General features: G+C 75.1%; 49 protein-coding genes and 1 pseudogene (1 of these 50 only partly in view). 34 read left to right on the top strand and 16 right to left on the bottom strand.

Annotation, left to right across the window (positions count from 1 at the left end; genetic code table 11):
• The 3 genes from ACFY23_RS17280 to ACFY23_RS17270 all read left to right on the top strand — a co-directional run.
• Nucleotides 1–1650, top strand: the 3' portion of a protein-coding gene (locus tag ACFY23_RS17280; protein WP_350680084.1) for a YhgE/Pip domain-containing protein. It extends 585 nt beyond the left edge of the window; 1650 of the gene's 2235 nt are visible here — the last part of the coding sequence; the start codon falls outside the window, past its left edge; it ends in the stop codon at nt 1648–1650.
• Between the two features lie 38 nt (nt 1651–1688).
• On the top strand, nt 1689–2282 hold the full coding sequence (locus ACFY23_RS17275; protein ID WP_350680082.1) for a TetR family transcriptional regulator: 594 nt from the start codon (nt 1689–1691) through the stop codon (nt 2280–2282).
• Nucleotides 2283–2465: 183 nt separating this feature from the next.
• Nucleotides 2466–6002, top strand: coding sequence for an ABC transporter ATP-binding protein (locus ACFY23_RS17270; RefSeq protein WP_350680080.1), 3537 nt, complete (start codon nt 2466–2468; stop codon nt 6000–6002).
• A gap of 60 nt (nt 6003–6062) precedes the next feature.
• On the opposite strand, the gene ACFY23_RS17265 is transcribed toward ACFY23_RS17270, so the two are convergent.
• From ACFY23_RS17265 to ACFY23_RS17250, 4 genes are all read right to left on the bottom strand, one after another.
• Complete coding sequence (locus ACFY23_RS17265; protein WP_350680078.1) at nt 6063–7130, bottom strand: NADH:flavin oxidoreductase/NADH oxidase; 1068 nt, start codon at nt 7128–7130, stop codon at nt 6063–6065.
• 167 nt (nt 7131–7297) lie between these two features.
• Complete coding sequence (locus ACFY23_RS17260; protein WP_350680133.1) at nt 7298–8605, bottom strand: dicarboxylate/amino acid:cation symporter; 1308 nt, start codon at nt 8603–8605, stop codon at nt 7298–7300.
• 263 nt (nt 8606–8868) lie between these two features.
• On the bottom strand, nt 8869–9573 hold the full coding sequence (locus tag ACFY23_RS17255; RefSeq protein ID WP_350680076.1) for a DUF998 domain-containing protein: 705 nt from the start codon (nt 9571–9573) through the stop codon (nt 8869–8871).
• Nucleotides 9566–10531, bottom strand: coding sequence for a glutathione S-transferase C-terminal domain-containing protein (locus ACFY23_RS17250; protein WP_350680074.1), 966 nt, complete (start codon nt 10529–10531; stop codon nt 9566–9568). The genes ACFY23_RS17255 and ACFY23_RS17250 overlap by 8 nt, the downstream gene beginning before the upstream one ends.
• A 104-nt stretch (nt 10532–10635) precedes the next feature.
• Here ACFY23_RS17250 and pcaF point away from each other — a divergent pair, with 104 nt between their 5' ends.
• The 8 genes from pcaF to ACFY23_RS17210 all read left to right on the top strand — a co-directional run bounded on the left by pcaF (nt 10636) and on the right by ACFY23_RS17210 (nt 23475).
• The gene (pcaF, locus tag ACFY23_RS17245) at nt 10636–11841 is read left to right on the top strand and encodes a 3-oxoadipyl-CoA thiolase (protein WP_350819118.1); all 1206 of its coding nucleotides are present in this window, start codon (nt 10636–10638) and stop codon (nt 11839–11841) included.
• 280 nt (nt 11842–12121) lie between these two features.
• Nucleotides 12122–12940, top strand: coding sequence for an SAM-dependent methyltransferase (locus ACFY23_RS17240; protein ID WP_350684191.1), 819 nt, complete (start codon nt 12122–12124; stop codon nt 12938–12940).
• 4 nt (nt 12941–12944) lie between these two features.
• Nucleotides 12945–15119: an EAL domain-containing protein gene (locus ACFY23_RS17235; protein WP_350684190.1), complete on the top strand. Its 2175-nt coding sequence runs from the start codon at nt 12945–12947 to the stop codon at nt 15117–15119.
• Nucleotides 15116–15616, top strand: a complete 501-nt coding sequence (locus ACFY23_RS17230) for a DUF456 domain-containing protein (protein WP_350684189.1) — start codon at nt 15116–15118, stop codon at nt 15614–15616. Before ACFY23_RS17235 ends, ACFY23_RS17230 begins: the two co-directional genes overlap by 4 nt.
• 347 nt (nt 15617–15963) lie before the next feature.
• Nucleotides 15964–17328, top strand: a complete 1365-nt coding sequence (locus ACFY23_RS17225; protein ID WP_350684188.1) for a glutamine synthetase family protein — start codon at nt 15964–15966, stop codon at nt 17326–17328.
• Between the two features lie 36 nt (nt 17329–17364).
• Complete coding sequence (locus tag ACFY23_RS17220) at nt 17365–18720, top strand: aldehyde dehydrogenase family protein (RefSeq protein ID WP_350684187.1); 1356 nt, start codon at nt 17365–17367, stop codon at nt 18718–18720.
• Between the two features lie 5 nt (nt 18721–18725).
• Nucleotides 18726–19493 (top strand): 3-oxoacyl-ACP reductase, encoded by a 768-nt coding sequence (locus ACFY23_RS17215; protein WP_350684186.1) that lies wholly within the window; start codon nt 18726–18728, stop codon nt 19491–19493.
• 319 nt (nt 19494–19812) lie between these two features.
• Nucleotides 19813–23475 carry a SpoIIE family protein phosphatase gene (locus ACFY23_RS17210; protein ID WP_350684185.1) on the top strand — a complete coding sequence of 1221 codons (3663 nt, stop codon included), beginning with the start codon at nt 19813–19815 and terminating at the stop codon, nt 23473–23475.
• A 73-nt stretch (nt 23476–23548) separates the two neighbouring features.
• On the opposite strand, the gene ACFY23_RS17205 is transcribed toward ACFY23_RS17210, so the two are convergent.
• The gene (locus tag ACFY23_RS17205) at nt 23549–23866 is read right to left on the bottom strand and encodes an STAS domain-containing protein (RefSeq protein ID WP_350684184.1); all 318 of its coding nucleotides are present in this window, start codon (nt 23864–23866) and stop codon (nt 23549–23551) included.
• A gap of 96 nt (nt 23867–23962) precedes the next feature.
• On the opposite strand from ACFY23_RS17205, the gene map reads away from it, so the two are divergent.
• Together map and ACFY23_RS17195 are read left to right on the top strand one after the other, a co-directional pair.
• Entirely contained in the window at nt 23963–24820 is an 858-nt protein-coding gene (gene map / locus ACFY23_RS17200) for a type I methionyl aminopeptidase (protein WP_350684183.1), read from the top strand.
• Nucleotides 24817–25533: a VIT1/CCC1 transporter family protein gene (locus ACFY23_RS17195; protein WP_350819116.1), complete on the top strand. Its 717-nt coding sequence runs from the start codon at nt 24817–24819 to the stop codon at nt 25531–25533. The genes map and ACFY23_RS17195 overlap by 4 nt, the downstream gene beginning before the upstream one ends.
• A gap of 94 nt (nt 25534–25627) precedes the next feature.
• Here the strand turns inward: ACFY23_RS17195 and ACFY23_RS17190 are convergent, their stop codons facing one another.
• The 7 genes from ACFY23_RS17190 to ACFY23_RS17160 form a co-directional block, all read right to left on the bottom strand.
• Complete coding sequence (locus ACFY23_RS17190; RefSeq protein ID WP_350687330.1) at nt 25628–26365, bottom strand: nucleotidyltransferase domain-containing protein; 738 nt, start codon at nt 26363–26365, stop codon at nt 25628–25630.
• Nucleotides 26366–26450: 85 nt separating this feature from the next.
• Entirely contained in the window at nt 26451–26951 is a 501-nt protein-coding gene (locus tag ACFY23_RS17185) for a nitroreductase/quinone reductase family protein (RefSeq protein ID WP_350687328.1), read from the bottom strand.
• Nucleotides 26952–26978: 27 nt separating this feature from the next.
• Nucleotides 26979–29684, bottom strand: coding sequence for an FtsX-like permease family protein (locus tag ACFY23_RS17180; protein ID WP_350819115.1), 2706 nt, complete (start codon nt 29682–29684; stop codon nt 26979–26981).
• The gene (locus ACFY23_RS17175; RefSeq protein ID WP_350680561.1) at nt 29681–30439 is read right to left on the bottom strand and encodes an ABC transporter ATP-binding protein; all 759 of its coding nucleotides are present in this window, start codon (nt 30437–30439) and stop codon (nt 29681–29683) included. Before ACFY23_RS17175 ends, ACFY23_RS17180 begins: the two co-directional genes overlap by 4 nt.
• Nucleotides 30436–31023, bottom strand: coding sequence for a PadR family transcriptional regulator (locus ACFY23_RS17170; protein ID WP_350680563.1), 588 nt, complete (start codon nt 31021–31023; stop codon nt 30436–30438). The genes ACFY23_RS17175 and ACFY23_RS17170 overlap by 4 nt, the downstream gene beginning before the upstream one ends.
• Before the next feature lie 65 nt (nt 31024–31088).
• Nucleotides 31089–31535, bottom strand: coding sequence for a ferritin-like domain-containing protein (locus tag ACFY23_RS17165; protein WP_350680565.1), 447 nt, complete (start codon nt 31533–31535; stop codon nt 31089–31091).
• On the bottom strand, nt 31532–31981 hold the full coding sequence (locus ACFY23_RS17160) for a hypothetical protein (protein ID WP_350680630.1): 450 nt from the start codon (nt 31979–31981) through the stop codon (nt 31532–31534). The genes ACFY23_RS17165 and ACFY23_RS17160 overlap by 4 nt, the downstream gene beginning before the upstream one ends.
• 230 nt (nt 31982–32211) lie before the next feature.
• Here ACFY23_RS17160 and rimP point away from each other — a divergent pair, with 230 nt between their 5' ends.
• The 11 genes from rimP (at nt 32212) to ACFY23_RS17105 (ending at nt 43035) form a co-directional block, all read left to right on the top strand.
• Nucleotides 32212–32901, top strand: coding sequence for a ribosome maturation factor RimP (gene rimP / locus ACFY23_RS17155; protein ID WP_350680632.1), 690 nt, complete (start codon nt 32212–32214; stop codon nt 32899–32901).
• Nucleotides 32898–33941: a transcription termination factor NusA gene (gene nusA / locus ACFY23_RS17150; protein ID WP_350680567.1), complete on the top strand. Its 1044-nt coding sequence runs from the start codon at nt 32898–32900 to the stop codon at nt 33939–33941. Before rimP ends, nusA begins: the two co-directional genes overlap by 4 nt.
• Nucleotides 33942–33957: 16 nt before the next feature.
• Nucleotides 33958–34290, top strand: coding sequence for a YlxR family protein (locus tag ACFY23_RS17145; RefSeq protein ID WP_350680569.1), 333 nt, complete (start codon nt 33958–33960; stop codon nt 34288–34290).
• Nucleotides 34291–34383: 93 nt separating this feature from the next.
• On the top strand, nt 34384–37380 hold the full coding sequence (gene infB / locus ACFY23_RS17140) for a translation initiation factor IF-2 (protein WP_350680571.1): 2997 nt from the start codon (nt 34384–34386) through the stop codon (nt 37378–37380).
• A gap of 87 nt (nt 37381–37467) precedes the next feature.
• A complete protein-coding gene (locus tag ACFY23_RS17135; protein ID WP_091096658.1) occupies nt 37468–37761 on the top strand; it encodes a DUF503 domain-containing protein in 294 nt (97 codons plus the stop codon).
• Nucleotides 37762–37969: 208 nt separating this feature from the next.
• The gene (gene rbfA / locus ACFY23_RS17130; protein ID WP_350680574.1) at nt 37970–38446 is read left to right on the top strand and encodes a 30S ribosome-binding factor RbfA; all 477 of its coding nucleotides are present in this window, start codon (nt 37970–37972) and stop codon (nt 38444–38446) included.
• Nucleotides 38447–38547: 101 nt separating this feature from the next.
• On the top strand, nt 38548–39525 hold the full coding sequence (locus tag ACFY23_RS17125; RefSeq protein WP_350680634.1) for a bifunctional oligoribonuclease/PAP phosphatase NrnA: 978 nt from the start codon (nt 38548–38550) through the stop codon (nt 39523–39525).
• Between the two features lie 85 nt (nt 39526–39610).
• Nucleotides 39611–40018 carry a hypothetical protein gene (locus ACFY23_RS17120; RefSeq protein ID WP_350680576.1) on the top strand — a complete coding sequence of 136 codons (408 nt, stop codon included), beginning with the start codon at nt 39611–39613 and terminating at the stop codon, nt 40016–40018.
• On the top strand, nt 40018–40227 hold the full coding sequence (locus ACFY23_RS17115) for a DUF6186 family protein (protein WP_350680636.1): 210 nt from the start codon (nt 40018–40020) through the stop codon (nt 40225–40227). Before ACFY23_RS17120 ends, ACFY23_RS17115 begins: the two co-directional genes overlap by 1 nt.
• A gap of 557 nt (nt 40228–40784) precedes the next feature.
• Nucleotides 40785–41297, top strand: coding sequence for an adenylate kinase (locus ACFY23_RS17110; protein ID WP_350680578.1), 513 nt, complete (start codon nt 40785–40787; stop codon nt 41295–41297).
• Between the two features lie 412 nt (nt 41298–41709).
• On the top strand, nt 41710–43035 hold the full coding sequence (locus tag ACFY23_RS17105; RefSeq protein WP_350680582.1) for an MATE family efflux transporter: 1326 nt from the start codon (nt 41710–41712) through the stop codon (nt 43033–43035).
• Between the two features lie 27 nt (nt 43036–43062).
• Here ACFY23_RS17105 and ACFY23_RS17100 read toward each other — a convergent pair whose 3' ends face one another.
• Complete coding sequence (locus ACFY23_RS17100; RefSeq protein WP_350680584.1) at nt 43063–44088, bottom strand: hypothetical protein; 1026 nt, start codon at nt 44086–44088, stop codon at nt 43063–43065.
• 175 nt (nt 44089–44263) lie between these two features.
• On the opposite strand from ACFY23_RS17100, the gene truB reads away from it, so the two are divergent.
• The 7 genes from truB to ACFY23_RS17065 all read left to right on the top strand — a co-directional run bounded on the left by truB (nt 44264) and on the right by ACFY23_RS17065 (nt 52124).
• Entirely contained in the window at nt 44264–45157 is an 894-nt protein-coding gene (gene truB, locus ACFY23_RS17095) for a tRNA pseudouridine(55) synthase TruB (protein ID WP_387036958.1), read from the top strand.
• Nucleotides 45158–45270: 113 nt separating this feature from the next.
• On the top strand, nt 45271–46200 hold the full coding sequence (locus ACFY23_RS17090; RefSeq protein ID WP_350680588.1) for a bifunctional riboflavin kinase/FAD synthetase: 930 nt from the start codon (nt 45271–45273) through the stop codon (nt 46198–46200).
• 181 nt (nt 46201–46381) lie between these two features.
• Complete coding sequence (gene rpsO / locus ACFY23_RS17085; RefSeq protein ID WP_043962418.1) at nt 46382–46651, top strand: 30S ribosomal protein S15; 270 nt, start codon at nt 46382–46384, stop codon at nt 46649–46651.
• A 226-nt stretch (nt 46652–46877) separates the two neighbouring features.
• The gene (locus ACFY23_RS17080) at nt 46878–49268 is read left to right on the top strand and encodes a polyribonucleotide nucleotidyltransferase (protein ID WP_350680590.1); all 2391 of its coding nucleotides are present in this window, start codon (nt 46878–46880) and stop codon (nt 49266–49268) included.
• Between the two features lie 47 nt (nt 49269–49315).
• Nucleotides 49316–50740, top strand: coding sequence for a pitrilysin family protein (locus ACFY23_RS17075; protein WP_350680592.1), 1425 nt, complete (start codon nt 49316–49318; stop codon nt 50738–50740).
• An 84-nt stretch (nt 50741–50824) separates the two neighbouring features.
• Complete coding sequence (gene dapB, locus ACFY23_RS17070) at nt 50825–51598, top strand: 4-hydroxy-tetrahydrodipicolinate reductase (RefSeq protein ID WP_350680594.1); 774 nt, start codon at nt 50825–50827, stop codon at nt 51596–51598.
• A 49-nt stretch (nt 51599–51647) separates the two neighbouring features.
• Nucleotides 51648–52124 (top strand): GNAT family N-acetyltransferase, encoded by a 477-nt coding sequence (locus tag ACFY23_RS17065; protein ID WP_350680596.1) that lies wholly within the window; start codon nt 51648–51650, stop codon nt 52122–52124.
• A gap of 27 nt (nt 52125–52151) precedes the next feature.
• Here ACFY23_RS17065 and ACFY23_RS17060 read toward each other — a convergent pair whose 3' ends face one another.
• Together ACFY23_RS17060 and ACFY23_RS17055 are read right to left on the bottom strand one after the other, a co-directional pair.
• Complete coding sequence (locus ACFY23_RS17060) at nt 52152–52532, bottom strand: VOC family protein (RefSeq protein WP_350680598.1); 381 nt, start codon at nt 52530–52532, stop codon at nt 52152–52154.
• Between the two features lie 166 nt (nt 52533–52698).
• A pseudogene (locus ACFY23_RS17055) lies at nt 52699–53286 on the bottom strand (GNAT family N-acetyltransferase); the annotation flags it as partial.
• 35 nt (nt 53287–53321) lie between these two features.
• On the opposite strand from ACFY23_RS17055, the gene ACFY23_RS17050 reads away from it, so the two are divergent.
• Entirely contained in the window at nt 53322–54629 is a 1308-nt protein-coding gene (locus tag ACFY23_RS17050; protein WP_350680600.1) for a glycosyltransferase 87 family protein, read from the top strand.
• Here ACFY23_RS17050 and ACFY23_RS17045 read toward each other — a convergent pair.
• Complete coding sequence (locus tag ACFY23_RS17045) at nt 54528–55079, bottom strand: GNAT family N-acetyltransferase (protein ID WP_350680602.1); 552 nt, start codon at nt 55077–55079, stop codon at nt 54528–54530. The genes ACFY23_RS17050 and ACFY23_RS17045 overlap by 102 nt on opposite strands.
• Before the next feature lie 78 nt (nt 55080–55157).
• Between ACFY23_RS17045 and ACFY23_RS17040 the strand changes: the two genes are divergently transcribed.
• Both ACFY23_RS17040 and ACFY23_RS17035 read left to right on the top strand, forming a co-directional pair.
• Nucleotides 55158–56387 carry a DNA glycosylase AlkZ-like family protein gene (locus tag ACFY23_RS17040; protein WP_350680604.1) on the top strand — a complete coding sequence of 410 codons (1230 nt, stop codon included), beginning with the start codon at nt 55158–55160 and terminating at the stop codon, nt 56385–56387.
• Nucleotides 56384–56998, top strand: coding sequence for a DUF2752 domain-containing protein (locus ACFY23_RS17035; RefSeq protein WP_350680606.1), 615 nt, complete (start codon nt 56384–56386; stop codon nt 56996–56998). Before ACFY23_RS17040 ends, ACFY23_RS17035 begins: the two co-directional genes overlap by 4 nt.
• Nucleotides 56999–57671 lie beyond the last annotated feature (673 nt).

Below are 57671 nucleotides of genomic sequence, written 5' to 3'. Positions count from 1 at the left end.
GCCGACGGCCTCGACTCCTCCACGGCCGGCGCGGGCAGGGTCGCCGACGGGCTGGGCACGTCGCAGGACGGCGCCGGCCGGATCGCGGACGGGCTGGCCGCGTCCGCGACCGGGGCGGGCAGCCTCTCGGCGGGGCTCGACAAGACCGCGAAGGGCGCCGACGAGCTCGCCGCCGGGCTCGGTGAGCTGCGTACCGGGGCGGTGCAGCTCGCCGACGGCACCGCCCGCGCCGCCACGCAGACCCGCGCGGTGGCGGACAAGGTCAACGGCGCGGCCGGCCGGATCGAGCCGGTGCTGCGGGACAACGCGAAGCGGATCGAGCAGTCGGCCACGGCGATCGCCGAGGGGGCGCAGGAGTTGGCCGACGGGCTGGACGCCCTGCCCCGGCGGGCACAGGAGGCGGTCGGCCAGGCCGAGCAGGTCCGCGACCGGCTCGACGCGCTGGTCGCCGCGCACCCCGAACTCGCCGACGATCCCAGCATGGTCGCCGCCCGTACGGCCGCGAAGGCTGCCGTCGAGGCGGCCCGCGCGGTGGCCGGCACGCTGGATGGCGCCGACCTGACCACCCTGAAGAACCGGATGACCAGGGTTGCCGCCACCGCCCGGGAGATCGCCGCCGAGGCGCCCCACCTGGCCGACGACGTCGCCGCCGCCAAGGCCAAGGTCGACGAGCTGGCCACCGGGCTGGGCACCCTCGCCGAGGGCAGTGCCAAGCTGCGCGACGGACTCGGGACCGCCGCCGCCGGCGCCGGCGAGCTACGCGGCGGGCTGTTCCGGCTGGCCACCGGCGCCCGGGAACTCGACGGCGGCCTGCACCGGCTCAGCACCGGCGGCGAGCGGCTCGCCGACGGCCTCACCCGGCTGGAAGGCGGCGCGGGCGACCTCGCGGCCGGTCTGACCCGGCTGGGCGGCGGCGCCGGCGACCTGGCCGACGGCCTCGCCGAGGGAGAGGAGAAACTTCCCGGGTACGCGGACGCGGAGGCCCGCGCCACCGTCCTCGGCGACCCGGTCTCGCTGGACCGCACCGCCCGCAACGCCGCCGGCGCGTACGGGGTCGGCTTCGCCCCGTACTTCCTCGGGCTGGCCCTCTGGGTCGGGGCGATGATCACGTACATGCTGCTGCGGCCGGTCAACCGGCGGCACGTGATGTCCGGCGCGCCCGCCTGGCGGGTGGCGCTGGCGGGCTGGCTGCCCGCCGCGGCGGTCGGGCTGGCCCAGGCCACGGTGCTCTTCGCGGTGGTGACCCTGGCGCTCGACCTCGACCCGGCGCGCCCGGCGGCGACCCTCGGCCTGCTCGCGCTGGCGGCCCTCGCCTTCACCGCGATCGTGCAGTGGCTCGGCGCGCTGCTCGGGCCCGCCGGCCGGCTCGCCGCGCTGGCCCTGCTGATGCTCCAGCTCACCTCGTCCGGGGGCACCTATCCGGTGCAGACCTCGCCGGGCTTCTTCCAGGCGATCCACCCCTGGCTGCCGATGACCTACGTGGTCACGGCCCTGCGGCACGCCGTCAACGGCGGGTCGGCCGGGCCGGTCGGCACGGGGGCGCTGCTGCTCGCCGGCTTCGGCGCGGCGGCGCTCGCGCTCACCGTGGCCGCCGCCCGCCGGGCGCGCCGCCTGACCCCGGCCACCCTGCATCCCGAACTGTCCATGTGAGGATGCTGACGGGCCGGATGTGCGGACGGGGAGGGCCAGTGACGGACGGACGGTCGCGGCGGCGGGAGGACACCCGCCAGCGCCTCTTCGAGGCGGCCGTGCAGCTCATCGCCGAACAGGGCTTCTCGGCGACCACCGTGGACGACATCGCGGCCCGCGCCGGGGTGGCCAAGGGCACCGTCTACTACAACTTCGAGTCCAAGACGGTGCTCTTCGAGGAGTTGCTCCGGCACGGGATCGGGCTGCTCACCGCCGAGTTCCGGGCCGCTGTGGCCGGGCTGCCGCCGCGCGAGGCGCTGGCCGCGCTGGTGCGGGCCGAGCTGGAGTACATCCGGCGCTACCGGGCGTTCGCGCAGCTCCTGCTCTCGGAGATGTGGCGGACGAACCGGGAGTGGCAGCAGACGCTGCGGCTGCTGCGCGGCGAGGCGATCGAGGTGATCGCCGAGACGGTCCGGTCCGGGGTGGCCGTCGGTGACCTGCCCGCGGACCTGGACGTGCGGACCGCCTCGTCCGCGCTGTTCGGCGTCGGACTGGTGGTGGCGGTGGACTGGTTGGTCTTCCAGCCGGACCGCCCGATCGAGGACGTCGAGGAGGCGCTGCTCGGCATCGTCCGCCGGGTCGCCCGGACCTGACCCGGCCACCCCGCCCGCCGGCGGAGTCGACGGGCGGGTGCCGCGCGGCGCGGACGGGCCGGTGCGGACCCGGCCGGCTCGCGGGTGTCACCGGGCGCCGGGCGGGCCGATAAATGCGTTGAATCGGACACCCCCACCGAGCAGGCTGGATGCACCGCCACCGCTTCCGGAAGGGACTCCGTCATGCGTCTGCTCCGGGACCTGTGGGCCACCTCGCCCCGCCGCATGGCGGTCGTGACCTGCCTGATCGTGCTCGGCGCGGGCGGCCAGGCCGCCGCGGCCGCGCTGGCCGGTCCCGTCCTGGTGCACCGCGCCGGCGGGTTCTTCGCGCTGCTCGCCGTGGCGCTGGTCGCCGCCGTGCTCAGCGACCTCGTGGTCAGCCTGCTGATGGCCGGGCTGACCGCCGACTGGTCCGCCGACGTGCGCCGCCGGCTGTGCCGGGTGGCGTTCGGGCAGGACCTGCCGACCCTGGAGACCACCCCGGTCGGCGAGCTGCTCGACCGCATCGACGGCGACGTCTACCAGGTCGCCGCCGCGGTGCGCAGCCAGGGCGTACGGATCGCGCAGGCGCTGACGGCGGGCCTGCTCTCGACGGTCGTCGCCCTCGCGGTCTGGTGGCCGGCCGGCGTCGGGATGCTGCTGCTCACGGTGCTGCTCGCGGTCGGCCTGCGCCGGCCCACCGCGCGGATCGCCCCGGCCCGGATGGCCGAGGAGGAGGCGTGGTCCGACCTCGCCGCCGTGATGGAGGAGGCCGTCCACGGCCAGGACGACGTGCGGACCAGCCTGGCCCGGCCGTACGTGCTGCGCCTCTACGCCCGGCGGGCGGCCGAGGTGCTCGACCGGGGCGTCCGGGTGTGGCGGATGTCGGCCCGGGTCACCACCGTTGCCGCCGGCGCCACCCTGGCCGGGATCGCCGCCGTGGTGCTCGGCGGCGCGTGGGCGCTGGTCGCCGGCCGGATCGACGGCGCCCGGCTCACCGCCGTCTGGCTGCTCGCGATCGGATTCGGCATGACCGTCGAGCACGTCAGCCGGATGGTCCCCGAGCTCCAGTACGCCCTCGGCGCGTGGGGCCGGGTGCAACTGCTGGCGAACTCCCCGCAGGAGCCCGTGGGCGGGGCCGCCCCGACCGAGGGCGACCTGCTGGTCCGCGGCCTCACCTTCCGCTACCCGAGCGTCGAGCCGGACGGCGGGCGCGGCCCCGTGCTGCGCGACGTCCACCTGACCTTCGCCCGGGGCCGCTCGTACGCCCTGGTCGGCCGGACCGGCTCCGGCAAGTCCACCCTGGCGAAGGTGCTCACCCGGGCCGTCGACGTGCCACCCGGAACGGTCTTCCTGGCCGGCCGCGACGTGCGCGACCTCGACGTCGAGCAGCTGCGTCGGTGGATCGCCGTGGTCCCCCAGCGCACCGAGATCCTCGCCGGCACCCTCGCCGAGAACGTCGCGCTGTTCGAGCCGGAACTGCGCGACGCCGCCGCCCGGGCGCTGCACGAGCTGGGCCTGGCCGGCTGGATCGCGGAGCTGCCCGACGGCCTGGAGACCCGGCTCGGGGAGGGCGGGCACGTGCTCTCGGCCGGGCAGGAGCAACTGGTCGCCTTCGCCCGGATCCTGGTGCGCGACCCGCACGTGGTGATCCTCGACGAGGCCACCGCCCGCCTCGACCCGGTCACGGAGGCGCGGGTGCAGCAGGCCACCGAGCGGCTGCTGCGCGACCGGATCGGCATCGTCATCGCACACCGCCTCTCGTCCGTGCGCCGCTGCGACGAGGTGGTGGTGATGGCCGACGGGGCGGTGGTCGAGGCCGGCCCGCTGCGGGAGTCGGCACGCTTCGCCGAACTGCTCGCCACCAGCCACGCCACCGCGTACGCGCACGCGGGGTCGGGGGCCCGGTCCGGCGGGGTGGACCTGCTGACCGGCCCGCCGGACCCGTGGCCGCCCACCGGCCCGGACCCGGCCGAGCCGGCGGCCGGGCGGCCGGCCGCGCCCGCCGGCGAGGCGACGCCGGAGGAGCCCGGGGCTACGGTCGCGCCGCCGCCCCGAGGGCTGCGGGGCCTGCGCGGGCTGCGGGAGGTCCTGCGGCTGTGCGTCAACGACCCCCGGTACGGGCTGGCCTCGCTCGCGATGTTCGTGCTGCTGGTGATCCTCGGGATGGACGGGCCGGTGCTGCCCTGGCTCTGGGCCGACCTGGTCGACGGCGTCGGGGACCCCTGGCTGCCGGCGCTGGGGATCGTCGCCGCCCTGCTGGTCACCCTGCCGGTGCACTGGTTCACCGGCTACCGGTTCCCGCAGTGGTGGGTCCGACAGATGCTGCGGATCAGCCTGCGGCTGGTGCACGGGCAGACCGGGCCGCGCCGGGTCAGCGGACACACCCCGGCGGAGGTGGTGGCCCAGGGCGGCGACACCGAGCGGGTGGTGCAACTCGCCGACAACGTGAGCGACCAGGGGATCTCGCTCCTGCTGCTGGCCGCGATGACGGCCGTGACCGGCAGCGTCGTGCCGGGGCTGTTCTTCGCCGGGACGATGGTGGTCTCCGGGCTGGCCGCGACGCTGTTCGGGCCGCGGCTGGAACGCTCCGCCCGGGCCACCGTCGCCGCGCGGGCCGCGTTCGCCACCGCCCTGGTCTCCTCGCTGTCGGCCGCCCGTACGGTGAAACTCGCCGGGGCCACCCGGCCGGTGCTGGCCCACCTGGCCGACCTCGACGTGGTCCGCAGCGACCGGCAACGCCGGGAGATCGCGGTGCAGGTGTGGTCGCGGTCGACCCCGTCGCTGGTCAGCGGCCTGCTGCCGATCGGCGCGTGGGCGCTGTTCCTCGCCGGCGAGCTGTCGGCCGGCGCCACCCTGGTCGCGGTCGCCACCCTGGCGGCGGCTCGCTGGTTCGCCTGGACGACGGCGTCGCTGATCTCCCAGATCCCCTCCGCGCGGGTGTGGACGCGGCGGACGGTGGCGATGACCGGGGTAAAGGCGTACTCGGCGGCGGTGCCGGACGTGGACCTCGGCGCGGGGACCGCGCCGGCGCCGGACGTGCCGCCCCGGCGCCCGCTGCGCCGGCTGGAGCTGACGGGTTTCGGGGTCCGGCACGCCGACGGGACGGTGGCCGTCCGCGACGTCGACCTGACGGTGGAACGCGGCCAACTGGTGCTGGTCGTCGGGCCGGTCGGCTCGGGCAAGTCGTCGCTGCTGCGGGCGCTCGCCGGCATCGCGCCGCACACCGGCCTGCTGACCTGGAACGGCGAGCCGGTCACCGAGCCGGAGCTGTTCCTGCGCCCCAACCAGGTGGGCTACGTCGGCCAGCTTCCCCGGGTGCTCTCCGGCACGGTGGCCGACAACATCACCCTGGGCCACCAGGTGGACGCCGCCGCGGCGGCGTCGACCGCCCAGCTCGACCACGACCTGGCGGCGGCCGGGGGCGGGCTCGGGCTGCTGATCGGGCACAAGGGCACCCGGCTCTCCGGCGGGCAGTTGCAGCGCCTCGCGCTGGCCCGGGCGCTCGCGCCGCGTACCGAGCTGCTGGTCGCCGACGACGTGTCCTCGGCGCTGGACGTCACCACGGAGCTGGCGCTCTGGCAGGCCCTGCGGGAGCACGGGGTGACCGTGGTGGGCTCGACCTCGAAGCGGGCGGCCCTCGTCCGGGCCGACCACGTCGTGGTCCTCCTGTCCGGTGCGGTCGCCGCCCAGGGCCCCTGGCGCGACCTGGAACCGCACTGGTCCCACCTGGCCGGCTGACCCACCCGCCCGCCCCCGGCCCCCCCGCAAGGACGAGGGGAGGGGGCGGTCCGGGGAGGGTCAGAGGGCGCGGGTGTACTGGGCGGGCCAGGTGGGGGTCGCGCCGAGCTTGGCGGCGGCGCGGTGCGGCCAGTACGGGTCGCGCAGGAGTTCCCGCCCGAGCAGGACCAGGTCGGCGTCGCCGGCGGCGACGATCTCCTCGGCCTGCTCCGGCTCGACGATCAGGCCGACCGCGCCGGTGGCCACGCCCGCCTCGCGGCGTACCCGGGCGGACAGCGGCACCTGGTAGCCCGGGCCGACCGGGATCGTGGCGGTGCTGGACGCGCCGCCCGAGGAGCAGTCGACGAGGTCTACCCCGGCACCGGCCAGCTCGCCGGCGAGCACCACGCTGTCCTCGACCGTCCACCCCGCGGGCTCCCAGTCCGTGGCGGAGATCCGGGTCAGCACGGGCACGTCCTCGCCGACCGCCGCGCGGACCGCGCGGGCCACCTCCAGGGTCAGCCGCATCCGGCCGGCCTGGTCCCCGCCCCAGCCGTCCTGCCGGTGGTTGGTCAGGGGCGAGAGGAACTCGTGCAGCAGGTAGCCGTGCGCGGCGTGGATCTCCACGGCGGCGAACCCGGCGTCGACGGCCCGGCCGGCCGCCGCCGCGAACGCCTCGACCACGCCGGCGATCCCGGTCTCGTCCAGGGCGGTCGGCACCCGGTAGTCGGGCACGAACGGGGTCGACCCGGGGCCGACGGGCGTCCACCCGCCCTCGGCGTCGGGCACCCCGCCCCGGCGCGGCGCCCACGGCCGGTACGTCGACGCCTTGAACCCGGCGTGCGCGAGCTGCACCGCCGGTACGGCGCCGTGCGCCGCGACGAACGCGGTCACCGGCCGCCAGGCGTCGACGTGCGCCCCGGACCAGAGCCCGGTGTCCTGGGGGCTGATCCGCCCCTCCGGCACCACCGCGGTGGCCTCGGTCAGCACGAGGCCGGCGCCGCCGACCGCCCGGCTGCCCAGGTGCACCAGGTGCCAGTCGGTGGGCAGGCCGTCCGGGCCGGCGGTGTACTGGCACATCGGCGCCAGCGCGATCCGGTTGGGCAGGGTCACCGCGCGCAGGGGCAGCGGCGTGAACAGGACACTCATCTCGTCATCCTCTCTACCGGCCGAGGAGGGCCTCCGCACGGAGGCCCTCCTCGGCGTCGACGTGCCCGTCCGCGGTGGGCGTCGCCCGGGCGTCCCGCCGGGCCGTGGCGGGGCTGGTCCGGCCGGGACCGTGCCGCGGGCGTCCCGAGTCGGCGGGGCGGGGGTCCTCAGGCCGGGACGGGGCTGAGGTCCTCCGGCCGGCGGGACCGGGCGTCGGCGTCGGCGTCCGTCGGGTCGAGCGGCGAGCGGCGGCCGGCCGAGTCGTACGCGGCCCGGTCCAGCGTGCCCTCGCGGGCCGCGACGACGGTCGGCACCAGCGCCTGGCCGGCCACGTTCGTGGCGGTACGGATCATGTCGACGATCGGGTCGATCGCCAGCAGCAGGCCGGCGCCGGCCAGCGGCAGGCCCAGCGTGCTCAGGGTCAGCGTGAGCATCACGATCGCGCCGGTCAGGCCGGCGGTGGCGGCCGACCCGACCACCGAGACGAAGGCGATCAGCAGGTAGTCGGTGACGCCGAGATCCACCCCGAAGACCTGGGCGACGAAGATCGCGGCGAGGGCCGGGTAGACCGCCGCGCAGCCGTCCATCTTCGTGGTCGCGCCGAACGGCACCGCGAACGAGGCGTACTCGCGGGGGACGCCGAGCCGCTCGACCGAGCGCTGGGTCACCGGCATCGTGCCCACCGAGGAACGGGAGACGAAGCCCAGCTCGATCGCGGGCCAGGCGCCGGCGAAGAAGCGCAGCGGGTTGAGCCGGCCGGCGGCCAGCAGCACCAGCGGGTAGACCACGAACAGCACGATCGCGCAGCCGACGTAGACGGCGGTGGTGAACTTCGCGAGCGGGGCCACCAGGTCCCAGCCGTACGAGGCGACGGCGTTGCCGATCAGGCCGAGGGTGCCGATCGGGGCGAGCCGGATGACCCACCAGAGCGCCTTCTGGACGATCTCCAGCAGGGCGCGGTTGATCGCCACGAACGGCTCGGCCTTCTCGCCGACCAGCAGCGCCGCGGCGCCGACGACGAGGGCCAGGAAGACGATCTGGAGCACGTTGCCCTCGACGAACGCCCCGACCGGGTTGGTCGGCACGATGCCGGTGAGGAAGTCGGTCCAGGAGCCGCTGTTCTTCGGGGCGGCGGCGCCGGCGGTGTCCAGGGTGACGCCGCGGCCGGGGTTGGTGAGCAGGCCGAGCCCGATGCCGACGGCCACCGCGACCAACGCGGTGGCGCCGAACCAGAGCAGCGTCTTCAGCGCGAGCCGGGCGGCGTTGGCCACCCCCCGCAGGCTGACCACGCTGACCACGATGGCGGTGAAGACCAGCGGCGGCACCGCCAGCTTGAGCAGCTGGACGAAGAGGCCACCGACGGTGTCGAGGGTGCTGGTGAGCCAGCTCAGGTCGTTGGCGCGGGCGAGGAAGCCGAGCGCCACGCCGAGGACGAGGCCGAGCAGGATCTGCACGGAGAAGGGGATCTTGCGCAGGGCGGAAGCCATGAGGATGTGTCCCAGGTCTGGAGGGTCGAACGGGGCAGCGTCAGGAGAGCGGCTGCGCCGGACAGACGCCGCTGGCCTGCAGTCGGAGGTCGACATACAGGCGCACGGTGAGGTGCCAGACGTTGGTCATCGCCCGCCGAGACTATCCCTCGGGCCCACCGGCCGGAAGGATCGACTCCGGTGACGCTCCTTACAGGGAATGCTTGGAAGGGGCCGTTCCTCTACCGGAGGCGTTAATAAGGTGCCCTTCCTTACCGGCGGAGGGCGATGGTGGTGGCGGTGGCGGCGGCCCACAGGAGCGCCACCAGGAGCAGCAGTCGCTCCAGCACCCCGACCAGGGTGCCCCGGCCCACCGCGAGCATCGCCAGCCCCACCGCCCCGGCCAGCGGCAGCGCCACCGCCGCCGCCCCGGCGGCCAGCCGGCACAGCGGCCGGTCGGTCCCGGGCGTGCCCAGCGGCCGGTCGGCCCCGGGCGGGAAGGCGATCGCCAGCATCGCGAAGACGACCGCCGCGGTCGCCAGGATGCTCGCCCCGCCGTGCACCAGGTCGGCCGCCGTGGCCCGCTCGAACGGCGGCAGCGGACAGCCCGCGCTGCACGTCACCGCGCCCGAGAGCAGCGTGCAGACGCTCCCGACGGCGAGCAGCGCGGCCGCGACCCGCAGCCCCGCCGGCAGCGCCGCCGCGAGCAGCAGCAGCGCCGCGGCGACGGCGAAGACCCCGATCCGGTACGCCGGGGCGTACGCGCTGTCGGTGACGCCCGCCTCGCTGACGTACCCGGTCAGACCCGGGCCGGGGCCGGCGACCACGGCGACGGTCACGGCGGTCGCGCCCGCGACGATGCAGCCGGTGGCGGCCGACGCGGCGGCGGCCCGGGGTGGGGAGGCGGTCGGGCGGGCCCGGCGCGGCTCGGCCACGCCCGGGGCGGCGGTCGGGTCTGCCCGGCCCGGCTCAGCCACGCCCGTGCGGCGTCGTCCAGCCGGAGGTGTCGGGGCCGAGCGGGACGATGCCCGTCGGGTTGATCGCCGCGTGGGTGCCGTAGTAGTGCCGCTTGATGTGGTCGAAGTCGACCGTCTCGCCGAAGCCCGGCGTCTGGAACAGGTCCCGCGCGTACGCCCAGAGCACCGGCATCTCGGTGAGCTTCTGCCGGTTGCACTTGAAGTGCCCGTGGTACGCCACGTCGAAGCGGACCAGGGTGGTGAACAGCCGCACGTCGGCCTCGGTGATCGCGTCGCCCATCAGGTAGCGCCGGCCCGCCAGCCGCTCCGACAGCGCGTCGAGCCGGGCGAACAGCGCCGTGAACGCCTCCTCGTACGCGGACTGGGAGGTGGCGAAGCCGCACCGGTAGACGCCGTTGTTGACGTCCCGGTGGATCTCCGCCATCAGCGCGTCCATCTCCGGGCGGAGCTCCACCGGGTAGAGGTCCGGCGCGCCCGGCTTGTGCAGGCCGCGCCACTCCGTGGAGAAGTCGAGGGTGAGCTGCGGGTAGTCGTTGGTGACCACCCGCCCGGTGCGCGTGTCGACCAGGGCCGGCACGGTGACCCGGCCGGTGTAGTCGGGATCGGTGGCCAGGTACGCCTCGGAGAGGAAGCCGATGCCGAGCACCGGGTCGAAACCGTCCGGGTCGAGGCTGAACCGCCAGCCGCGCTCGTCGCGGATCGGGTCGACCGTGCCGAGCGAGATCGCGTCCTGGAGGCCGAGCAGGTTCCGGACGATCCGGGCCCGGTGCGCCCACGGGCAGGCCCGGCACCAGATCAGCCGGTAGCGGCCGGGCTCCAGCGGCCAGCGGTCCTGGTCGTCCGGGCCGCCCCCTTCCGGCGAGGTCGAGTGGGGGGTGACCCGACCGGTGAACCGGTTGGGCTGGCGGACGAAGGCGCCACCGCCGCTGGTCTCTGCGCTGAACTGGGCCCGGGCCATGCCGTCAACCTATCCGCTGGCCGCGCGGATATCCTGGCGGCCGGGCGGCCCCGTGACCCGGAACCGCCCGCCCCGCCCCTTCCCACCCCCGAAGGATCGCGCTGATGACCGTGGCATACCTGGTGGCCGGTGTCCGCACCCCGATCGGCCGGTACGGCGGCGCCCTCGCCGGCGTCCGCCCCGACGACCTGGCCGCGCACGTGATCCGCGAGCTGGTCGCCCGGCACCCGTCCGTGGACTGGGCGCGGGTGGACGACGTGATCCTGGGCTGCGCCAACCAGGCCGGCGAGGACAACCGCAACGTGGCCCGGATGGCGGCGCTGCTCGGCGGGCTGCCCGAGGAGGTGCCGGGCAGCACGGTCAACCGGCTCTGCGGTTCCGGCCTCGACGCCCTCGCCACCGCGGCCCGGTCGATCGTGGCCGGCGAGGCCGATTTCGTCGTGGCCGGCGGGGTGGAGAGCATGAGCCGCGCCCCGTTCGTGATGCCGAAGGCGACGACCGCGTACTCCCGCACCGCCGAGGTCTACGACACCACCATCGGCTGGCGGCTGGTCAACCCGCTGATGAAGAAGCACTGGGGTATCGACTCCATGCCGGAGACGGCGGAGAACGTCGCCGCCGAGTACGGCGTCGGCCGGGCCGAGCAGGACGAGTTCGCGTACCGGTCGCAGCAGCGGGCCGCGAAGGCGCAGGCCGACGGCCGGTTCGCCGAGGAGATCGTGCCGGTGACCGTGCCGGCGGGGCGGCGCGAGACGAAGCTCGTCGAGGTCGACGAGCACCCCCGGGAGACGTCGCTGGAGAAGCTCGCCGCGCTGCCCACCCCGTTCCGCGAGGGCGGCACGGTGACCGCCGGCAACTCCTCCGGCGTCAACGACGGCGCGGTGGCGCTGCTGGTCGCCTCCGAGGCGGCCGTGACCCGGTACGGCCTGACCCCGCTGGCCCGGATCGCGGGGGCCGCCGCGGCCGGCGTGCCGCCCCGGATCATGGGCGTCGGGCCGGTGCCGGCAACCCGGAAGCTGCTCGACCGGCTCGGCGTCGGCCTCGACGCGGTCGACGTGATCGAGCTGAACGAGGCGTTCGCCGCGCAGTCCGTCGCGGTGCTGCGCGAGCTGGGACTGCCCACCGACGCCGAGCACGTCAACCCGAACGGCGGGGCGATCGCGCTCGGGCACCCGCTCGGCGCGAGCGGCGCCCGGCTGGCCCTGACCGCCGCGTTGGAGCTGCGCCGCCGGGGCGGGCGGCGGGCGCTCGCCACCATGTGCGTCGGCGTGGGGCAGGGCATCTCGCTGCTGCTGGAGTCCGCCGGCTGATCCGGGGCCGCTCGGGGCGGGCCGGCCCGTTTCCGGGCCCGCCGCCCTGTCGTTCCGGGGGGAGGCACGGGCGGGCCCGGTCCGCGTCCGGTGTCCGGTCGGTGACGGACACCGGACGGGCCGGCGAAGTGGGTCATGGGACCTCGCCGTGCCGTGAGTGGGCGGCCTAGAGTGGTCAGCACCACACGATCCGCGGGTCGGCCGGTGTGCCTCCGCGTGCCCCGCACGCGCCCCGACACCGGTTCCCTCCCGCACCGCGGCGACGACATGGGGTGCAGCAGTGCAGATGCCGGACGGACTTCCCGCCGAGATCGACCTCTCCAGGCCGAGCGCGGCCCGGGTCTACGACTACTTCCTCGGCGGGGCGCACAACTTCGAGATCGACCGGCAGCTCGCCGAGCAGATCGCCAGCATGACCCCCAACCTGGCGGCCACCATGCGCGCCGGCCGCGAGTTCCTGCGCCGGGCCGTGCGCACGCTGCTGGACGCCGGGATCGACCAGTTCCTCGACATCGGCTCCGGCATCCCGACCGTCGGCAACGTGCACGAGGTCGCCCAGACGGCCAACCCGAAGGCCCGGGTGGTCTACGTCGACATCGACCCGGTCGCGGTGGCGCACAGCCGGGAGCTGCTCGCCGGCAACGAGCTGACCGGGGTGATCCACGCCGACCTGCGCGAGCCGGAGCGGATCCTGGTCGCGGCCCGCGAGCTGGCGCTGCTCGACTTCAGCCGGCCGCTGGGCATCCTGCTCGCCGGGGTGGTGCACTTCATCCCCGACGCCGACCGCCCCGGCGACGTCCTGGCCACCCTGCGGGCCGCCGCGGCCCCGGGCAGCTTCCTGGTGATCTCGCACTCCACCTTCGAGGACCAGCCGCAGGAGATGCTCGACGCGCAGCGCCTCTCGGCGCGTACCGACACCGAGATCACGCTGCGCTCGCGGGCCGAGATCACCAGCTTCTTCGGGGACTGGACGATCCTGGAGCCGGGCGTGGTGCACATGCCGCTCTGGCGTCCGGACTCCCCGTCCGACGTGGACGACCAGCCGGAGCGGTTCGGCGCCTTCGGCGGCGTCGCCCGGTACGACCGGCCCACCGCCTGAGCCCATGGCCGCCGTACCGGAGCCCGGCGGCGACGACCTCAGCCGGTCGGGCGCCCTGCGGTACGCGACCGAGTGGTCCCGGGCGGTGCGCCGGCTCGGTTTCGTGCCGCTCAGCGCGGCCGAGACCGAGCGGCTGCTGCACCTGCACACCGTCCGGCTGGCGCAGGCCGTGGTCGCCGAGCCCTTCTCGCCTCTGCCGGCCGAGGAGGTCGGGCGCGCGCTGATCGAGGAGCACCTGACCGAGCCGCGGGTGCTCGACTGGTCGGTGCGGGCCCTCGGCGAGCGCTTCCTGCCCGAGGTGCTGCCGGCCCGGGCGCACCACGACGTGACGGTGGAGCGGGTCGCGGCCCTGCAGGGCGGGCTGGCCGCCGGGTTCGCCCGCGCCCTGCGCGACCGCACCTTCGCCCAGCAGGAGCGGATCGCCCGCTCGGCGTGGCAGGCGCGGGACGAGGTGGAGCAGGCCCTGCGCGACAGCGAGGCGCGGTTCCGGGCGGTCTTCGTCGGGGCGGCCACGGGTATCGGCATCGCCGGCGTCGACGGTCGGATCATCGACGTCAACCAGGCGTTCGCGGACATGCTCGGCTACTCCATCGAGGAGTTGCGGCAGATCAACGTGGCGTCGCTGTTCCACCCCGACGACGCGGCCGGGATGTGGGAGCTCTACCAGGAGCTGATCGAGGGCAAGCACGACAGCGCCCGGGTGGAGAAGCGCTACTACCGCAAGGACGGCAGCGTGGTCTGGACCGACCTCTCCGTCTCGCTGATCCGGCACGACGACGGCCGGCCCCGGTTCACCGTCGCGATGATCGAGGACATCACCGAGCGGTACGAGCTCCAGCAGCGGCTGCGCTTCCAGGCGCTGCACGACCCGCTCACCGGCCTGCCCAACCGGACGTTGTTCTTCGAGACGCTGGGCCGGGTCTTCGAGCTGTCCGACGCGGACCACCGCGTCGGGGTCTGCTTCCTCGACCTGGACGGCTTCAAGGCGGTCAACGACAGCCTCGGCCACGACCTCGGTGACCGGCTGCTCGTGGTGATCGCTCAGCGGCTCGCCGAGTGCGTCGCCGGGCGCGGCCACCTGGTCGCCCGGATGGGCGGGGACGAGTTCGTCATCCTGGTCGACGACGGCTCCGGCATCGACGACGCGGTGGCCGTCGCCGAGGCGGCCCTGGCCGCCGTGTCCGCCCCGGTCCGGATCGGCGAGCACCAGCTCGCCGTCTCGGCGAGCGTCGGCATCGTCGAGTGTCCCGTCGGCGGGACGAGCGCGTCGGAGCTGATGAAGGCCGCCGACACCACGCTCTACTGGGCGAAGGCGGAGGGCCGCGGCCGGTGGGCGGTCTACGACCCGGAGCGCGGCGCCCGGGACATCGCCCGCTCCGCGCTGGCCGCCGGGCTGCCGGCGGCGCTGGAGCGGGACGAGTTCGTGCTGCACTACCAGCCGATCGTGTCCCTGCTGGAGGGCTCGATGCTGGCCGTGGAGGCGCTGGTCCGCTGGCAGCACCCGGAGCTGGGGCTCATCGGGCCGGACCGGTTCATCGGCCTGGCCGAGGAGACCGGCCTGATCGTCCGGCTCGGCGAGTGGGTGCTGCGGCAGGCATGCCGGGACGCGGAGGAGTGGCGGCGCGAGTTCCCCGCGGCCCGGCTGGTGGTCAGCGTCAACCTGGCCGCCCGGCAGGCCGACGACCCGCGGATCGTGGAGACCGTCGCCGACGCGCTGGCCTCCACCGGGCTCCCGGCGGGGCTGCTGCAACTGGAGCTGACCGAGAGCGCCGTGATGGGCACCGCGGGGGAGCCGCTGCGGTCGCTGCACCGGCTGGCCGCGCTGGGCGTACGGCTGGCGATCGACGACTTCGGCACCGGCTACTCCAACCTGGCGTACCTGCGGCGGCTGCCGATCCACTGCCTCAAACTGGCCGGGCCGTTCGTCGAGGGGATCCGGGGCGACGGCCCGGAGGAGACCGCCGACCACCGGGACGAACGGATCGTGGACGCGCTGGTGCGGCTGGCGCACGCGTTGGAGCTGTGGGTCACCGCGGAGGCGGTCGAGACCGGGGTGCAGGCCGAGCGGCTGCGGGCGCTGCGCTGCGACACCGGGCAGGGGCGGTACTTCGGCCCGCCGGCGCCGGCGCCGGAGATCACCGCCCGGCTGCGCGACGGCGGGCACGGAGCCGCGGCATGAGCCTCACCGACACCGAGACGGCCGTCGCCGTCCTCGCCGCGCTGGCCATCCTCGCCGGGCTGGCCGGCGTGGTGGTGCCCGGCCTGCCGGCGCTGCCGCTGTGCTGGGGCGGGGTGCTGGTCTGGGCGCTCTTCGGCGGCGCCGGGCCGGGGCGCTGGGCGGTGCTCGCCGCCGCCACCGTGGTGGTCGTCGGCGGCACCGTCGTGAAGTACGCCTGGCCGGGGCGGAACCTGAGACGCACCGGGGTGCCCACCTCGTCGCTGCTCGCCGGCGGCGTGCTGGGACTGGTCGGCTTCTTCGTCGTGCCGGTGGTCGGGCTGGTGCTCGGCTTCGTCGGCGGGGTGTGGGCGGCGGAGCGGCTGCGGCTGGGCGATTCCCGGTTGGCCTGGCCGGCGACGAGGCAGGCTGTGGCGGCGGCCGGCCTGTCCATGCTGGTCGAGTTCCTCGCCGGCCTGCTCGTGGCGGCGCTCTGGGTCGGCGGCCTGCTGCTGGCCTGACGTGGCGGTGGGGGCGGCGGCGCGGGGCGGGCGTCGGGTACGGCGCAGCGCCGTACGGGTGAGAGAGAGGTGACGTGCCCCGCGCCGCCGCGGTGCCGGGGCGGTCCGAGCGCCCGGCGGTGGCCCGTCGCGATCGGGCCTGGTCACGGGCTCAAGCATGCGGCGCGCGCGGCCGGACGGCAACGCAATTTGCCCGCTCCCGGGGCCGGTCGGCGCACCCGGCGGAGGCGGGGCGACGAGCGGCCGGGTGAGTCCGGCGCGCCGGCCCCGGGCGGTTGCCGGGATCCGGGGCTGGGCATTGACGGTGGTCGGGTTAGCCAGTAGACCTTGGTGATGGAGGCCCGCCGATGAGGAAAGCTCCGCTCACGCTGGAACAACTGCGGGTCGCCGTCGCCGAGGGCGAGATCGACACCGTGGTGCTGGCCCTGGTCGACATGCAGGGCCGGTTGCAGGGCAAGCGGTTCCACGCGCCCTACTTCCTCGACCACGTCGTCGGGCACGGCAGCGAGGGCTGCGACTACCTGCTCGCCGTGGACGTCGACATGAACACCGTCGACGGGTACGCGATGTCGAGCTGGGAACGCGGCTACGGCGACTTCGCCTTGGTGCCGGACCTCGACACGCTGCGTCGGGTGCCCTGGCAGCCGGGCAGCGCGCTGCTCCTGGCGGACCTGGCCTGGCTGGACGGGTCGGGGCCGGTCGTTGCCTCGCCCCGGCAGATCCTGCGCCGGCAGCTGGACCGGCTGGCGGGGCACGGGCTGACCGCGTACGCCGGCACGGAGCTGGAGTTCGTGCTGTTCCGCGACTCGTACGAGGACGCCTGGCGGCGCGGCTACCGGGAGCTGACCCCCGCCAACCTGTACAACGTGGACTACTCCCTGCTCGGCACCGCCCGGGTGGAGCCGCTGCTGCGCCGCATCCGCCGGGAGATGGCGGGGGCGGGGCTGACCCCCGAGAGCGCGAAGGGGGAGTGCAACCTCGGCCAGCACGAGATCGCCTTCCGCTACGACGAGGCGGTGGCCTGCGCCGACCACCACGTCATCTACAAGAACGGGGCGAAGGAGATCGCCGCCCAGGAGGGCATGTCGATCACCTTCATGGCCAAGCCGAACGAGCGGGAGGGCAGCTCCTGCCACATCCACTTCTCCCTGCGCGACGCGGACGGCCGGTCGGCGCTGCTCGGCGACGGGCCGGCGCACCTGTCGGCGACCGGGCGGCGGGTGCTGGCCGGGCTGCTCGCCACCATGCGTGACTTCAGCCTCCTGTTCGCCCCGAACGTCAACTCCTACAAGCGCTACCAGCCCGGGTCGTTCGCCCCGACCGCACTGCGGTGGGGCACGGACAACCGCACCTGCGCCCTGCGGCTGGTCGGGCACGGGCAGGGCATGCGGGTGGAGAACCGGGTCCCGGGGGCGGACGTGAACCCGTACCTGGCCATCGCCGCGCTGGTCGCCGGCGCCGTGCACGGCATCGAGCGCGAGCTGGAGCTGGGCGACGAGTGCACCGGCAACGCGTACGACGACGCGGCCGCCGAGCGGGTCCCCGGCACGCTGCGCGACGCCCTCGCCCTGTGGGAGTCCTCCACGGTGGCGGGGGAGGCCTTCGGCGACGAGGTGGTGGCGCACTACGCCAACCAGGCGCGGGTCGAGCTGGCAGCCTTCGACGCCGCCGTGACCGACTGGGAGCTCTTCCGTGGCTTCGAACGCCTCTGACCCGGGTGCCTGGTCGACGGGAAGGGAGTGGGGTCCGTGACCGAGGTGGTGAACCCGGCGACGGGCGAGACGGTGGCCGTCGTGCCGTCGGCGTCGGTCGACGAGGTCGACACGGCGATCGGGCGGGCGGACGCGGCGTACCCGCGGTGGCGGGCGCTGGCGCCGGGGGACCGGGCGCGGCTGCTGCGCCGGTTCGCGGCGCTGGTGGACACGCACCTGGAGGAGTTGGCGCAGCTGGAGGTGCGCAACTCGGGGCACACCGTCGGCAACGCGCGGTGGGAGGCGGGCAACGTCCGGGACGTGCTCGACTACTACGCGGGCGCGCCGGAGCGGCTGACCGGGCGGCAGATCCCGGTGCCGGGCGGGCTGGACGTGACGTTCCACGAACCGCTCGGTGTGGTCGGGGTGATCGTGCCGTGGAACTTCCCGATGCCGATCGCCGCCTGGGGTTTCGCGCCGGCCCTCGCCGCCGGCAACACCGTGGTGCTCAAGCCCGCCGAGTTGACCCCGCTGACCGCGCTGCGCCTGGCCGAGCTGGCCCGCGAGGCGGGGCTGCCCGAGGACGTGTTCACGGTGCTGCCGGGAGCCGGGCCCGTGGTGGGGGAGCGCTTCGTCACCCACCCCGCCGTCCGCAAGGTCTGCTTCACCGGCTCCACCGAGGTCGGCACGCGGATCATGGCCGGCTGCGCCGCGCAGGTGAAGCGGGTGACCCTGGAGCTGGGCGGCAAGAGCGCCAACCTGGTCTTCGCCGACGCCGACCTGGAGAAGGCGGCGGCGACCGCGCCGTACGCCGTCTTCGACAACGCCGGCCAGGACTGCTGCGCCCGGTCCCGGATCCTGGTTCAGCGGTCGGCGTACGACCGCTTCCTGGAGCTGTTCGAACCGGCGGTGCGCGCGCTGCGGGTGGAGGACCCGGCCCGGGAGACCGCCGAGATGGGCCCGCTGATCTCCGCCGCCCAGCGGGACCGGGTGGCCGGGTACGTCGACGGGGCGAGGGTCGCCTTCACCGGCTCGCGCCCCGACGGCCCGGGCTTCTGGTACGCCCCGACGGTGCTGCTCGCCGACTCCACGGCGGACCGGCACTGGCGGGAGGAGGTCTTCGGCCCGGTCGTCTCGGTGCTCCCGTTCAACGACGAGGCCGACGCGGTGCGGCTCGCCAACGACACCGACTACGGCCTCTCCGGCTCCGTCTGGACCCGGGACGTGGGCCGCGCCGTCCGGGTGGCGCGGGCCGTGGAGGCGGGCAACCTCAGCGTCAACTCGCACTCCTCGGTGCGGTACTGGACCCCCTTCGGCGGGATGAAGCGCTCCGGGCTGGGCCGCGAGCTGGGCCCGGACGCGCTGCACGCCTTCACCGACGTCAAGAACGTGTTCATCGCAACGGAGGAGTGAGGCGCGTGCAGGGTCGTCTTCAGGACCGGGTGGCCGTGGTCACCGGAGCGGGCAGCGGGATCGGGCTGGCCACGGTGCGGCGGTTCGCCGCCGAGGGGGCGCGGGTGATCTGTGTGGACATCGACCCGGAGGCCGGCAAGCGGGCCGCCGACGCCGTCGGCGGCGAGTTCGTCGCGGCGGACGTCGCCGACGAGGCGGCCGTGCGGGACCTCTTCGACGGGGTGGCCGAGCGGCACGGGCGGATCGACATCGCGTTCAACAACGCCGGCATCTCCCCGCCGGAGGACGACTCCATCCTGGAGACCGGGCTGGACGCCTGGGAGCGCGTGCTGCGCGTCAACACCACGAGCGTCTACCTCTGCTGCAAGCACGTCATCCCGCACATGCGCCGGCAGGGCAAGGGCTCGATCGTCAACACCGCCTCGTTCGTGGCGCTGATGGGCGCGGCCACCTCGCAGATCGCGTACACGGCGAGCAAGGGCGGGGTGCTGGCGATGACCCGGGAGCTGGGCGTGCAGTTCGCCCGGGAGGGCATCCGCGTCAACGCGCTCTGCCCCGGCCCGGTCGCCACCCCGCTGCTGCTGGAACTCTTCGCCGCCGACCCGGAGCGGGCGGCCCGCCGGCTGGTGCACGTGCCGATGGGGCGGTTCGGCAGGCCGGAGGAGATCGCCGCCGCGGTGGCGTTCCTCGCGAGCGACGACGCCTCCTTCATGACCGCCGCGCAGTTCGTGGTCGACGGCGGCATCACCGGCGCGTACGTCACCCCGCTGTGAGCCCGCTCCCTCCGGCGGGGAGGGAGCGTGGGCGAGGAGTCGCCGACATCACACTCGGCGGGGCGGTGTGAGCCGGACCGGTATCGGGTAGTCCCATGAACGGGACCGAGGCGGTGGCGGTTCGGGATTCCGGGCGAACGGCCGGTCCGCCCGGGGCCCGCCGCGACAGCGCTGTCGGGTGGTTGACGGCCGGCCGAGGTGGACGTAACCAGCGCTCAAGGCGTGGCATGCGTTACGTTGCTGGTCCGTCAGGGTACTGAGCGGGGCACGGCCGGATGGATCATCGGGCCGACGCGGGAAGGCCGGAGCGGGAGGCTGCATGAGCTCGGCCCAGGGGGGCGTGGACGAGGCACACCCGTCCGACCGCGTCCGGGAAGCGGAGTTTCCCCCGCTGCTCGCCGCGGCCTTCACCGCCGGCGGTGAGATGGGCGAGCGGATGCGCGCGTTCGACTGGTCCACCACCCCGCTGGGCACCCCGGACCGCTGGCCCACGGCGCTCTGCGCGGCGGTCGGCATGATGCTCGCCTCCAGCGCCCAGATCGTCATGTTCTGGGGCGAGGACGAGCTCGCCTTCTACAACGACGCCTACCGGCCGACGATCGGCGGCAAGCACCCGGACGTGCTGGGCCGGCCGGCCCGCCAGCACTGGGCGGAGACCTGGGAGGTGCTCGGGCCGCTGCTGGAGGGCGTCCGGCGCGACCGCCGGTCGTACCGGGCCGAGGACCATCCGTTCCCGCTCGACCGGCACGGCTTCCTCGAGGAGACGTACTTCGACGTCTCGTACGACCCGATCCTGGGCGCCGACGGCACCGTCGACGGCATCTTCTGCATCGTCAACGAGACCACCGGCCGGGTGCTCGGCGAGCGGCGGCTGCGGCTGCTGGCGGAGCTGGGCAGCGAGCTGGCCGAGGTGGGCAGCACGGCGGCGCTGGGCCGGGCCGCCGCCGCGGTGTTCGACCGGCACCGGTCCGACGTGCCGTTCGCCCTGGTGCACCTGCCCGACGACACCGGCCGCCTCGCGTTGGCGGGGCGCAGCGGCGTCGACGCCGCAGCGGTCACCACGCCGTCCCCGGCGTCGCTCGCCGAGGTCGCCGCCGGCGGCGTCGCCGCCACCGTCGCCGTGACGGACCTGCTCGCCCGGGTCCCGGCCGACGCGACCGAGCGGGCGCTGGTGCTGCCGGTCACCGCGGCGAACGAGACCGTCGGGACGCTGGTCGTCGGCCTCGCCCGCCGGCTGCCGCTGACCGACGAGTACCGCGACTTCTTCGACCTGGTCGCCGCGCAGGTCTCCCGGGCCGTCGCCAAGCAGCAGGCGTACGAGCAGCAACGCGCCCGGGCCGCCGAGCTGGCCGCCCTCGACCGGGCCAAGACGAGCTTCTTCGCCAACATCAGCCACGAGTTCCGCACCCCGTTGACCCTGGTGCTCGGCCCGCTGGAGGACCTGCTCGCCGACCCGGCGCTGCCCGAGGCGTACACGGACCGCCTCACCACCATGCACCGCAACGCGCTGCGACTGCTCAAGCTGGTCAACACGGTGCTCGACTTCTCCCGGCTGGAGTCCGGCCGGCTGGCCGCCCACTACCAGCCGACCGACCTGGCGGACTACACCTCCCGGCTGGCCAGCACGTTCCGCTCGGCGACCCAGCGGGCCGGGCTACGCCTGGTGGTGGACTGCCCGCCGCTGCCGGCGCCGGTCTTCGTGGACCGGGACATGTGGGAGAAGATCGTCCTCAACCTGGTGTCGAACGCGGTGAAGTTCACCTTCGACGGGGAGATCCGGGTGCGGGTCCGCGCCGTCGACGGCACCGCCCGGCTGGAGGTCGCCGACACCGGCGTCGGCATCGTCGCCGAGGAGCTGCCGCAGGTCTTCGAGCGCTTCCACCGGGTGCCGGGGGCGCGCTCGCGCACCCACGAGGGCACCGGGATCGGCCTGGCGCTGGTCCGCGAGCTGGTGGAGATGCACGGCGGCGAGGTGGCCGTCAGCAGCCGCGTCGACGAGGGCAGCACGTTCACGGTGACCGTCCCGTTCGGCACCGGGCACCTGCCGCCCGAACGGGTCGCCGACGCCGGCTCCCCGGCGGCGGTCGAGCCGGCGCGGGTCGACCTGTACGTGGCGGAGACCGCCCTCTGGGCCGACGCCGCGGGAGCGGGGGCGACCCGGGCGGCCGGGTCGGGCGCCGCCGGGCGGATCCTGGTCGCCGACGACAACGCCGACCTGCGCGAACACGTCATCCGGTTGCTCTCCCCGTCGTGGGAGGTGGTCGCGGTCACCGACGGCGTGGAGGCGCTGCGGCTGGCCGTCGACGGCGCGTTCGACCTGGTGCTGACCGACGTGATGATGCCCCGACTGGACGGTTTCGGGCTGGTCGCCGCGCTGCGCGCGGACGCGCGTACCCGGCACGTGCCGATCGTGCTGCTCTCCGCCCGCGCCGGATCCGCCGAGGCGGTCGCCGGGCTCTCGGCCGGCGCCGACGACTACCTCACCAAGCCCTTCTCCGGCCAGGAGCTGATCGCCCGGGTCCGGGCCAACGTCGAGCTGGGCCAGCTCCGCGGCCAGATCATCCGCCGGCTGCGGGCGCTGGCCGACGCCGCGGTGGCGGTCAACACCGCCCGCTCCACGGCCGACGTGCTCCAGGTCGCCGCGCGGCACGCGCTCAGCCTCGCCGAGGCCGCCCGGGTGGTGGTCTCGGCGACCGGGATGCGCTTCGAGGCCGACGGCGGCGGGCCGGCCTCCGCCGAGCCGTCCTTCGTGCTGCCGCTGACCGGCACCGTCGGCGAGCAGCTCGGCGAGCTGCGGGTCTGGCGGCCGGACGGCGACGGCGTCCACACCGACGAGGCCGCGCTCACCCAGCTCGCCCGGCTGGTCGGCGTGCGGCTGGAGAACGCCCAGCTCTACGAGGCCGAGCACCGCATCGCCACCACGCTCCAGCACAGCCTGCTGCCCCGGTCGCTGCCGCAGCTTCCGGGCGCCGTCGTCGCCAGCCGCTACCTGCCCGGCAGCGCGGACGTGGAGGTCGGCGGGGACTGGTACGACGTCATCGCCCTGTGCGACGACGAGCTGGTGCTGGCCATCGGCGACGTGGTGGGCAAGGGCGTCCGCGCGGCCGCGGCGATGGGGCAGCTCCGCAACGCGCTGCGGGCGTACGTGCTGGAGGGGTTCGACCCGGGGGAGTCGCTGACCCGGCTCAACCGGCTGGTCGGGACGACGGAGGGGCGCTCCTTCGCCACCGTGGTCTGCCTCTGGTTCAGCCCGCGCACCGGCCGGCTGCGGTACGCCAGCGCCGGCCACCCCTCGCCGCTGCTGATCCGGGGAGACGACGTGGCGTTCCTGCACGACCGGGCGCTCGGGCCGCCCGTCGGGGCGATCCCGGACACGTCCTACCGGACGGTCGAGGGGGAGCTGACCGCGGGCAGCCGGCTGCTGCTCTACACCGACGGGCTGATCGAGGACCGGCAGCTCGACATCGACGACGCGCTGGCCCGTCTCCGGCAGGACGCGGCGACGCCGGGCGAGCACGTCGCGGACGTGATCGACGCGGTGGTGCGGCGGATCGCCGGGCGGCCCCTGCGCGACGACGTCGCGGTGCTGGCCCTGGAGGCGGCGGAACTCAACCGGTTCGCGCTGCGGCTGCCGGCCGACCCCACCCGGCTCAGCGTGCTGCGCAAGCGGCTGGAGGACTTCCTCGTCGCCCACCGCGTCAACGAGACGGACCTGTTCGACCTGACCGTCGCCATCTCCGAGGCGGCCGCCAACGCCATCGAGCACCCCGTGGACCCCGCGGAGTCGACGATCCGCGTCGAGGTGGTCATCGAGGACCGCACGGTGGTGGCCACCGTGCGGGACAGCGGGCGGTGGCGGGAGTCGACCGGGTCGGGCTTCCGCGGGCGGGGGCTGGCCCTCATCGAGGCGCTGGGGGAGCTGTCGGTCGCGCGTACCCCCGAGGGGACGGAAGTGACGCTGCGCCGGCGGCTGGAGGACTGAGCGCGCGCCGGGCGGTGGCCGGTGCGGCGTGGGCTCAGGGCGGCCCGGCGGCGGCCGGCGCGGCGCGGGGCGCTCAGGCCGGGCGGAGCCAGGTCTGGTCGCCCAGGCCGGAGATGTCCAGCACGCGGCGGACCTGCCGGGACGGCAGGACGGCGAAGGCGTCGGGGAACTGCTGGGCGAGGCGGACCACGGCGTGGATCGCCGCCGAGTCGAAGAAGGTGACCGACCGCAGGTCGAGCGTCACCCGCTCGGCCGGCTCCCGCAGCACGGTCTGGACCATCGTGTCGGCGGTGGCCATGTCGACCTCGCCGGTCACCACGACGCGGACGTGACCACCGTCGGCCTCCGCGCTGGCGGAGAATACGGGAGGCGCGCCGTCCCCTTGATCCACGCAGCCACAATGGCACAGCCGTCCGGGCCCGGCAACAACCGGGCCGGGCGGGCGGTGGCGGGGGACGACCGCCCGCCCGGGGATAGGCTTGGGCCCATGACCGTCCGTGCGCCGCTGACCCCAGGCACGCTCTCCCCGTTGCGGCCCGTGCCCGCTCACATCGTCCGCCCGGAGTACGTGGGCAAGAAGCGTCCCCAGGAGTGGCGCGGCTCGCACGTGCAGACTCCGGAGACCATCGAGAAGATGCGGATCGCGGGTCGGCTCGCCGCCCAGGCCACCCAACTCGCCGGTGAGCACTGCAAGCCCGGGGTGACCACCGACGAGATCGACCGGGTCGTGCACGAGTTCCTCTGCGACCACGGCGCCTACCCGTCGACGCTGGGCTACAAGGGCTTTCCCAAGTCCTGCTGCACCAGCCTCAACGAGGTGATCTGCCACGGCATCCCCGACTCCACCGTGCTCGCCGACGGCGACATCATCAACGTCGACGTCACGGCGTACATCAACGGGGTGCACGGCGACACCGACGCCACCTTCTGCGTCGGCGAGGTCAGCGAGGAGGTCCGACTGCTGGTCGAGCGGACCCACGAGGCAATGATGCGTGGCATCCGCGCGGTCGCCCCGGGCCGCCAGATCAACGTCGTCGGCCGGGTCATCGAGTCGTACGCGAAGCGCTTCGGCTACGGCGTGGTCCGCGACTTCACCGGCCACGGCATCGGCGAGTCCTTCCACAGCGGGCTCTACGTGCCGCACTACGACAGCCCCCGCCCCACCGACGTGATGGAGCCGGGGATGACGTTCACGATCGAGCCGATGATCACCCTCGGCACCCACCAGTACGACATGTGGGACGACGGCTGGACGGTGGTCACCAAGGACCGCAAGTGGACCGCGCAGTTCGAGCACACCATCGTGGTGACCGAGGACGGCCACGAGATCCTCACACTGCCGTGACCGAGACCCCGGCGGCGCTCCGCGAGGCGCACCACGCGGACGTGTCCGGCGGCTGGTTGCGGCCCGCCGTCTTCGGCGCGATGGACGGTCTCGTCACCAACATCGCCCTGATCGCGGGCGTCGGCGGCGGTGGGGTGTCGCCCCGCAGCATCGTGCTCACCGGCACCGCCGGCCTGGTGGCCGGCGCCATCTCGATGGGCCTGGGGGAGTACACGAGCGTCCGCTCGGCCAACGAGCAGGTCGCGGCCGAGGTGGCCAAGGAACGCCGCGAGCTGGAGCGGCACCCCGAGGCGGAGGCGCGCGAGCTGGCCGAGGCGTGGGTCGCCCGGGGCCTGCCGCACGACCTCGCCATGCAGGTCGCCCAGGCCGTGCGGCGCAACCCGGAGGAGGCCCTGCGGGTGCACGTCCGGGAGGAGCTCGGCGTCGACCCCGACGACCAGCCCAGCCCGTGGGCGGCGGCGTTCTCGTCGTTCCTGTTCTTCTCGATCGGCGCCCTGGTGCCGCTGCTGACCTACCTGTTCGGCTCGACCAGCCTCTGGCTGGCGCTGGCCGTCGGCGGGCTCGGGCTCTTCGCGGCCGGGGCGGTGGTCGCGCGGTTCACGGCCCGGGCCTGGTGGTCCGGCGGCCTGCGCCAGCTCCTGCTGGGCGCCGCGGCGGCCGGCGCCACCTACCTCGTCGGCGCCCTCATCGGCGTCCAGGGCGCGCTCGGCTGACGTCGCCGCGCCCCGGAGGGCCGAGGTCGCCGCAGCCCCGCGCCTTTGCCGGGCCGAGGTCGCCCGCAGTGCCGCGCCCCTGAGGCGGGGCGGGTCAGCCGTCGAGAAGGTCGTCGACCGTGCCGTCGACGGGGCGGCCCCGGGCCGCCAGCTCCGTCGCCTGGCGGTCCAGGACGACGCCCACCTCGGTCATGTCCGCGCCGGCCAGGCCGGTGCGCCGCACCGCGTCCCCCGGGTCACGGAAGTAGGTGCGGCTGAGCAGGCCGGTCACGGTGGCCGCCGCCAGCCGCGCCTCGCCCAGCATCAGCAGGGCCTGGTCGGTCTCGTACCACTCGGCCAGCCGGGCTGCCCGGGCGTGCGCCGCGCTGCCCCTGTACCACGCCTGCCGGGCCGCCGTGCTGAACTCGGCCGGCCGGGCGCGGGCCAGCCGGCCCAGGTGCTCGTCGCGGAGCGTGCGCAGCCACCCGGTCGGGTCGTGCAACGCGCGGGTGCTGACGTACCGGTCGGCGGTCAGCGGCCAGAGCGGGGAGATCAGCCGGGCCTGGCGGAGGTAGTCGTCCGCGCCGGCCACGGTCAGGTCGACCAGCACGCCGTCGACCCGCCGGGTCGCCGGGGGCGGACCGCCGCCGGGCCGGTAGGTCACCACCAGCAGCCCGACCTCGCCGTCCCCACCGCCGTCGTCGTCGCCGTGCGCCAGCGGGCCGTGCACGGCCACGGCGAGCACGTCGGCCGGGAAACGCCGGCGGGCGGCGTCGGCGACCCGCTCGGCCACCGCCCACCGTGGATCGTCCAGGTGCAGGTCGCCGCCGGAGGCCACGCCGTCCACGTCCACGCCGACCACCTCACGCCCTCGCCGACCGGGCCGCCCGCCACGAGCCGGCCCGCGGTGTCGCGGCGGCGCCGGTCACCGCACCAGCCTAGTCGCGCCCGCCCGGCTCGCCCGGCCCGCCGCGCCCGGTGGGGACCAGCCGGAACAGGAGGATCTCCCGGCCGCCGGCCCGCCGCACGTACGTGCGGTAGGCCGGCCACTCCTCGACCAGCAGCCGCCACAACCGCTCCCGTTCGGCGCCCGTGGCGGCCTCGGCGCGCACCGGGACCCGGCGGCCCTTCACGTCCACCTCGGCGGCCGGGTCGGCGAGCAGGTTCAGCGCCCAGCCCGGCTGGTGGGTCTGGCCGAAGTTCGTGCCGACCACCACGTACGCGCCGCCGTCGGGCACGTACAGCAGGGGGTTGCTGCGCGGCCGGCCGGAGCGACGGCCGGTGGTGGTGATGACCAGCGACGGGACGAGCCCCAGCGCGACCACCCGACCCCGGGTGAGCCGCCCGACCACCCGGTCGGCGGGGACGAGCAGGCGAACGGCGGCGCCGAACCAGCGGTGGTGGCCGACGCGGCGGGTGAGGGCTCCCAGGACGGGCACGGGACCAGTGTGCCCGTCCCCGGCCGGTCAGTCGAGGCGTCGCTCGACCGGCAGCCGGGACCGGGTGAACAGTCCCGCGCCGAGCATGGCGACCAGCGGCACCACCACCAGGACGCCGAGGGTGCTCCACGGAACCACCACCGGGTACGGGTCCTGGACCGGCCACGAGCCGGCGTACCGGCGGTTCAGGGCGGTCAGGATGATCACGGCCGAGCCGAGGCCGGCGACGATGCCGAGCGCCGAACCCAGCACGGCGATCACCCCCGCCTGGCACAGCGACAGCAGCCGGCGCAGGCCGGGGCTGGCACCCACCGCGGCCAGCGTGGACAGGTCGGCGCGCCCCTCGGCCGCCGCCAGCCCGGTGGCGATGCCAGCGGCGCCCACGGTGATCACCCCGGCCGCGGCCGCCAGCAGGAGCAGTGCCGGCCGCCCGTCGTCCGACCGGTCGCCCTGCTCGATCTCCACATGGGCGCCGAGCGGGCGCAGCGCGGCGGCGAACCGGTTCTGCCGCCCCTGGTCGGGCGCCGCGTCGGCCGCGACGGCCCAGCCGAGCGGGCGGGTGGCCAGCCCGAGCCGGTCGGCCGCCCGCCGCGAGAGCAGCAGCCGCTCCGTCGGCACCCCGGTGCGCAGCGCGTACGCGGCGACGGCGGCGGGCGTCGAGGTCACCGGCCGGCCCGCTTCCGTCCCGTTCACGGCCACCTCGATCCGCCCGTCCACCACGTAGCGCGGATCGGTCACCACCGCGCCACCGGCGCGCAGCACGGCGGTCGCGGCGGCGACGTCGGCCGGGTCGGCGCCGGTGAGCAGTGGCAGGGCCGGGCCGTCGTCCACCAGCACCTGGAAGTACGCGCCGTAGAGGTTCTCCGGCCGGCCCCGGCAGCGGTCGTCCGCGCGGGCCCGCCGCCGCTCGGCCTCGCTCAGGCCGTCGCCGAGCGGCCAGGGACACGCCCGGTGCGGCGGCAGCACCGGGCCCACCGAGCAGGGCTCCGACTCCGTCGTGCACCGCACCCCCGCCAGCGGCGCCACCGTGGTGGCGCCCAGCTGGTCGCGGGCCGCCTCGGTGACCCGGGCCAGGGCGGGCGCGGTATCCAGGTCCGGCCGGTGCACCAGCACGGTGCCGGCGGGCAGGGTCGGCTCATACGTCGACACGCTCCGGGCGTGGTCGCTGGCCAGGTACACCCCGACGGCGACGCTGCCGGCGACCGCGGCCATCACCGCCGAGATCGCCGGGGCGGCCGAGGAGCGGTTGCGGCTGGCGTCGCGCAGCGCGATCCGAGGCGCCAGCGGAAGCGACCGTCCGAGCCGGGCGAGCAGGCCGACCAGCGTCGGGGTGGCGAAGACCAGCCCCAGCTCGCCGAGGACCAGGCCGGCGAGGATGACCGGTGGCGAGGTCCGGGCGGCCCCGAACGCGGCCACCGCCGCCCCGCCGGCCGCCATGCACACGCCGGCCGTGAGCCAGCGCCGCCGCTGCGTGGGCGGGGTACGCCGGCCGGCGAGCCCGGCCACCACGTCCTGTCGGGCCGCCGCCCAGGCCGGGGCCAGCGCGGCCAGCACGCCGGCCAGCACCGCGACGGCCGCGATCGCGACCAGGGCCTCCGGCCAGCAGCGGTATCCGCCGAAGCGCACGCCGTAGAGGTGCTGCTCCACCAGCGGCCGGGCGGCGAACGCGGCGGCGACGCCGAGCGCGAGCCCGGTGGCCGCCCCGAGGGCGCCCAGCACCACGCCGTCGGCCAGCACGATCCGGCGCAGGTGGGCGTCGTCCCCGCCCGCCACCGCGACCAACGCGAGGTCCCGGCGCCGCCGCCGTACGCCGACCGCGAAGGCCGGGCCGACGAGCAGCACCACCTCCAGCAGCCCCAGCCCGCCGACGAGCACCGAGACGCTCATCCCCTCGACGTCGACCGGGCCGAACGCGTCGGGCCCGACGACGTCCACCTCCGAGGGTGGGGCGGGGGCGCGGGCGTGGACCAGGACGCCGTGGTCGTTGAGCCGGCGGAACAGGGCCTCGTCCACCGTCCCGGGCAGGTCCACCAGCCAGGTCGGGTGCGGCTCGGCGCCCGCCGGGACCGCGGTCGCCGGGTGCAGTGTGACGACCGGCCCCAGGTCGTCGGGGTACTCGACCACCCCGACCACCCGCCAGGAGCGGGAGCCGTCCCCGGACGTGAGGGTGCCGCCGGGACGGACGTCCAGTCGGCGCAGCGCGGCGGGGCTCACCGCGATCTCGTCCGGCCCGGCCGGCGCCCGGCCGGAGTGGAACCGGGCCAGCCCCCGGCCGAGCGGGTCCGCGAGGTCCACGGCGCGGCCGGGGACGTCCCGCTCGACCCGGTCGCCGACCCGGGCGTCGAAGCTGACCCAGCGGCGCAGCGGGACGACCCGGCTTCCGGCCGGCAGCAGGGCGGCGACCTGCTCTGCGGTGACCTGCCCAGCCTCCACCGTCGGTTCGCCGGACATCCAGCCCTCGCCCCAGGCGTCCTGGGCGATCGGCCCGCGCGCCACCCAGAGCAGCTCCGCGTCGGCGACGCCGAGCCGTCGCTCGGTCCGCTCGGCCCGGGTCAGCTTCGACATGTCCCAGCTCACCGCGGTGAAGGTGAGCGCCAGCACCGGCAGCGTGATCATCGCGAGCACCAGCGCCGTACGCCCCCGCGCCCGTCGGGCCTCCCGGCGGGCGATCCGCAGCGCCGCCCACCAGGAGCCGACGGCGCCGGCGAGCCGGCCGCCCCGGCCCGCCGTCACCGACCGCTGCCGGTCAACAGCTGCTCCACGCTGCCGAGCGGGGCCGTCGAGTCGACCAGCACCCCGTCGCGGAGGAAGACCACCCGGTCGGCCCAGGCGGCGTGCCGCGCCTCGTGGGTGACCAGGACCGCGGCGGCCCCCGCGTCGACCCGCCGGCGTAGGAGGTGCAGCACCGCCTCGCCGGTCTGCGAGTCCAGCGCGCCGGTGGGCTCGTCGGCGAGCACCAGCCGGCGCTCGCCGACCAGCGCGCGGGCGATCGCCACCCGCTGCTGCTGGCCGCCGGAGAGCTGGTCGGGGAAGCGGTCGCCCAGCTCCGGCAGGCCCACCTCGGCCAGCGCGTCCAGCGCCAGCCGGCGCGCCCGCCGCACGCCGGTCCCGTCGAGTTCCAGGGGGAGCGCGACGTTCTCCACGGCGGTGAGGCTGCCGAGCAGGTTCAGGTCCTGGAAGACGTAGCCGATCCGGCGGCGACGCACCTGGGCGAGGCGGCGCCGGTCCAGGGCGCCCAGCGGCTGGCCCTCGACGAGCACCTCGCCGGCGGTCGGGCCGTCCAGCCCGCCGGCGAGGGCCAGCAGGGTGGACTTGCCGGAGCCGGAGGGGCCCATCACGGCGACGAGTTCCCCCGGGTGGACGGCGAGGCTCACCCCGCGCAGCGCGTGCACGGCCGCCGGGCCGGTGCCGTGGGTGCGGTGCACGTCGCGCACGTCGAGCACGGCGGTGCTCGGGCTCCCGCCCGCCGGCCCGCTCCCCGCGCTCACCGTCGCGCCTCCTCGTCCGCCCGGTCCACCGCCTCGGCGGGCGTCGTCGGCGCGTGGCCGGGCCCCGTCGGACGGTAGCGCACCAGGCTGGTCTCGCAGTGGTCCAGCCAGCGCACCTCGGCCTCGGCCTGGAAGACCATGGCGTCCAGCACCAGCCGCCACGGCAGGTCCTCGGGGCGGTCGCTGGCGTACTTCAACCGGGTCAACTCCTGCAGCGTCCGCATGGTCGCGCTGCGCTGGGTCTGCACCACCGACCGCACGTCGACGCCGGGCGTGGTCAGCGCGAGGGCCAGCTTGATCGCCAGCTCGTCGCGGGGGCGGTCGGTGCGGCTGATCGGGGTGGCGAACCACAGCGCCAGGTCCGTCCGCCCGGCGTCGGTGATCTCGTACGGGCGCTGCCCGGCCTCGCTCTCGGGGAGAGAGCGGACCAGCCCGTCCCGCTCCAGGCGGGACAGGGTGGTGTAGACCTGCCCGATGTTCAGCGGCCAGGTCGAGCCGGTCGACTCCTCGAACGCGGCGCGGAGCTGGTAGCCGTACATCTGGCCGCGTTCGAGCAGGGCGAGCAGCCCGTGACGGATGGACATGGCTCCGGAGTATGCATACCTGGTATGCGACCCGCAACCGGAGCCTCACCGCCCGGCAGCGGCGGTCAGGCGGGCCGGCCGGGGAACGGCACGGTCAGCGGGGTGATTCCGGCCGTCCGGCGCCAGCGGGTCGCCCGCACGGCGTACTCGACCACGGCGGCCAGGGCCCTGTCCCGGTCGGCGCCGGTGGTGGCGGGGACCGCCGCCCGCCAGAACGCCGCCGTACGCTCCTCCACCTCCACGGCCAGCCGCAGCGCGCTTGCCCGGTCGGTCACCGGGAACGGCAGGGCGTAGCCCGCCCGGTCGGGCGGGACGGCGCCGCCGCCCGCGCTCAACTGCACCACCAGGTCGTCGCGGCGGCGCCGGTGCGCCGCCTCCGCCTCCCGGGCCGCGGTGCGGGCCGCGCCGGTCAGGCGTACCCCGATGGGGCCGTACGCCCAGATCGCCGCGTACTCGGCGGTGAGCGCCGCGCCGAGCGCCCCGGCCGGCCCGGACGGTGTCGGTGCGGTCACCTCAGCGCCTCCACGTGCGTGGCCCGGGCGGCGACGATCGAGGCGAGCAGCGCGGCCCGCTCCGCCGGCGCCGCCGCGCAGGCACTGGTCGCCGTCTTCTGGCCGGCCCGCTCGGCCTCGCGCAGCGCGGCCCGCGCCGCAGCGGGGTCGCCCGCCGGGGCGGGGGTGGTTGCGGCGGGCGCCGAGGGCAGCGGCACGCCGATCACCCGGGCCAGCTCGGCCGCGTGCGCGCCGTGGGCCTCGGCGATCGGGGTGAGCAGACCGGCCAGGGTGGGGTGCGCCGCGGCGGCGTCGCGGTGCCCGGCGGCGAGCCGGAGCGTCTCGTCGAGCAGCGGCGTGAGCGGGTCGGGACCGGGCCCGGGATCGTCGCCGCGGTCGAGAAGATCACAGGCGGTCAGTGGCGCCGCCGCGCCGCCGAGCGCCAGGAGTGCCCCGGCGCGCAGCACCGTTCGCCGGGAATGCCCGGTTGCTCTGCCGCGTTGCGTCGTTCTGCCCGTCGCCACCGGACAAGTCAACACCATCACCGGCCGTACGTGGGCCACCGGCGTCGGTGCGCCGCCCGGTCCGGTGCCCGGCAGGCGCGTTACGCTCTGCGCAGCCACCGGTGCGTCAGCCCCGGTGGCGTGCCGGCATGGCGACCGAACCGGGCGCCGTCGATCAGGAGAAGGGTGCGGAGATGACGCAGCGTGGCCGTGCCACGAGGTCGACGGGTCCGGCGGGTAGACCCCGACGTGCCGACGCCCCCCGGGGCGGGGAACGCGCCGGCGGCCCGCGCGGCGACCTCGCCGCCCGGCGGGCCCGGCTGCGTGAGGTCATCGAGCCGGTGGTCGCCGGCGCCGGCTACGACCTGGAGGAGCTCAGCGTCTCGCGGGCCGGCCGCCGGCACGTGGTGCGGGTGATCGTGGACGCCGACGGCGGGATCAACCTGGACGCCGTCGCCGAGGTCTCCCGGGCCGTCTCCGCGGCCCTCGACGCGGCCGAGGAGTCCGGGGGCGACATCGTCGCCGGGGAATACCAGCTGGAGGTCAGCTCCCCGGGCGTGGACCGGCCGCTGACCCTGCCTCGGCACTGGCGGCGCAACGTCGGGCGGCTGGTCAAGGTGACCGCCCGCGGCGCGGGCGCGCCGCCCGGGCAGCCCGCGGGCGACCGGCAGGTCACCGGCCGGGTGGTCGAGGCCGACGACGAACGCGTGGTGCTGGAGACCGACACCGGTCGCGCCGCGTGGGCCTACACCGAGCTCGGCCCCGGCCGGGTGCAGGTCGAGTTCCACCGCCTCGACGAGATCGAGGAGACGGACGAACTCGACGACATGGACGACACCGACGACTTCGACGACGAAGATGATGTGGAGGACGAGGAGAGGTGAACATCGACCTCGCGGCGCTGCGCGCACTCGAGCGCGAGCGGGAGATCCCGTTCGACACGATCCTCGCGGCGATCGAGACCGCGCTGCTGACCGCGTACCGGCACACCGAGGGGGCGGAACCGCACGCCCGGGTGGAGATCGACCGCAAGTCCGGCGCGGCCCTGGTCTACGCGCAGGAGCTGGACGACGACGGCACGGTGGTGCGGGAGTGGGACGACACCCCGCACGACTTCGGCCGGATCGCCGCCATGACCGCCAAGCAGGTGATCCTCCAGCGGCTGCGGGAGGCCACCGACGAGGTGCACTTCGGCGAGTACGTGGGCCGCGACGGCGACCTGGTCACCGGCGTGGTGCAGGCGCACGAGGCGCGGGCGGAGAAGGGCATCGTCACCGTCGACCTGGGCAAGCTGGAGGGCGTCCTGCCGCAGTCGGAGCAGGTGCCCGGCGAGCGGTACGTCCACGGCGAGCGGATCCGCTGCGTGGTGGTGCACGTGGCCAAGGGAATGCGTGGTCCGCAGATCACGTTGTCACGTTCGCACCCGGCGCTGGTCAAGAAGCTCTTCGCGCTCGAGGTGCCGGAGATCGCCGACGGCACGGTCGAGATCGGCGCGATCGCACGTGAGGCGGGTCACCGTACGAAGATCGCGGTCCGCTCCACCGCCCAGGGCGTGAACGCCAAGGGCGCCTGCATCGGCCCGATGGGTCAGCGGGTCCGCGCGGTGATGAGCGAGCTGCACGGTGAGAAGATCGACATCATCGACTGGTCGGACGACCCGGCGACCTTCGTCGGCAACGCGTTGTCGCCGGCCAAGGCGCTGCGGGTCGAGGTGGTCGACCTGGCCACCCGGACGGCCCGGGTGACGGTCCCGGACTTCCAGCTCTCCCTCGCCATCGGCAGGGAGGGGCAGAATGCCCGGCTTGCTGCCCGGCTGACCGGTTGGCGGATCGACATCCGGTCCGACGCGGAGCAGGCCGGGGCGACCGGCCGGAGCGGAGCTGATCACGTCCCGGAGCCGGGCGGCGCGATCTCGGGCGCCTAGGGGTAGACTTTCTCCAGTGGTACGACGCGCGCTGCCGGAGCGCACCTGTGTGGGTTGCCGGCGTCGTGCGCCGGCCAGCGAATTGCTGCGGATCGTCGCGGTCGGCGACGAGGCTGGTCACAGCCTTCGGCCCGATCCGGCCCGCAGGCTGCCGGGTCGGGGAGCGAACATGCACCCGGATCCGGCCTGCTTCGCGCAAGCGGTGCGGCGGCGCGCCTTCGGGCGGGCGCTGCGCATCACCGGGGTCCTCGACCACGGTGAGCTGGCGGAGCACGTCGATGCGCCAACCACTACGTCCGGTCAGCCCGACCGGGCGAGGGTCGCTAGCAAGGTAGGACGACCGACATGAGCACACGATGAAGTCCCTGAAATGACCAGGCTTCAAGTGCACGAGTGAGGTCGCTGCGGGTGCTGCCCGCACGACCTCGGAGTGAGGAGTGCAGTGGCAGGTAAGGCCCGCGTACACGAGCTTGCGAAAGAGCTCGGGGTCGAAAGCAAGACCGTTCTCGCCAAGCTCAAGGAGATGGGCGAGTTCGTGAAGTCCGCGTCCAGCACCGTCGAGGCGCCCGTCGCCCGACGTCTGCGTGGCGCATTCGTCGCGTCCGCCGGTGGCTCCTCGGCGCCGGCCGCCCCTCCGGCGGCCGCCCCGAGTCCGGCACCGACCCCGACGCCGTCCCCGACCCCGGGTGCCCCCCGGGTCTCGGCCAAGCCGATGCCGCCGCGGCGGCCGGCCGCGCCGACCCCTGGACCGAAGCCCAAGGGCCCGGTCCCCGGCCCGCCGCAGCCGGCGACCCCGGTCGCCAAGCCGGCGAGCGCGCACGACATCGAGGTGGCAGCCGCCGAGGCGCGCGCCGCCGCGCTGAAGGCTGAGCAGGAGGCCGCGGTCAAGGCCGCGCAGGCCGCCCGTCAGCAGCAGCGGGAGAACGTCCGACGGGAGCCCCCGACCGAGGGTGGTCCCCGTCCGGGTCCGCGTCCCGGCCCGAACGCCGTGCCGCCCCGTCCGGGTTCCCCGGCCGCGGCGCGTCCCGGCGCCCCGCAGCCGGGCCCGGGTGCCCGGCCGGGTGGTCGTCCGCCGGCGCGCGGCGCCGGCAACAACCCGTTCGGTATCCAGGGCGGTCAGCAGCAGCGGCCGCCGGCCGCCGGTGCCGGCGGTCCCCGGCCCAGCCCGGCGGGCATGCCGCCGCGGCCGAGCCCGGCCTCCATGCCGCCGCGGCCCAGCCCGGCCTCCATGCCGAGCCAGCGGCCCACCACCGGTCGCCCCGGCGGCCCCGGTGGCGGGCGTGGCGGCCCCGGTGGCGGCGCGGGTCGTCCCGGTGGCGGTGGCTTCCGTCCCGGTGGTGGCGGCGGTGCCGGTGGCTACCGCGGCGGTCCCGGTGGCGGTGGCGGCGGTGGCGGTGGCTACCGCGGTGGCCCCGGTGGCGGCGGCGGTGCTCCCGGCGGCGGTTTCCGTCCGGGTGCCCCGGCCGGCGGCGGTGGTCGTCCCGGTGGCGGCGGTCGTGGTCGTGGCGGCGGCGCCGCGGGTGCCTTCGGGCGTCCGGGCGGCCGGCCGACCCGTGGTCGCAAGTCCAAGAAGCAGCGCAGACAGGAGTTCGACAACCTGTCGGCTCCGACCATGAGCTCGGGTGCCCCCCGGGGTCAGGGTCAGGTCATCAGGCTCTCCCGTGGCGCCTCGCTGTCGGACTTCGCCGACAAGATCAACGCCAACCCGGGTTCGCTCGTCCAGGAGATGTTCAACCTGGGCGAGATGGTCACCGCGACCCAGTCGTGCTCCGACGACACCCTGCAGCTGCTGGGTGAGCACCTCGGCTTCGACGTGCAGATCGTCAGCCCGGAGGACGAGGACCGCGAGCTGCTCGCGCAGTTCAACATCGACCTCGACGCCGAGGTCGCGGAGGACCGCCTGGTCAGCCGTGCGCCGGTCGTGACCGTCATGGGTCACGTCGACCACGGTAAGACCAAGCTGCTCGACGCGATCCGCAAGGCGAACGTGGTGGCCGGCGAGGCGGGTGGCATCACCCAGCACATCGGTGCCTACCAGGTCCACGTCCCGCACGAGGGCGAGGACCGGGCGGTGACCTTCATCGACACCCCGGGTCACGAGGCGTTCACCGCCATGCGTGCCCGTGGTGCCCAGGTCACCGACATCGTGGTGCTGGTGGTGGCGGCCGACGACGGCGTGATGCCGCAGACGATCGAGGCGTTGAACCACGCCAAGGCGGCCGACGTGCCGATCGTGGTGGCGGTCAACAAGGTCGACAAGCCGGAGGCCAACCCGGACAAGGTCCGCCAGCAGCTGACCGAGTACGGGCTGGTCGCCGAGGAGTACGGCGGCGACACGATGTTCGTCAACGTGGCGGCGAAGCCCGGCATCGGCATCGACGACCTGCTCGAGGCCGTCCTGCTGACCGCCGACGCGTCGCTGGAGCTGACCGCTCCGATCGACGGGCCGGCGCAGGGTGTGGCCATCGAGGCGCACCTGGACAAGGGCCGCGGTGCGGTGGCGACGGTGCTGGTGCAGAAGGGCACCCTGCGGGCGGGCGACTCGATCGTCGCCGGTGGGGCGCACGGCCGGGTCCGGGCGATGCTCGACGAGAACGGCAACCAGGTCGCCGAGGCGGGTCCGGCCCGTCCGGTCCTGGTGCTCGGTCTGACCGCGGTGCCGGGTGCGGGTGACACCTTCCTGGCGGCCGAGGACGACCGCACGGTGCGCCAGATCGCCGAGCAGCGGCAGGCGCGGCGGCGGGCGGCGGCGTTCGCCAACTCCCGTGGCCGGGCCACCCTCGAGACGCTCATGGAGCAGCTCAAGGAGGGCGAGAAGACCTCGCTCAACCTGGTGCTCAAGGGCGACGTCTCCGGTTCCGTGGAGGCCCTCGAGGACGCGCTGTTCAACCTCGACATCCCGGAGGAGGTCCAGCTCAGGATCATCCACCGGGGCGTGGGCGCGATCACCGAGAGCGACGTCATGCTCGCGAGCGCCTCGTCCGAGGCGGTCACGATCATCGGCTTCAACGTGCGGGCCTCCAACAAGGTCCGCGAGATGGCCGACCGCGAGGGCGTGGAGATCCGGTACTACACCGTCATCTACCAGGCCATCGAGGAGATCGACGCCGCCCTCAAGGGGCTGCTCAAGCCGGAGTACGAGGAGGTCGAGCTGGGCACCGCGGAGATCCGCGACGTCTTCCGCTCGTCCAAGGTCGGCAACATCTCCGGTTGCATCGTCCGGTCGGGCATCATCCGGCGCAACGCCAAGGCGCGCCTGCTGCGCGACGGCTCGGTGGTGGCGGACAACCTCACCATCAGCTCGCTCAAGCGGTTCAAGGACGACGCCACGGAGGTGCGCGAGGGCTTCGAGTGTGGTCTGACCCTGGGTGGTTACAACAACGTCCAGGTCGGCGACATCATCGAGACCTTCGAGATGCGGGAGAAGGCTCGCGCCTGATCCGGTGAACCACTGATCGAGGGGTTTACGCCGAAAGGCGTAAACCCCTTGATCATGTGGGGGTCCGTCCGGGTATCGTCCGGAGCGATGTTCACCGGAACCGCGGTCTTCGACCTGCTGCTGCCGGGCGACTCCCGGTCGCTCAAGGCCAAGAGATCATACGTACGCCCGATCGTGGCGGCCCTGCGCCGCTTCGAGGTCTCGGCCGCCGAGGTCGGGGCGCTCGACCTGCACGGTCGGGCCGAGATAGCCGTGGCCGTGGTGGCCGCCGAGGCGTCGCACGTCCGAGAGGTGCTGGACTCCTGCGAGCGTCTGGTGGCCGGCCGGCCGGAGGCCGAGCTGCTCTCGGTGCGCCGGCGGCTCTACGGCGAGGAGGACTGACGCCGGCGCGGGGGTTCGCGCGTCCGGCGGGTGGCCACGACAGCCCCGGCGCGGGTGCGCCGGGGGCGTCGTGGCGGGCCGGCGCCCTGCCGGCGACGCGCGGCGGCGGTTGCCGCGCGGGTAGTGTTCGAGATGTTGGCCGGTCGGCTCCGGGGGCGCTCCGCGTCGCCGGTGGCGGCCGGGAGCGGGACGCCGTGGAGGTGGCGAAATGTCGGATCCGGCCAAGGTACGCCGGCACGCGGAGCGGGTGCGTGAACTGGTCGCGTCGGTGGTGCGTAGCCAGATCAAGGACCCCCGGCTCGGCATGATCACCATTACCGACGCCCGGATCACCGCCGACCTGCGCGACGCGACCGTCTTCTACACGGTGCTCGGCGACGCGGCGGCCCAGTCCGGCACCGCCGCGGCGCTGGAGAGCGCCAAGGGCATGCTGCGCAGCACCGTCGGCAAGGCGCTCGGCCTGCGGCACTCGCCGACCCTGACCTTCGTCCTCGACGACGTGCAGGACCAGGTCAAGCACATCGACGACCTGCTCGCCCAGGCCCGCACCGCCGACGCCGAGGTGCAGCGGCTCGCCGCCCGGGCCGAGTACGCGGGCGAGGCCCAGCCGTACCGGCTGGACGAGGACGAGTCCCACGACGAGGACGAGGACGAGACCCCGCCCCGGGGCGGGGACCAGCGGTGACCGAACCGTCCGGCGATCCGGCCGGTGGCGCCCTCGCCGAGGCGACGCCACCGGCCGACCCCGGCCCCGACGAGGCGGACTGGGCGGCGGCCGTCGCGGCGGTGCGGGGGCTGCCGCCGGACGGGCGGGTGCTGCTGATCTGCCACGTCAACCCGGACGGCGACGCGCTGGGCAGCATGCTCGGCTTCGGGCTGGGGCTGCGCCGGCTGGGCGTACGGCGGATGCAGGCGACCTTCCCCGGCCCGCCGGAGGTGCCCGAGCCGTTCCGCGGCCTGCCCGGGCTCGACCTGCTCGTGCCGGCGACCGAGGCGTACCCGGACCCGGATCTGGTCGTCTGCTTCGACGCGGCCAGCGAGTCCCGGCTCGGCGAGCTGGTCGACCGGCTGGGCGCGGCCGGCGGCGCGCTGGTGCTCGACCACCACGCGTCGAACACCCGCTTCGGCCGGATCAACCTGGTGGATCCGCACGCGGCGGCCACCTCGGTGGTCGCCGAGGAGCTGCTCGCCCGGCTCGGCGTCGCGCTGGACGCGGAGATCGCGGAGTGCCTCTACGTCGCCCTGAGCACCGACACCGGCTCGTTCCGGTTCGACGCGACCACGCCGGCGGTGCACCAGCTCGCGGCCCGCCTGATCGCCACCGGCATCCGTCCCGGTGACATCTCCCGGCGGATCTTCGACACCCGACCGTTCGGCGCCGTCCGCCTCTTCGGCGAGGTGCTCGGCCGGGCGCGCCTGGAGCCGGCCGCCGCCGCCGGGCACGGTCTCGTCTGGACGTACGCCACGCAGGACGACCTGGCCCGGCACGACCAGCCGGCGTACGTGCTGGAGGCGCTGATCGACTCGGTCCGGTGCACCGCCGAGGCCGACGTGAGCTGCGTGGTCAAGCAGACCGCGACCGGCGACTGGGCCGTGTCGATGCGCAGCAAGGGTGCGGTGGACGTCAGCCGGGTGGCGGTCGCGCTGGGCGGCGGCGGCCACCGCTTCGCCGCCGGGTTCACCGGGCGGGGGACGGTCGACGAGGTCGTCGACCGGATTCGCGCGGAGCTGGACGGCGCGCTGACCGGGCCCGACCGGGCCTGACCCGGCGGGCCTGCCGGGAAGATCAGGGTCAGTTCCGGGGAGTGTCCGTCTTCCCGCGCTCGGTGAGTACGGGGAGAATCGCGGGATGGAGCAGCCCCACGACCTCACCGTCGAGGCGCCCCGCGCCTGGGACCGTCCCGCCGTCACCGTGCCGGTGCTCGTCTGCCTCTCGCTGGTCGGCGGCCGGTTCCCGTCGTTCTCGACGGAGGCCAACCTCTGGACCCTCGGCACCGGCGGCGTGCTGATCTGGCTGGGCCTGAGCAACCGGGTGCCCCGGCGGCCCGCGCCGCGCCGGCTCGGCGCCCCGGCGGCCTGGTGGGCCCTTCCGGTGGTGGTCTTCGGGGTCTTCGAGGGGGCCACGTTCGTGCTGGCCGTCGGGGACGACTTCCCGACCTTCTCCCGGCTGGCGGATCCGATGCTGGAGGACCGGCTGGTCCGCTCGGCCGCCTGGCTGGCCTGGCTGTCCGCGTTCTGGGGGTTGGTGCGGCGATGATGCGGGCGATGGCGATCGGCGGCTTCCTGACGGCGCTGGTGCTCTTCGCCGTCGTCGAGTGGGCGGCCCGACGCGAGGGCTCCCGGATTCCGACGCTCGGCGAGGTCTGCGCGTACGTGATGCGCTACGAGGTGGGGTCGGTGCCCGTCGGCCGGATCGGGCTTTTCGGGTTCTGGTGGTGGCTGGGCTGGCACTTCCTGGCCCGCTGACCGCCTCCCCCTCCATCACCCGATCCGGTGATCCGCGTCGGCCGGAGAGGCAACGTGAGTCCAGATCGCGGGAACCGTGGGCAGCATGTGGACCTGAACGATAGCTTGGGAATCGACCGGCGTCGTGTGGCGGCGTTGGTCGTGGGCGGTGGGGCCACACCCGGCAACGCCTCCCTCCAGGGTCGGACCGACCCGGGCTCACACGCTGCCCACCAGCCGCTCCGGTGACCCCGGACCGCTGCCGGGCGTTCAGCACACCGCCCGTGAGGGCTGCCGTCGCGTCGGCGGCCCGCGCCCTGGAAGGGGACCACCACCATGCCGAGCAAGCCCAAGCCCGAGACCACCGACGAGGCCCGCGAGCAGATGCGCCGCGCGCTGCAGACCTCGATGGACACCCGTCAGTGACCCAGTCCGACGGGCGGTGACGCCGCCGACGGCCTCCGCCGACGGCGTCGCCGCCCGCCTGACACCCGTCGCCGCCCGCCTGACACCCGTCGCCGCCCGCCCGGCACCTGTCGCCGCTCTCGGGCGTCCGCGGTGGACGCTATCGTCGCCGCATGTGGCGGATCCTCGTCGTCGGCAGCGCGGGCGCCGGTAAGAGCACGCTCTCCCGCGAGGTCGCGCGCCGGCTCGACCTTCCGGTGATCCACCTCGACCGGCACTTCTGGCAGCCCGGCTGGGTGGCCCCCGACGACGCCCGCTGGCGGGCCACGGTCGCCGAACTCGCCGCCCGGCCGTCCTGGGTGATGGACGGCAACTACGGCGGCAGCCTCGACCTCCGCCTGCCCCGCGCCGACCTGCTGGTCTTCTGCGACCTGGGCCGGCTGCTCTGCCTCGGCCGGGTGCTGCGCCGCCGGTGGGCGTACCGCGCCACCGGCCGCCCCGACCTCCCGCCCGGCTGCCCGGAGACGATCGACGCCGAGTTCCTCCGGTACGTGTGGCGCTACCCGCGCCGATCCCGCCCCCGACTGCTCACCGCGGCCGCCGCGCACGCGCCGGCGCTGCCGGTGGTCCGGCTGCGCAGCCGCGCCGAGGTGCGCCGCTGGCTCGCCCGGCTGCCCACGGGCTGAGCCCCGCCCTGCTGTGGACCGGATGGCCCGTCGCGACGAGATCCGGCCCGTCCTCCCCGTCCGTGGTCCCGGCGCGGTCTCCCCTGTCCGTGGTCCCGGCGCGCTCTCCCCTGTCCGTGGTTTCGGCTGCGCTCCCCGTCCGGTCGACGTTTGGGCCATGCTGGGTGTCCTGGCGGCCGGCCTCGCCGGCCACGTGCTCGTCACGGTCTCGGCCGGGCAGCCGGGCCGCGCCGCCGTGTCCGCTGCCCGGCCTGTCGCCCAGCCGGGCCGCGCCGCCGTGTCCGCTGCCCGGCCTGTCGCCCAGCCGGGCCGCGCCGCCGTGTCCGCTGCCCGGCCTGTCGTCGTGGCCGGCACCCGGTAAGTGATCGTGTCGCTTGCGATCCTTACCGTGCTCGTGCCAGGATCGGCGGCGATGAGTCAGCCAGCCGTCGCCGCCGCCCCTGCCGCGTCACCCCGCCGGATCGCCGCGCTCGCCCTGCCGGCGCTCGTGGTGCTGGCCGCCGAACCGCTCTACGTGCTCGTGGACACGGCGGTGGTGGGGCACCTCGGCCGGGTGCCGCTCGCCGCGCTCGCCATCGGCGGCACGGTGCTGACCCTCATCGCGTGGCTCGGCACCGTGGTCGCGTACGGCACCACGGGGCGGTCGGCCCGGCGCTTCGGGGCCGGCGACCGGGCCGCCGCCGTCGCCGAGGGCGTGCAGTCCTCCTGGCTGGCGCTCGGGGTGGGGGTGCTGGTCGCGGTCGGCATGCAGGTTGGCGGCGGCGCGTTGGCGCGTACGCTCGCCGGAGGCCCCGGCGAGGTGGCCGACGCCGCCGCGCAGTGGCTGCGGGTCGCGGCGCTCGGCGCGCCGGGCCTGCTGCTCGCCGCCGCCGGCAACGGCTGGCTGCGCGGCGTGCAGGACACCCGCCGTCCGCTGCTGTTCGTGCTCGGGCCGAACCTGCTCTCCGCCGTGCTCTGCCCCGTGCTGGTCTATCCGGTCGGCCTCGGCCTGGTCGGCTCCGCGGTGGCCAACGTGGTCGCCCAGACCATCGGCGGGGCGCTCTTCGCCGGGGCGTTGGTCGCCGAGCGGGTCCCGCTGCGGCCCCGCCCGCGACTGATCCGGCAGCAACTGGTGCTCAGCCGGGACCTGCTGATCCGGGGCGCCGCGTTCCAGGCCAGCTTCCTCTCCGCCACCGCCGTGGCCGCCCGCTTCGGGGCCGCAGCCGTGGGCGCCCACCAGATCGCCCTGCAACTCTGGTTCTTCACCGCGCTGGTGCTCGACGCGCTCGCCATCGCCGCCCAGTCGCTGGTCGGCGCCGCGCTCGGCGGCGGCGACGACGCCGGGGCGCGGGCCCTCGCCCGCCGGATCGGGCTGCTCGGCGGGGCCTGCGGTCTGGCGTTCGCCGTGCTCATCGCCGCCGGCGCCGGCGTCGTCCCCGGCTGGTTCAGCTCCGATCCGCAGGTACGCGACCAGGCCATGCTGGCCTGGCCGTGGTTCGTGGCGATGCAGCCGCTGGCCGGCGTCGTGTTCGCCCTCGACGGCGTCCTGATCGGCGCCGGGGACGTCCGCTACCTGCGCAACCTGACCATCGTGGCCGCCCTCGGCGGATTCCTGCCGGCCATCTGGCTGGCGTACGGGCTCGACCTCGGGCTCGGCGGCATCTGGGCCGGGCTCACGCTGTTCGTGGTGATCCGCCTGGTCGCCCTGCTGCTGCGGTTGCGCTCGGGCGGCTGGGCGGTGGTCGGCGCGGTGCGCTGACCACGCCCGTCCAGGCGCTCCCGCGGCTCAACAGCTCTCGCCGTCGCCGGGCCGCCAGGCCGGGTCGTAGACGTCGCCGGTCGGCCGCGCGGAGGGCCGGCTGCGCAGCGGCTCCTCGGGGGCGAGGGCCAGGAACCCCCGCCTGATCCCGGCGCAGTCGGCGTTGTAGAGGGTGCTCGCCGCCTCGTGCACCCACAGCCCACGGGACGAGGACCGGACGTCGTCGGGGTGCGGGACGTGCCAGACCACCTCGTCGCGTACGGTGGCCAGCTCCGCCCCGGGCGGGTGCTCCTGCGCCCGCCAGAGGTCGAAGTGGTAGACCCAGATGAAGCTGGTGGTGATCTCCAGCACCCGGATGCCGTCGGGGTCGGTGGTCGCCCGGTAGGTGACGGTGCCCCGCGCGCGGACCGTGTCGGCGTTGTCCAGCCGCGGATCGGCCTCGTCGGCAACCCGGGTCACGTAGTTCAGCGCCGCGCCGTCGGCCAGGTCGCGCCGGACCTCGTCCCGGTTGTCCGGCGCGATCAGCCCGAGGAAGGGCTTCGGGTCGTTGGCCAGCAGCATCGACCTGTCGACGCGGCCCTCGACGAGCGCCTGCCGGACCTTCGCCAGGCCGTCGGCGACCTGCTTCGCGGTGAACGGCGCGGCCGCCTTCGCCGGCGGCAGGGCGATGGCGTCCTTCCCGGCGGCGAACGACTCCGCCGGGGTGGCCGCCCACGGGCTCACCGAGTTGCCGTCGGCGTCGGTGGGACGGACCGGGCCGGGAGCGGCCCGGCGCTCGGGCAGGATGGGCTCGTTGTCGCGGACCCGCTCGTAGACGCCGAATCCGATGGTGCCCACCACCGCGAGGAACGAGAGCGTCACCAGGGCGGCGATGCCGCCCAGCAGCTTCCCGCTGTGCCTCGCCCAGCCCAGCCGGAACCGTTCCGAGCGGGTCAACACACGCTCCGCCTCCGATTCGCGCATCCAGGACGGGACGCGGATCGGCTCCTCGGACTGGGCGGCGTACGGGTCGAAAGGCGCGGTCGGCTCGCTCGGCCGCTGCTCGGTGCTCATTCGGCTGTCCAGGTGGGGTGGATGGAGGGGGCGCATGATCTTCGCACCCGACGCGCCCCGGCGTGGTCCCGTGCGACCCCGGGCGGGCAACGCTGGCCGGCCGGCGGACGCCGCGCCGCCCGTCCGCCCGACCCGCGTACGGCGGCGACGGGGCGTCGGAGCCCGTCTGGCAGGCTTGGGTGTCGTGAGCGCAGACGGTCTGATCGTGGTCGACAAGCCCGGCGGCATGACGTCGCACGACGTGGTGGCGCGGATCCGCCGGTTGGCGCGGACCCGTCGGGTGGGGCACGGCGGCACCCTCGACCCGATGGCCACCGGCGTGCTGGTGATCGGGGTCGGCCGGGCCACCCGCCTGCTCACCTACGTGATCGGCGCGCAGAAGAGCTACACGGCCACCGTCCGGCTCGGCCAGGCCACCGTCACCGACGACGCCGAGGGCGACGTGATCGCCACCACCCCGGCCGGGCAGGTCACCGACGAGGCGATCCGGGCCGCCCTCGCCGCGCTGACCGGCGAGATCGACCAGGTGCCGAGCGCGGTCAGCGCTATCAAGATCGACGGGCAGCGGGCGTACAAGCGGGTGCGCGAGGGCGAGAGCGTCGAACTGCCCGCCCGCCGGGTCACCGTCTCCCGGCTGGACCTGCTGGCCGTACGCCGCGACACCCCCGACGTGGTGGACGTCGACATCGACGTGACCTGCTCCTCCGGGACGTACATCCGGGCCATCGCCCGGGACGCCGGCCTGGCGCTCGGGGTGGGCGGGCACCTGACCGCGCTGCGGCGTACCGCCGTCGGCGGCTTCACCCTCGGGGAGGCCGCCACCCTCGACGAGCTGGAGCAGCGCGCGCCCGAGGTGGTCCACCTGCCGATGGCCGCGGCGGCCGACCGGTTCTTCCCGCGCCGCGACGCGGGCGCCGACGAGGCGAAGGTGCTCTCCCACGGCGGGCCGCTCGACCCGGCCGGCATCGCCGGGCCCTACGCGGTCTTCGGCCCCGACGGCGGGCTGATCGCTATCGTCAGCGAGCGGGACGGCCGGGCCCGCGCGGAGATCGTGCTCGCCCCCGCCTGACGGCGGGGCGCGGGCCGCCGGGAAAGTGTTAGCAAGGGGGCCCTTCCTACGCACCAGGCGTTAACGAGGGGCCTTCCTTACACCGCCGGCCGGCGGAGGCAGGGAGGAGCGAAATGCAGCGGTGGCGGGGGTACGACGCGGCGCCCGGTGGCTGGGGACGGTCGGTCGTCACCATCGGCGTCTTCGACGGCGTGCACAAGGGGCACCAGGCGACCATCGGGCACGCCGTGGCCCGGGCCCGCGAGCTGGGCGTGCAGTCGGTGGTGGTCACCTTCGACCCGCACCCGGCCGAGGTGGTCCGCCCCGGCTCGCACCCGGCGGTGCTCACCGAGCCCGCCCGCAAGGCCGAGTTGATCGAGGCGCTCGGCGTGGACGTGCTGTGCGTGGTGCCGTTCACACCGGAGTTCTCCCGGCTGCCCGCCGAGGCGTTCGTGCACGACATCCTGGTCGAGCACCTGCACGCCGCCCTGGTGGTGGTGGGGGAGAACTTCCGCTTCGGGCACCGGGCCGCCGGTGACGTGGCGCTGCTGGAGCGGCTCGGCCGCACCTTCGGCTTCGGCGTCGAGGGGGCCCCGCTGGTCGCCGAGGCCGGCACGGTCTTCTCGTCCACGTACATCCGATCCTGCGTCGACGCGGGGGACGTGGGGGCGGCCGCCGCCGCGCTCGGCCGCCCGCACCGGCTGGAGGGCGTGGTGGTCCGCGGCGACCAGCGCGGCCGCGAGCTGGGCTTCCCCACCGCCAACCTGCTGTGCCACCGGTACGCGGCGGTGCCCGCCGACGGCGTCTACGCCGCTCGGCTGGTGCGCCGGGGCCGCGCCGAACCGCTAGGGGCGGCGGTGTCGGTGGGCACCAACCCGACCTTCTCCGGGCGGGAGCGGCGGGTGGAGGCGTACGTGCTGGACTTCGCCGGCGACCTCTACGGCGAGCGGCTGGCCCTGGACTTCGTGGCCCACCTGCGCGGGCAGATCCGATACGACGCGATCGAGCCGTTGATCGCCCAGATGGGGCAGGACGTCGAGCGCACCCGGCGGGCCCTCGACTGACCGCTTCGCGGCCCTTGACCGGCCGGCGCCCGGCCGTACTGGTAGTCTGGCGGGGACGTCGGCTGACCGACGTGGGGCCTCGCGTGCCTGCACGACGCCGCGGGTGCGAGGTACCGGTCCGTTTCCGGTCCACCGACCGATCCGACGGACATCATCGAACAACCCACGAAACAGGGAGAACATGGCGCTCGACCAGGAAGCCAAGGCCAAGATCCGCGCGGAGTACGCGACCGCCGAGGGCGACACCGGTTCGCCGGAGGTGCAGGTCGCGGTCCTCACCAAGCGGATCGCCGAGCTCACCGAGCACCTGAAGGTGCACAAGCACGACCACCACAGCCGCCGCGGGCTGCTGCTGCTGGTCGGCCGTCGCCGTCGGCTGCTCAACTACGTCCAGAAGAAGGACATCAACCGCTACCGGTCGCTCATCGAGCGGCTCGGTCTGCGCCGGTGACGTGACGGGGGAGTGGCCTGACCGGGCCGCTCCCCCGCTTCGGTACCACCCGAAACCAGGGCCGCGCGACCACCCGAGAGAGGGAGCAGGTCGGCGTACCGGTCTCCGGTAGTGGCCCCCGGGCACCCCGGCATCTCGCCGGCCACCCGGGCGCTTCGATCGAAGACCGGCCGTCCGAGCAGCTCCCGCGTCGTGGGCCCCCGATGCGAAGGAGCACGACAGCACCATGACCGAGACCAACCTCGGCACCGAATCCCGCACCGCCGTGATCGACAACGGGTCCTTCGGCACCCGTGAGGTCACCTTCTCCACCGGCCGGCTGGCCCGCCAGGCCGCCGGCTCCGTCATCGCCCAGCTCGGCGAGACGGTCGTCCTCTCCGCCACCACCGCCGGCAAGCAGCCGAAGGAGCAGTTCGACTTCTTCCCGCTGACCGTCGACGTCGAGGAGCGGATGTACGCCGCGGGCCGGATCCCCGGCTCGTTCTTCCGCCGCGAGGGTCGCCCCAGCGAGGACGCGATCCTCACCTGCCGGCTGATCGACCGGCCGCTGCGCCCGTCGTTCGTCAAGGGCCTGCGCAACGAGGTCCAGGTCGTCGAGACCGTCCTCGCGCTCGACCCGCAGCACCCGTACGACGTGGTGGCGATCAACGCCGCGTCGATGTCGACCAAGCTCTCCGGCCTGCCGTTCTCCGGCCCGATCGGGGCGACCCGGATGGCGCACGTCGACGGCCAGTGGGTCGCCTTCCCGACCCACGACGAGCTGTCCCGGGCCACCTTCGACATGGTGGTGGCGGGGCGCGCCCTGGCCGACGGCGACGTCGCGATCATGATGGTCGAGGCCGAGGCCACCGAGCACACCGTGGCGCTGGTCGCCGGCGGCGCCCCCGCCCCGACCGAGGAGGTCGTGGCGAGCGGCCTGGAGGCCGCCAAGCCGGCCATCCGCGAGCTGTGCCGGGCGCAGAGCGAGCTGGCCGAGGTGGCCGCCAAGCCGGTCGCCGAGTTCCCGGTCTTCCTGGACTACCAGGACGACGCATACGACGCGGTGGCCGACCTGGCCCGCGCCGAGGTCGCCGAGGCCCTCCAGATCGCCGGCAAGGCGGCCCGCGAGGAGGCCCTGGACGCGATCAAGGCCCGCGTCCTGGCCGAGCTCGGTCCGCGCTTCGAGGGCCGGGAGAAGGAGCTCAGCGCCGCCCTCCGGTCGCTGACCAAGTCCGAGGTCCGCAGCCGGGTGCTGCGCGAGCAGGTCCGCATCGACGGCCGCGGCCCGCGCGACATCCGCCCGCTGACCGCCGAGGTCGGCGTGCTGCCGCGGGTGCACGGCTCGGCGCTGTTCGAGCGCGGCGAGACGCAGATCCTGGGCGTCACCACGCTGAACATGCTGCGCATGGAGCAGGCGCTGGACACCCTCTCCCCGGAGAAGTCCAAGCGCTACATGCACAACTACAACTTCCCGCCGTACTCGACCGGTGAGACCGGCCGGGTCGGCTCGCCGAAGCGGCGCGAGATCGGCCACGGCGCGCTCGCCGAGCGGGCGCTCATCCCGGTGCTGCCGTCGCGCGAGGAGTTCCCGTACGCCATCCGGCAGGTCTCCGAGGCGCTCGGCTCCAACGGCTCCACCTCGATGGGTTCGGTCTGCGCCTCGACGCTGGGCCTGCTGTCCGCCGGTGTGCCGCTGAAGGCGCCGGTCGCCGGCATCGCCATGGGCCTCATCTCCGACGAGGTCGACGGCAAGACCCAGTACGTGACGCTGACCGACATCCTCGGCGCCGAGGACGCGTTCGGCGACATGGACTTCAAGGTCGCCGGCACCCGTGACTTCGTCACCGCCCTCCAGCTCGACACCAAGCTCGACGGCATCCCGTCGGACGTGCTGGCCGCCGCGCTCCAGCAGGCGCACGAGGCCCGGCAGACCATCCTCGACGTGATGCAGCGGGCCATCGAGGCCCCGGCCGAGATGTCGGACTACGCGCCGCGGGTCACCACCGTCAAGATCCCGGTCGACAAGATCGGCATGGTGATCGGCCCGAAGGGCCAGACCATCAACGCCATCCAGGACGAGACCGGCGCCGAGATCTCCATCGAGGACGACGGCACGATCTACGTCGGCGCGACCAACGGCCCGTCGGCCCAGGCCGCGGTCGAGCGGATCAACGCGATCGCCAACCCGACGCTGCCGAAGGTCGGCGACAAGTTCCTCGGCACCGTGGTGAAGACGGCCGCGTTCGGCGCGTTCATCTCGCTGCTGCCGGGCCGCGACGGCCTGCTGCACATCTCCAAGGTGGGCGACGGCAAGCGGGTCGAGAAGGTCGAGGACTTCCTCAACGTCGGCGACAAGGTCGAGGTCGAGATCGCCGACATCGACCAGCGCGGCAAGATCTACCTGGACAAGGTCCGCCCGGAGGGCGCCGAGGCGCCGGCCGCCGGTGAGGCCGCCGGTGAGGCCGCCGGCGAGGCCGCCGGTGGCGAGCGGCCGGCCGGCCGGGACCGGGGTGACCGGGGCCCGCGCGACCGCGGCGACCGCGGCGGTCGTGGCCCGGGCGGCGGCGAGCGCGGCCAGGGCGGCGGCGAGGGTGGCGAGGGCGGCGAGCGTCCGCGCCGCCGGACCCGGCACAGCTGACACACCACACACGCACCACCCACCCCTCGTCGATCTGGGAGCAACACGTGAGTCGGGCCGTTCGTGCGCCGTTTCCGCCGGATCGACGGGGGGTGGCGTCGTTCCCGGGCCCCGCGGGGGCCGCGTTCCGCGGCACCGGGGGAGCCCGCTCCGGCGGCGCCTCCCGGGCGGTGACCCGCACGATCAGTGACGACCCGCTGGGCGGCACGGTACGCCGTACCGTGCTGCCCAGCGGGCTGCGCGTGCTCACCGAGGCGATCCCGGCGATGCGCAGCGTGTCGTTCGGCATCTGGGTGGCGGTCGGCTCCCGCGACGAGACCGGCCCGCAGGCCGGCGCGGCGCACTTCCTGGAGCACTTGCTTTTCAAGGGCACCAACAAGCGCAGCGCCCTGGACATCTCCTCCGAGATCGAGGCGGTGGGCGGCGAGACCAACGCCTTCACCACCAAGGAATACACCTGCTACTACGCCCGGGTGCTCGACGAGGACCTGCCGCTGGCCATCGACGTGATGTGCGACCTGGTCGCCGACTCGGTGCTCAAGCCGGCCGACGTGGAGACCGAGCGGGGAGTGATCCTCGAAGAGATCGCCATGCACGACGACGAGCCCGGCGACGAGGTGCACGACCTCTTCGCCCGGGCGGTCTACGGCGACCACCCGCTGGGCCGGCTGATCTCCGGCACCGAGGAGACGGTCACCCCGATGACCCGGCGGCAGATCCAGGGCTTCTACCGCCGCCGCTACACGGCCCCGCAGATCGTCATCGCCGCCGCCGGCAACCTGGACCACACCGCGGTGGTGAAGCTCGTCCGCCAGGCGCTGCGCGGCACCCCGCTGGACACCGACCCGGCGGCGCCCGCGCCGCACCGGCCGGCCACCCCGGCGGTACGCACCAAGCCCGCCGCCACCCTGGTGGAGCCGAAGGAGACCGAGCAGGCGCACGTCATCCTCGGCTGCCCCGGCATCGACCGGCTCGACGAGCGCCGCTTCGCCCTCGGCGTGCTCAACAACGTCCTCGGCGGCGGCATGTCGAGCCGGCTGTTCCAGGAGATCCGCGAGCAGCGCGGTCTCGCCTACTCGGTCTACTCCTACGCCAGCCAGTACGCCGACAGCGGCCTGTTCGCCGTCTACGCCGGCTGCGCGCCGGGCAAGGTGGACGAGGTGCTGGAGCTGACCCGGGCGGAGCTGGCCCGGGTGGCCGCCGACGGGCTGACCGAGGCCGAGGTGGCCCGGGGCAAGGGGATGAGCAAGGGCTCGTTCGTGTTGGGCCTGGAGGACACGGGCTCGCGGATGAGCCGGCTGGCCAAGGGCGAGCTGCTCTACGGCGACCTGATGCCGGTCGACGAGCTGCTCCGCCGCGTCAACGCGGTCACCGTGGCCGACGTGAACACCCTCGCCGCCGACCTGCTGAGCCGACCGATGTCGCTGGCCGTGGTCGGTCCGTTCGGCGAGGGCGACTTCTCCGCCCGCTGACCGGCCGCCCGCCGCGCCCGCGGCCCGGGCCCTGCCTCGGGTCCGACGGGGTGCGGGCGTCCCGATTGGGATAGGTTGTGCCCCGTGACTGACGAGCAGGAGAAGAGCGCGGCCGAGCCGGTCCGGGTCGGCGTGCTGGGCGCCCGGGGCCGGATGGGCGTCGAGGTGTGCAAGGCCGTGGACGCCGCCGGCGACATGGAACTGGTGGCCATGGTCGACCAGGGCGACGGCCTGTTCGCGGCCTCCGACGCCGGGGCCGAGGTGGTCGTCGACTTCACCACCCCGGACGTCGTCATGGACAACCTGCACTGGTGCATCGACCAGGGCATCAACGCGGTCGTCGGCACCACCGGCTTCACCGAGCAGCGGCTGGAGCGGGTGCGCGGCTGGCTGGCCCGCAAGCCCGGGGTGGGCGTGGTGATCGCCCCCAACTTCGGCATCGGCGCGGTGCTGATGATGCAGTTCGCCGCCCGCGCGGCCCGGCACTTCGAGTCGGTCGAGATCGTCGAACAGCACCACCCCCGGAAGCTGGACGCGCCCAGCGGCACCGCCACGCACACCGCGCGGCTGATCGCCGCGGCGCGCGCCGAGGCCGGGCTGGGGCCGGCGCCCGACGCGACCAAGGACGAGGTCGCGGGCGCCCGGGGCGCCGACATCGAGGGGGTACGCGTGCACGCCGTGCGCGCCACCGGCCTCGTGGCCCACCAGGAGGTGCTCTTCGGCACCACCGGCGAGACGCTGACCATCCGGCACGACTCGTACGACCGGGCGTCGTTCATGCCCGGCGTGCTGCTGGCCGTCCGCGCGGTCCGCAGCCGGCCCGGGCTGACGGTCGGCCTGGACGCCCTGCTCGACTGACGGGGGAATCGCCGTCGCGCGGCGGCCGGGCCGCCCCTAGGCTGCCCGGGTGATCGATTCTGGAACCCTTGACCGGGCCGGCCGCCGGGTCACCCTGCGCCCGGTGGACGACGACAACTGGCGGGCGGTGGCAGACGTCGCCCCCCGCGACGACCAGCGCGCCTGGGTGCCGGCCCTGGCCGCCCGCTACCTGCTGCTGACCATGCGCTCCGACGTCTGGAACTCGCTCGCCGTGTACGCGGACGAGACGGTGGTCGGGCACGTCATGTGGGGCGTGGACGACGACGGCTCGCGCTGGATCGGCGGCCTGGTGATCGACGCGGCCGAGCAGGACCGGGGCGTCGGCCGGGCGGCCGTGCGGACCCTCGCCGCGTGGCTCGCCGCCCAGGACGGCGGGCACCCCGTCCGGCTCTCCTACCACCCCGACAACGCCTCGGCCGCCCGGCTCTACACGAGCCTCGGCTTCACGCCCACCGGCGCGACGGAGGACGACGAGCTGGTCGCCGAGCTGCGCCCGGCCGCCTGACCGCCCGTCGGCTCGCGGGCGGTGGGGTCAGCGCTCCTCCAGCACCGACAGGATGTTGCCGGCCGGGTCGGTGAACCAGGCGATCGACGGCCCCTGGCCGCGCATGACGCCCTTGTCGTCCTGCGGCATGCCGGGGTAGCGCTCGAACCGGACGCCGCGCCCGGTCAGCTCGTCGACGGCCCGGTCGATGTCGTCGACCGGGAAGTTGAGCACCGTGTAGGTCGCCGGGGTGTGGTCGTCCTTCGGGTAGACCAGGATGTCCCGGTCGCCGGCGACGTGCAGCGTCAGCAGGCCGCCCATGGCGTCGTCCCGCGACACCCGCAGGCCGAGCGTGTCGGCGTAGAACCGCTGCGCCCGGTCGACGTCGTCCACCGCGAAGCTGCTCATCGCCTTCGTGTCCGTGAACATGTCTCTCCTCCTTGTCGCCGACGCCGCGGTCATGGGGTCACCGTAGGCGACGCCCCCGACAGTGTCCGCCGATCCGGGGCCGCGCGGAGGCGTGCCGTCAGTCCGCGGGGGCCGCCGGCGACGGCACCGACCCGGCCGGCGGGGCGTCCGGCAGCGTCGCCTCCGCGGGCGTCGCGTCCGCGGGGTCCGCCTCCGCCGGCACCGCCACGTGCAGGCGTAGCTGCGGGACGAGCATGTCGTCCACGTCCAGGGCGCGGGCCGCGCCGTCGGGCTCCCAGCCGGTGCTGGTGAGGAACTTCCGGGTCGCCCCGTCGCCGTCGAACGCCCAGGCCACCGCCCGGGCGAACCCGTCGGCGCGCCACAGGTCGACGGTCGCGGCGAGCAGCCGGCTGCCGTGTCCGCGCCGCCCCCAGCGCGGCTCCACCAGCAGGTCGGTCACCGCCGCCACGTCCGGCCCGAGCGCCTCGGCCGGCTCGCCCGGGGCGAGCGCCTCGGCATCGGCCGGACCGGAGGCGGCGAACCCCACCAGATACGATTGCTCGGCCTGTTCGACGGCGACGAGCACCCGATGCCTGCCGGAGGGCGGCTCCTGCACCGCCGCGCTCCACCGCCGGGCGAGCCACGCCTCGTCCAGGTTGTCGAGCACGTGCCGGGGCAGGATCCGGCGATAGGCGACCCGCCAGGTCGCGAGCTGGATGCGTGCGATCTCGCCGGCGTCTTCCGGACGCGCCGGGCGGACGTACCCGAGAGCCATGGGACGGAAGCCTACGCAGGGCGAGGGAGGCGATGGTGGCGCAGGGTCCCCGACGGACGGTCCGGCAGGTCGTGAGCGTGGTGGGGCTCGCCGTCGCGGTGGCCGCGTTCCTGTCCGTGGCGGCCGTCCGGCACGGCTTCTTCGACCTGAAGGTCTACTACGGCGCGCTGACCTGGTGGGTGCACGACGGCGGGGAGATCTACGACTTCCTCAAGCCCGGCACGCAGTACGGCTTCACCTATCCGCCCTTCGCCGCCCTGGTCATGCTGCCGATGGCGTACCTGCCGTGGACGGCGGCGATCGTGGTGAGCGTGGCCGCCAGCGTGGTGGTCACCGCCGTGCTGTTCTGGTGGCTGGTCGACCCGATCTCCCGCCGGGCCGGCTGGACCCGCTGGTTCGCCCTCGCCGTGGCGCTCTGCCTGGCCGCCGCGTACGAGCCGATGCGCGAGACGGTCAACTTCGGCCAGGTCAACATGCTGCTGCTCTTCCTGGTCGCGGTCGACCTGCTCCGGCTGCTGCCGGCCGGCAACCGCTGGGCGGGGGTGGGCATCGGCCTGGCCACGGCGATCAAGCTGACCCCGGGCATCTTCATCGTCTACCTGCTGGTCACGCGGCGCTGGCGGGCAGCGGTCACCTCGATGGCCGCCGCGGCCGGCACGACCCTGTTCGCCGCCGCGCTCTTCCCCGACGCGTCGCGGGAGTTCTGGACCGAGGCGTTGTGGAACACCGGCCGGGTGGGCGAGCTGGCGTTCGTCTCCAACCAGTCGCTGCGCGGGGTGGTCGCCCGGCTGAACCCGGAACACCCGAGCACCCTGGCCTGGCTGGCGCTGGTGCTCGTCACGCTGGCGCTGTGGGCGTGGCGCTCGCGGGCCGCCGTGGCCGCGGGCGACGAGGCGACCGGCCTGGCCCTGACCGGCGCGGTGATGTGCCTGGTCAGCCCGGTCACCTGGGTGCACCACCTGGTCTGGTTGCTGCCCGCGCTGATCCTGCTGGTGGACAACGGCATGGCGGCGCCGGCCGGCAGCCGCCGGCGCCGCGTCCTGCTGGGCGCCGCGATCGTCGGGTACGGCTTCCTGATCAGCCGGATCGTCTGGGCCTGGGAGAAGGACTTCACCGGGCTGGACGGCTTCCTCGGCAGCAACACCTACGTGTGGATCAGCCTGGCGCTGCTGGCGTTCCTGCCCATCCGCCGATTGGGCGGCGCCGGCCGGGCCAGCCGCCGCTGGGCGACGCCGGCCGGGTCAGCCGTCGAGGCGTCCGGCGTACCGCAGCTCGACGAGCCCGACCGGCGGGCGCCCGCCGGCCAGCGGGACCGGGTAGGTCGACCGCTCACCGTCCGGTGACAGCCCGGCCCGCTCGTAGAACCGGCGGGCCCGGTGGTTGTCGGCCAGCACCCAGAGCCGGTAGTCCGACCAGCCCCGCCCGGCCAGCCCGGCGCGGGCCGAGGCCAGCAGCGCCTCCGCCGTGCCGTCGCCCCAGTGCGCCGGCTCGACGTACATCGCCACCACCTCCCCGTGCGCGAGGTCGAGGTCGCCCCGGTCCTGGTTGATCCGGTACGGGCCGAACGTGGTGAACCCGGCCAGCGTCCCGTCGGCCTCGGCGAGCAGCGTGGTGAACGGGTGCTCCGGATCGGCGGTGCCGAGGTCCCGGCGGCGCTGCGCCCACGCCGAGACGTTGAGCCGCCGGAGCACCTCGTCGGGCATGATCCCTGCGTAGCCGGCCTGCCACCCGTGGATGTGCACCCGGGCGACCGCCTCGGCGTCCTCGGGCTCCTCGCGCCGGATTGTGAGCATGCGTCCGTTCTATGCGCCGGCGGGCGACCGGTCCAGTGCCCTCGCCGGTGTCGTACGCGTGGATTAGGGTGCCCGACGATGGCCGCACCGGAATCACTCTCGCTCGCCCAGGCGCGCCGGGTGGCGCTCGCCGCCCAGGGCTTCGCCGACCCCGCGCCCACCGGCGTGCCCACCCGCCGCCACCTGCGCCGGGTGCTCGACCGGGTCGGGCTGATCCAGATGGATTCGGTCAACGTCCTGCAACGGGCGCACTACCTGCCGCTCTACAGCCGGCTCGGGCCCTACCCGACGTCGCTGCTCGACACCGCCGCCTACCGCCGCCCCCGGGAGCTGTTCGAATACTGGGGGCACGAGGCATCGCTGGTCCCCGTCGGGTTGCACCCGGCGCTGCGCTGGCGGATGGCCAGGGCCCACGCGGAGTCCTGGGGCGGGATGCGCCGCATCGCCGAGGAGCAGCCCGGCCTGGTGGCCTGGGTCCGCGACGAGGTGGCCGCCCGCGGGCCGCTCACCGCCGCCGAGATCGAGCACGACGCGCCCCGGGAGACCGGCAACTGGGGGTGGAACTGGTCGGCGGTGAAGCGGGCGCTGGAGTTCCTCTTCTGGGCCGGCGAAGTGACCGCCGCCGACCGCACCACCTCGTTCGCCCGCCGCTACGACCTGCCGGAGCGGGTGCTGCCGGCCGCCGTGCTGGAGGCGCCCACGCCGACCGACGCGGAGGCGTACCGCACGCTGGTGGCCATCGCCGCGCGGTCGCTCGGGGTGGCCGCGGAGCCGGAGCTGCGCGACTACTTCCGGCTGCCCCGCGTCGGCGCCCGGCAGGCCATCGCGGAGCTGGTCGAGGCGGGCGAGCTGCTGCCGGTTGCCGTGCAGGGCTGGCGGCAGCCCGCCTGGCTGCACGCCGGGGCGCGGCTGCCCCGCTGGGTGCGCGGCAACACCCTGGTCAGCCCGTTCGACCCGCTGGTCTGGGAGCGGGCCCGCACCGAGCGGCTCTTCGACTTCAGCTACCGCATCGAGATCTACGTCCCGGCGCCGCAGCGGGTCCACGGCTACTACGTGCTGCCCTTCCTGCAGGGGGAGCGGTTCACCGCCCGGGTCGACCTGAAGGCCGACCGCAAGGCCGGGATACTGCTGGTGCCGGCGGCCTGGGTCGAGCCGGGCGCCGACCCGGGCGAGACCGCGCTGGCGCTCGCCGCCGAGCTGCACCGCCTCGCCGGCTGGCTCGGCCTGGACGCGGTGGCGCCGCCGGCCGCCGGCGACCTGGCCGCCCCACTGGCCGCCGCGCTGGTGGGCGTGGCCGGTGTACGGTGAGCCACGTGACGAGCGTTGACGGGCCGGCCCCCCAGCCGCATCCGCACAGCGGCGGGGTCGACGCCCCGCCCCAGGCGTCGCAGGCGGGGCAGCCGCACGCCTGGCCGGCGGGTGAGCCGGGTGCGTGGCCCGCGGGCCAGGTGCCGCCCTACCCGGTGCCCGAGCCGGACCGGCTGACCCGCTTCGTCACCCGTCTCTACGACCGCTCGCCGCGCTGGGCGGTGCCGCTGGCCGCGCTCGGCTGCGTCGCCGCCGGCATCGGCTACGCGCTGCTCAGCGATCCCACCCGCTCGGCGCCGGACGCCGCGCCGACCTGCCTGCTCAAGCTGACCACGGGGCTGGACTGCCCGGGCTGCGGCGGCACCCGCGCGCTCTGGTACGTGCTGCACGGCGACCTGCCGGCCGCCGCCCGGCACCACTTCCTCTTCGTCTTCGCGCTGCCCTTCCTGGCCTACCTCTTCGTCGCGTGGGCGGGAAAGCAGGCGTTCGGTTGGCGCCTGCCCGAGCTGCAGGTCAGCTCGAAGGTGATCGGCGTCTTCCTCGCCGTCTGGATGGCTTTCTCGGTGCTGCGCAACCTGCCCTGGGCGCCGTTCACCTCGCTCTACGTCTGAGCTGAGTCGGCTGCCCTGCCCGCCTCGCCGGACGGGGGTCGGGCGCCACGCGCACCCCTGCCGAGCTGAGTCGGCTGCCCTGGCCGCCCCGCCGGCCCGGGGTCGGGCGTCATGTGCACCCTGTCGAGCTGAGTCGAGCTGCCCTGCCCATCTCGCCGGACGGGGTCGTCCGTACACGCCTGTCGAGCTGAGTCGTTTACGACATCACGCTCCCGAAGCCCTTTCCGCCCATGCGGCTGCGCGGACCATTATGTCGGGCGGGCCGACCTGTCGGGCGGGCCGACCGGGTGGCCGGTCTGTCGGGCGGGCCGACCGGGTGGCCGGTCTGTCGGGCGGGCCGACCGGGTGGCCGGTCTGTCGGGCGGGCCGACCGGGTGGATCGATCTGTCGGGCGGACTGACCGGGGAGGGGCGGCCTGTCGGGCGAGCCGATCTGCCGGACCGACCGGGGAGGGCCGATCTGTCGGGCGAGCCGATCTGCCGGGCGGACCGACCGGGCGGGCGATCTGTCGGGCGGGGTCGGCGCACCGACGTGCGTCTTGAGCACCAGGCAGGTCGGGCGGGTCCGCGGTGGGTGCGGCGTACCGACGTCCGTCCTGAGCATCGATGGCCGGCCGGCGGCTCCGCGGCTTCGGCGCTCGCTGATGTCGTAGACGATTCAGCTCGACAGCGCG

The sequence above is a fragment of the Micromonospora sp. NPDC000121 genome, from assembly GCF_042899165.1.
Classification (GTDB): Bacteria; Actinomycetota; Actinomycetes; order Mycobacteriales; family Micromonosporaceae; genus Micromonospora.
The sequence above is the reverse complement of the archived record's forward strand: the minus strand, read 5'-3'. Positions and strand labels throughout refer to the sequence as shown.

Excerpts from the sequence above, each read along its gene's own strand:
- ACFY23_RS17270 (WP_350680080.1), top strand. The coding sequence starts at position 2,466 with ATGCGTCTGCTCCGGGACCTGTGGGCCACCTCGCCCCGCCGCATGGCG.
- ACFY23_RS17265 (WP_350680078.1), bottom strand. The coding sequence starts at position 7,130 with ATGAGTGTCCTGTTCACGCCGCTGCCCCTGCGCGCGGTGACCCTGCCC.
- ACFY23_RS17250 (WP_350680074.1), bottom strand. The coding sequence starts at position 10,531 with ATGGCCCGGGCCCAGTTCAGCGCAGAGACCAGCGGCGGTGGCGCCTTC.
- pcaF (WP_350819118.1), top strand. The coding sequence starts at position 10,636 with ATGACCGTGGCATACCTGGTGGCCGGTGTCCGCACCCCGATCGGCCGG.
- ACFY23_RS17235 (WP_350684190.1), top strand. The coding sequence starts at position 12,945 with ATGGCCGCCGTACCGGAGCCCGGCGGCGACGACCTCAGCCGGTCGGGC.
- ACFY23_RS17230 (WP_350684189.1), top strand. The coding sequence starts at position 15,116 with ATGAGCCTCACCGACACCGAGACGGCCGTCGCCGTCCTCGCCGCGCTG.
- ACFY23_RS17225 (WP_350684188.1), top strand. The coding sequence starts at position 15,964 with ATGAGGAAAGCTCCGCTCACGCTGGAACAACTGCGGGTCGCCGTCGCC.
- ACFY23_RS17210 (WP_350684185.1), top strand. The coding sequence starts at position 19,813 with ATGAGCTCGGCCCAGGGGGGCGTGGACGAGGCACACCCGTCCGACCGC.
- map (WP_350684183.1), top strand. The coding sequence starts at position 23,963 with ATGACCGTCCGTGCGCCGCTGACCCCAGGCACGCTCTCCCCGTTGCGG.
- ACFY23_RS17170 (WP_350680563.1), bottom strand. The coding sequence starts at position 31,023 with ATGTCCATCCGTCACGGGCTGCTCGCCCTGCTCGAACGCGGCCAGATG.
- rimP (WP_350680632.1), top strand. The coding sequence starts at position 32,212 with ATGACGCAGCGTGGCCGTGCCACGAGGTCGACGGGTCCGGCGGGTAGA.
- ACFY23_RS17135 (WP_091096658.1), top strand. The coding sequence starts at position 37,468 with ATGTTCACCGGAACCGCGGTCTTCGACCTGCTGCTGCCGGGCGACTCC.
- rbfA (WP_350680574.1), top strand. The coding sequence starts at position 37,970 with ATGTCGGATCCGGCCAAGGTACGCCGGCACGCGGAGCGGGTGCGTGAA.
- ACFY23_RS17120 (WP_350680576.1), top strand. The coding sequence starts at position 39,611 with ATGGAGCAGCCCCACGACCTCACCGTCGAGGCGCCCCGCGCCTGGGAC.
- ACFY23_RS17115 (WP_350680636.1), top strand. The coding sequence starts at position 40,018 with ATGCGGGCGATGGCGATCGGCGGCTTCCTGACGGCGCTGGTGCTCTTC.
- ACFY23_RS17110 (WP_350680578.1), top strand. The coding sequence starts at position 40,785 with ATGTGGCGGATCCTCGTCGTCGGCAGCGCGGGCGCCGGTAAGAGCACG.
- ACFY23_RS17105 (WP_350680582.1), top strand. The coding sequence starts at position 41,710 with ATGAGTCAGCCAGCCGTCGCCGCCGCCCCTGCCGCGTCACCCCGCCGG.
- ACFY23_RS17100 (WP_350680584.1), bottom strand. The coding sequence starts at position 44,088 with ATGAGCACCGAGCAGCGGCCGAGCGAGCCGACCGCGCCTTTCGACCCG.
- ACFY23_RS17090 (WP_350680588.1), top strand. The coding sequence starts at position 45,271 with ATGCAGCGGTGGCGGGGGTACGACGCGGCGCCCGGTGGCTGGGGACGG.
- rpsO (WP_043962418.1), top strand. The coding sequence starts at position 46,382 with ATGGCGCTCGACCAGGAAGCCAAGGCCAAGATCCGCGCGGAGTACGCG.
- ACFY23_RS17080 (WP_350680590.1), top strand. The coding sequence starts at position 46,878 with ATGACCGAGACCAACCTCGGCACCGAATCCCGCACCGCCGTGATCGAC.
- ACFY23_RS17060 (WP_350680598.1), bottom strand. The coding sequence starts at position 52,532 with ATGTTCACGGACACGAAGGCGATGAGCAGCTTCGCGGTGGACGACGTC.
- ACFY23_RS17045 (WP_350680602.1), bottom strand. The coding sequence starts at position 55,079 with ATGCTCACAATCCGGCGCGAGGAGCCCGAGGACGCCGAGGCGGTCGCC.
- ACFY23_RS17040 (WP_350680604.1), top strand. The coding sequence starts at position 55,158 with ATGGCCGCACCGGAATCACTCTCGCTCGCCCAGGCGCGCCGGGTGGCG.